Raw genomic sequence first — 55,893 nt, forward strand, 5'->3', positions numbered from 1 at the left:
GGGCGTGGGAGAAGTACCACGAGGTGGGGCCGACGCGGTTCTGAGGCGCGGGTGCGGGTGCGGTGCGGGTGCGGTGCGCGGGCGCGTCGCTGGCCGCTACGCCCAGCCGAGCTCGTGCAGCCGCTCGTCGTCGATGCCGTAGAAGTGCCCGATCTCGTGCACGAGGGTGGTGTGCACCTCGTCCTTGAGCTCCTCGACGGTGTCGCACTCGGCCAGGTGCTGCTTCCGGAACACCACGATGCGGTCGGGCAGCTCGCCGAAGCCGTACTGCCCGCGCTCGGTGGCTGCGATGCCGTCGTAGACACCGAAGAGCTCTTCGCCGTTCTCCGGTTCGTCCTCGACGACGAACACCACGTTGTCGAGCCCGTCGACCATCTCGTCGGGGAGCAGGTCGAGTTCGTCGGTCACGAGTTGCTCGAAGGCCTCGGCGGACATCTCCATCACGGGGTCGATGGTCGCACACCCGGCAGGATGTCCTCCTTCCGGAGCAGGTCGAGCAGCGCCGGCGCCGATGCCTGTGAAGCCTCCGGTGTGACGTGGACCGGATCGAAGCGGGTGAGGACGTTCCCGATGAGCAGCGGGCAGGTACCGAACGAGCACCAGAGGGGGGTCGTGTCGAGCACCGTGGTCTCGTCGACGTCGTCGAGCAGGGTGGTCAGGGAACGCATCTGGGCGCGGGCTGTCGCATCGCCTTCTCGGCAGTCCTGTGGCCCCCGGGTGCCGGCGACACAGCCGGTCGGCGCGTACCCCGGCGGGGTGGCGGGTACGACGACGACGCGGCCGACGTGCGGTCGGGCAGCCTCGATGATCCCCTTGACGCCGGATTCGTAGGACTCTCGCGTGATCCCTTCGAGGCTCGGGTCTTCCTTGTCCCAGAACCGGTTCGTCACGACCAGGACGTCCGGGGTCGTCCGTTCGAGCTCGGCGAGCACCTCCGCGTTGTGGGCGGCGCAGGTGTCGACGTCCGAGGTGAGCGCCGTCGTGGAGAAGGGGCAGCCGATCTGTGCGCCGTTCCGGACCTGCACATCGGCGTCGGGGTCTTCTGCGAGCGCTCTCCACCCCGGCGCCGAGAACGCACCGGTGGAGTCGCCAGTGAGCATCACGGACGTCCCCGGAGCGGCGCCCCACGTGCACGAGTCCGCGCGCCAATCGGCACCGATCACCGAGCACCCGAGGGTGGGCGCCCAACTCGAGGTCTTCGTCAGGGAGTCTGCGTAGCCAGGGGCGCTGATCGCCTCGGCACTCGGCGTCAGGTCGTCCGGCCACGATCGCGCGCCCAGCCCTGCTGCGATGGCGTCGGCGCGGGCTTGCAGCGCCGGGAACGAGTCGTCGGCGGCGAGGTCGGTGTCGTCCCCGGCGGCGGGCGCTGCAGCGGGAACCGGTGGGAGCGGCCGGAGCCGCTCGGCGGTTCCCGAGACGGTGACGAGGGTGAGCACGGTCAGCGCGGCCAGCGCGCCGACCTGCAGCCGCAGACGGTGTTCCTGCAGCGTGGCGCGGAGGCCGCGGTGCCGGAAGGCGGTCTCCACCGTTGCGTAGCTCGCGATCGACGTCAGCAGTGCGAGGACGACCGCGATGCCGACGGGGAGCGATGTGAAGAGGGGCAGCAGGACGATGAACGGCCAGTGCCAGAGGTAGAGCGAGTAGCTCACCGTCCCGAGTCCGACGAGGGGACGCCAGCGCAGCGGTGCCGCTGCCCAGGCCGTGCGGGTGGGTGCGGGACCAGAGCTGGAGCGGGAGCTGGCGCCGGCTCCGGTTCCGGCTCCGGCTCCGGTTCCGGTTCCGGTTCCGGCTCCGGCGACCAGGATGAGCGCGGTACCGAGCGTCGGGACGAGTGCGAGCGGTGCCGGCATGCCGAAGCTCTCCGGCCCGAGCAGGACGGACGCGGCGATCGCGCCGAGTCCGATGACGACCATGCACTCCGCGACCCACGGGCGGACCGACCGGGCACGGTGCACAGCGATCGCGGCGAGGACACCCACGCCGAGCTCCCATGCACGCGTCGCCGTCGAGAAGTACGCGGAGGCAGGGTCGACCGCAGCAGCGACGAAGGCCCACGCGAGAGAGCACACCGTGAGGCCGCCGATCACGACGGTTGCACGTGCCGAGCGCCCGACGGTTCGATCGTCTCGGCGTGCGCGACGCCCGAGCAGGAGCAGCAGGAGGACCGGGAGCACCAGGTAGAACTGTTCCTCGACCGCGAGGGACCAGAAGTGCTGGAACGGTGAGGCGGCTGCCGTCGCCGCGAAGTAGTCGGTGCCCGCTGCTGCCAACCGCCAGTTCTGCACGGCGAGCACGGAGGCGACGGCATCGGCGGCGACCGAAGCGAACCTGCTCGTCGGCAGGAGGACCCAGGCCGCAGCCGTGGTCACGAGGATCACGAGGAGGGATGCCGGCGCGAGCCTGCGCACGCGGCGGGCGGCGAAGGCCCGGAGGCGGATCCGTCCGGTCCGCCCGTGTTCACGCAGCAGCCCTGCGGTGATGACGAACCCGGAGATCACGAAGAAGACGTCGACGCCGAGGAACCCACCGCTCGGCCAACGGAACGCATGGTCGAGGACGACCACGGCGACGGCGATCCCACGGAGGCCCTGGATGTCTGGTCGAAAGGATCGGGTTTGCACTGATCTACAATATACAGAAGTACATATTTTACACAAGACCAGAACATGTTCGCGAAACGACGAAGGCCCCGGTCCAACGGACCGGGGCCTTCGTCTGTTCTTCAGTACTGGGGTGAATAACGGGTCTCGAACCCGCGACCTCCTAGACCACAACCAGGCGCTCTACCAACTGAGCTATATCCACCATGTTCGAACCGGCGGACCGGCGCGACCACTCAATAGTAGTACATGCGGGACGGGGTGCGGACCACCCGTGTCGCTACTCGGCCGTGGGCTGCGCCAGCCGCGACTCCCACTTCGCCACGACGTCGGCCTGCACGGCGCGCACGTCGTCGGTGCTCGGGCCGGGCTCGGCGACGAAGCCGGCGCGGCGGTAGTACTCGAGCTCGCGGATCGACTCGAGGATGTCCGCGAGGGCACGGTGCCCACCGTGCTTCTCCGGCGCGTTGAAGTACACGCGCGGGAACCAGCGGCGGCAGAGTTCCTTGATGCTGGACACGTCGACGCTGCGGTAGTGCAGGTGTCCGTCGACGCGCGGCATGTACTTCGACAGGAACGCCCGGTCGGTGCCGATCGTGTTGCCGGCCAGGGGCGCGGAGCCCTCGGCGGGGACGTGCTCGAGGATGTACTCGAGCACCTGGTACTCGGCGTCCGCCAGGCTCACGCCGTTCGGGATCTCCTCGATGAGGCCCGAGGTGACGTGCATGTTCGTCACGAACTCGTTCATGTTGTCGAGCGCCGACTGGTCCGGCTTGATGACGATGTCGAACCCGGGGTGCACGGGCTCGAGGTCGAAGTCGGTGATGACCACGGCCACCTCGACGAGTTCGTCGACCTCGAGGTCGAGGCCGGTCATCTCGCAGTCGATCCAGACGAGGCGGTCATTCGCGGTTGCCATGTCCTCGATCCTATTCCCGCACTGCGTGCCTCCCGTACGGGCCGCGGGCGGGGGGGGGGGGCGTGCGTGCCCGTGCCCGTGCCCGTCATCCCGTCGGCCCGTTCCGTGGGTCCGATCCGCGAACGGGCGAAATGCCCGGGTCGCCCTCCGAACGCACCCGGGTATTTCGCCCGCTCGTCCGGGACACGAAGCGCAGGCGGTACACGCGACCGGCTGGAGGGCCCTCACGACCCCGGCAGGCCGCCCCGCGCCTCCAGTCAGCTCGTTCCACCCCGCCTGCCGCGGCGCTCCCGCTCGGACTTGCGTCCCCACCACGAGCGGGCGAAATGCCGCGGCCGCTCCGCCGGCGGGCACGGCATTTCGCCCGCTCGCCGACGGCGGCGGCGCTCCGGTTGCTCCGTCACGCCTTCGCCCGCTCGCGTGCTCACGTCCAGCCGAGCGGGCGAAATGCCGGGCCCGCTGGGCGGACGCACCCGGATGTTCCGCCCGCTCGGCGGCGACGCGAGCCGACAGCACTGCCGGCGACCGCCTGGAGGCCCGTGGCGACCCCGGCGGGCTGCGTCGCGCCTCCAGGCGGTTCGTTCCACCCCGCCTGCCGCGGCGTTCCCGCCGGCCGCTCGAGTCCTCCGCGAGTGGGCGAAATGCCCGAGTCGCCCTGCGGGCGAACCCGGGCATTTCGCCCGCTCAGGGGGAGAGGGGAGTGAGTGCACGGGCGAGCGGGCGCGCAGATGCACGAACGGGCGAAATGCCGGAGTGCCCACGGGGGACACTCGGGCATTTCGCCCGTTCGCGGGAGAAGCGGGGCAGGCGGGAGAATCGGGGCGAGCGGGGAGCGTCCGCGTGGCGGTGGACCCGCCCCGCCCCTAGACCATCTCGCCGGCGGTGATTGCCTCGGCCTCGACGCGCTCGGGCTCGGCACCGTCGTCGACGCGGCGCAGGACCCCGCTGGTGCAGAGGATCACGACGAAGGCGACCGCGACGGACGCACCCGCGAAGACGTACGCCGCCGAGGGGGAGTACGCGTCGGCGAGCAGGGTCGCGACGGGCGGGGCGATGGCGCCGCCGATGAAGCGGACGGCGGAGTAGGCGCTCGAGGCGACCGAGCGGGGGAGGTCGGTGGCCTCCATGACGCACTCGGTCAGCACGGTGTTCAGGACACCGAGCACGAGGCCGCCGATGACGACGCAGACGATCAGGCCCACCTGCGACCGGACGACGAGCGCGGCGGCGAACAGGTCGAGTGCGAGCAGGGGCAGCGCGATCTTCAGCACGGTCGTCCTGCGGAGCCGGGCGGTGAGCATCGGGGCGACCCACACCGACGTGATGGCGAGACCGACACCCCAGCCGAAGAACGTGAACCCGATGCCGAGCGCGCCGAAGCCGAGCGGGAACGGCGTGTACGCCAGCAGGACGAAGAAGCCGATGTTGTAGAACAGCGCGGTCGCGGCGAGTGCGGCGAGCGCGGGACGACCGAGAGCGCGGAACGGTGCGGAGAGCTTGGTGGGTGTGGGCTTCTCGAGACTGCCGGTCTTGAGCAGGGCGACGATGGCGATGAACGCGACGGCCATCAAGGTGGTCACGCCGAAGAACGGGCCGCGCCAGCTCACCGAGCCGAGCAGACCGCCGACGAGAGGGCCGACGGCGATGCCGAGGCCGAGCGCTGCCTCGTACAGGATGATCGCCGAGGCGGTGCCGCCCGACGCTGCCCCGACGATGGTCGCGAGCGCGGTGGAGATGAAGAGCGCGTTGCCGAGGCCCCACCCGGCGCGGAAGTCGATGATGCTCCACACGCTGTTCGACGTCGCGGCGAGGACCGAGAAGACCACGATCAGGGCGAGTCCGATGAGCAGGGTGCGCTTCGCGCCGATGCGGCTCGAGACCCAGCTCGTGAAGAACATCGCGACACCGGTGACGGCGAGGTAGCTCGTGAAGAGCAGCTCGGTCTGCGCCGGGGTCGCCTTCAGGGACGCGGCGATCGCGGGGAGGATCGGGTCGACGAGGCCGATGCCCATGAACGCGACGACGCAGGCGAAGGCGATCGCCCAGACCGCGGACGACTGCTTGAGGATGGAGCCGGACCGGCCGGCGGGTGCGTGGGCGTTCACGCGGGGATCTCCGTTCCGTTGGGGGTTGTCCGGGTGCGCTGGGCGATCAGGTCCGCCGCGTGGTGCAGGACGTCCCAGTCGTCGTCGGTCAGGTCGGCGAACAACGGGCCGACCGTGCTGGTGAGGGTGGATCGCCAGGCCGCGAGCCGGTCGCGGCCGGCGTCGGTGAGTTCGACGAGCTGCCCGCGGGAGTCGTCGGGGTCGACGCTGCGGCTGACCAGACCGTCGGCGAGCATGCCGGCGACGAGCCGGGTCATCGTGGGCTGCGCCACGCGCGACGCGGTGGCCAGCTCGCCGAGTCGCAGGGGCTCGTCGGTCTCGAGGATGCCGAGTGTGCGCCAGACGGCGGTGGAGGACGTGTTGCCCGTCGACTGGACGGCGCGGCGGATCAGGCGGTTGACGGAGACGAGGAGGGTCTCGATCGTCTGCTCGCGCGGTGTTTCCATAGCGGAACTATATAGCGATGCTATGCATTCCGCAACGGCGGCGACCGGGGCGCAACCGGCGAAGACCGCCGTGCAACGTGCGAGGGCCGCCGCGCAACCGGCGAGGCCCGCCGCGCAAGCACGGGCTGAACAGACTGCCCCAGCCGCCGCCTGGTAGAAGGGACGCATGAGCGACATCACCATCCACGAAGGCGACGAGTACACCGCGATCTTCCACGGCGGCCCCTTCGACGGCACGACCGACACCCGCACCGCCACGAGCGACGCGCTGGACAACGAGGTCACGGTGTTCGCCGACGTCGAGGGCCTGCAGACGGCCTTCACCTACCGCGCCACCAAGTCCCGCCAGGTGCTCGACCAGATCTCGGTCGAGTTCACCTACGAGCCGAGCGAGTCCGACCCCGTGGACGACCTGCAGGACCGCGGCGACCGCAGCGGTGAGTTCGACCGGGAGTAGAACCCCCACCCGCCGCGTTGCAGGACCACATGCAGCTCGATCTCTGGACGTCCGCCTTCTGTGCGCCGTGCTCCGCCGCCCGCCGGGTGTCGGCCGAGGCCTCGGCGCTCGTCCCCGGGCTCACCGTGACCGAACACGACGTGGCGGCGCACCCCGACGACGCGGAAGACCTCGGTGTCCGGTCCACGCCCACGATCATCGTGCGGCAGGACGACGGCACCGAGGTCTTCCGTTCACCCGGCGTCCCGACCCGGGACCAGCTCCTGCTCGCGGTGGCCAAGGCGCTCTGACCGAGCCGCTGCCGCGGCCGTCCCAGCGGCGGCCCCCGACGCGGGCGCAGCGACGCGCCCTCCTGCGCGCTGCGACGTCGGCGCCGACACCACGACGGGCTCCGGCGGATCGATCAGTGCCCGCATGCGCCGCGCCAGGCGCTTCGCACTCCGGATCGGCGCCCCGATGCCCAGCGCGACCAGCCCGAGCGGGCTTCGATCGGCCCCACCGAGGGCGTTCTTCCGCTCCCACGCACGTCGCAGCGCCCCACCACGGCTCCGCCGAGCCGGTGCCCGGTCCACCAGCCTCCCGGCGTCCCGTCGGGCCATGAGGTCCACCAGTCGGCGCTGCCAGTCGTCCTCGGCGGCCGGGTGGAAGTAGTTGTCCCGCATCCACTCCGGCCGGACGGCCCCGAACCGGCCGTCGACCAGGTCGACGGCGTCCCCCTCGAGGCCACTCCCCACGAACACCTCGTTGATCAGGTGCCGCCCGATCCCGAAGTCGGTGAGCGTGAGCGCGGGGACACCCCGGGCCGCAGCCTCGAGGACGGCCGTCGAACTGATCGTCACGAGTGCCACCGCGCGGTCGAGGTGGTCGGCCATCGGGCCGCTCTCCACCACCAGGTTGGCCGGGGCGTCCGCCGGCACCAGGTCCGGGTACGGGTGCTCCTCGCGGTGCGTCTGGTGCTCGCCGGCCGCGGCGCGGGTCTTGATGACGACGCGCCACTCCGGGTGCGCGCGGGCCGTGTCGACGAGCCAGCGCACGACGAGGGCTCGGTCGGCCCGCTCGAGCGGCACACTCGGCTGCGCCGCGAAGACGACGGAGTCGCGGACGGGCGCGCCCGTCGCGCCCGTCGCGCCGGTACCGCCGGTCGCGCCGGCACCCCGGGCGAACGGCAGTGTGGCGAGTGCGAAGTGCGGCTCGACCCCGCCCTCGCGCGCCAGTTCCTCGTACGCGCGCACCTCGCGGTGGCTGTGCAGCACGAACAGGTCGGCCCGGGCGCGGAAGAAGATGCCCTTCCACTTCGCGGGGAACGAGATCCCCGGCAGCCCCGACACCAGCACCGGCCGGTCCGGGATCCGCCGGTGCACCTCGTCGATCACGAGTTCGGCCACGGGCCCGATCAAGGACACCAGGACGGCGTCCGGCGGGTCCTGTCGGAGCTCCTCGACGGCGGCGTCGACGTCCTTCGGTACGGGCGGTTCGCGGTGCAGGTGGGCGAGTCGTCGGTCCAACCCGCGGAACGCCGAACGCAGCTGCTTCGGACTGGCCGACCGCGGGGTCGCCACGGTGCGCAGCTCCAGGTCCCAGTCGGCGGGCGCGGTCGCCAGCAGGTGGGCGCCCCACTTCGCGAACGAGTCGGTGTCGACCAGGCCGACCACGCGTCGGACGCGTGGTGACGCGTCGGACGGGAGGCGCGCCTCCCGTCCGCCGGTCGACCCACCGCCGTCAGCCGGCACGTCCAGGGCGCGGGTCCCGTCGACCGGGCCGGTCACGTGCGCGGTGCTCACGTGCGCTCCGCTCACGCGCCGACGCGACGCAGCTTCGCGAGCGGTGCCTGCTCGCCGGCGCCTGGATGGGGACTGCATGCGCTCACGCGCCGACGCGACGCAGCTTCGCGAGCGGTGCCTGCTCGCCGGTGCCCGGATGGCGACTGCATGCGCTCACGCGCCGACACGACGCAGCTTCGCGAGCGGTGCCTGCTCGCCGGGGAAGATGCGCTTGACGCCGTCGCCGAGGGCGGTCTCGATGATGCGGATGTCACGGGCGAGCGTCTTCAGGCCGTGCGGCTCGAGGGACGCGGCGTGGTCGGAGCCCCACATCGTGCGGTCCAGCGTGATGTGCCGTTCGACGGCCGTGGCGCCGAGGGCGACCGCGGCGATCGAGATCTGCAGGCCGGGCTCGTGGCCGGAGTAGCCGACGGGGACGCCCGCGTACCGGTGGGCGAGCGTGTCGATCATGCGGAGGTTCGCCTCCTCGGCGGGCAGCGGGTAGGTCGACGTCGCGTGCATGAGGACGAGGCGGTCGGTGCCGAGGGTCTCGACGGCGGCGTCGATCTGCTCGAGCGTGGACATGCCGGTCGACAGGATGACGGGCTTGCCGGTCGCGGCGACCGCGGCGAGCATGCCGAGGTCCGTCACCGACGCCGACGCGATCTTGTAGGCGACGACGTTGAGGTCCTCGAGGAAGTCCACCGACGGCTCGTCCCACGGCGACGCGAACCAGTCGAGACCGCGGAGGGTCGCGTGGTCACCGATCTCGATGTACTGGTCGCGGTCGAACTCGACGCGGTAGCGGTACTCCAGGTAGGTCATGTCGCCCCACGGGGTGCTGCGCGGGGTGTTCTTCATGTGCTCCGGCGTGGAGATCGCGGGGGTGCGCTTCTGGAACTTGACGGCCTGCAGGCCGGCGTCGGCAGCGACGTCGATGAGCTGCTTCGCGATGTCGACGTCGCCGTTGTGGTTGAGGCCGATCTCGCCGATGAGGTACGCGGGGTGGCCCGCGCCGATCGTGGACGTACCGATGGTGACGGTCATGGTGCTCCGTTCGGTGCGGGGGTGGCCCGCGTCGGGGATGGGTCTCGGGTCGTGGTGGCTGTGGGCACTTCGGCGAGTGGTTCGGCGAGGGCTTCGGCGAGGGCTTCTGCGAGGGCCAGGTCGGCTTCGTCGTCGATGTCGATCGCGCGGGCACCGTCGACGACTGCCAGCTCGACGCGGCCGTGGAACCGGTGCCGGTGCTCGAGGAACCCCGACGTCCGCATCACGTAGAACGCGCCGGTCTCGCGGTACTCCGGCTCACGGTCCTGGCGGCGCGGTCTGGTCGCAGCGTCGTGGTTGACCGCGACCGTGGTGCCGTCCGGCGCGGTCCGCCACAGGAACGCGTGCGACGGTGCGGCCGCGAACACCGCGTCGGCGTGCCCGTCGACCACGCGCGCGACGGCGGCGTCGAGGTCGGCCGGGTCGATGAACGGCGAGGTCGCCTGCAGGAAGACGAGGACCTCGGGCAGTGGCGTGCTGATCGCGTCGAGGACGTGCAGCAGCGCGGACTCGGACGATGCCTCGTCACCGGCGAGCTCGGCCGGACGGCGGACCACGGCGGCACCGGAGGCGACCGCCTCAGCGGCGATCGCGTCGCCGTCGGTCGTGACGACCACCTCGTCGATGCTCGCGGCCAGCCGAGCCGAATCGACCGCACGACGGACCAGCGAACGACCCGCGACGGTGCGGAGGTTCTTGCCGGGGATCCCCTTCGACCCGGCACGCGCGGGCACGACGGCGAGGACGGAACCGGTGGTGCGCATGCTCCGGACGCTACGAAGCGCGGGTGTCCCGGAGGGGAACGGAGAGCAGACGGCGGCCGACCGTTGGGCAACCGCCGGATCTGGTCACGGCGCTACAATCGACGCTGCTTGCCTCCGTAGCTCAGTGGATAGAGCAGGTGGTTTCTACCCACCGTGCCGCGGGTTCGATTCCTGCCGGGGGCACCGAAGACGAACAGGGCCGCCATCCTGTGCGGATGGCGGCCCTGTTCTCGTCGCTGTGGCGTCGTGGCGGCTGTTACTCGTCGTCGTCAGCGGCGCGGCGCCGGAGTTCGGCGGCGCTGATCGGCTGCGTGTACGGCGCTTCCGATGTCTCGTTCGCGTCGGCCGGTTCGGCGGGGGCCTGGCCCAGACGCGTCGGGACGGACGTGGTGCTCGTCGTTCCGGGGGTCTCGACCCGGGGAGCCGACGCCGGCGGGACGTCGTTCGCCGGTGTGCGGTTGACGTGCGCCTCGGCTGCCGTGGGCGTCGCGACGGCGCGGTCGGCAGAGGACGGGCGGTCGTTCCGCGGTGCGCGGTCGGTGTCGCCGAACGCGCGGGTGGCGCTCGCGCCGCCGAAGGCACGGGTCGCGCTGGCGTCGTCCACGGCCTCGGTGTCGTCCGTGCTGCGAACCGGGGTGGAGCGTGCGGGTGAGGTCGGGGTGCCGAGCGCCGGGCGCACCGGCGGCGCAGCCTCGTCGTCGCCGTAGACACGGGTGGTGTTCTCGCCGAAGGAGCGTGTGGCGTTCGGGTCGGTGCTCCCGCGGTTCTGGTTCGTGCCGGCACCGCGGTTCACCGAGAACGAGGGGGTCGTCCCACCGGTGGATCCGGCGGCTGCGGTTCCGGGCGCAGCCGCACCGGCAGCGGGCGAACCAGCAGCGGGTGCGGTGGCTGCCGGGACCGAAGGCGCTGATGCGGGGCGCTGCGCCGGACGCAGCGAGGTCGTCGTCGGGGTGGCGCGCTCGACCGGAGCAACCGGGGCCGGGCCCTGCGCCTGGGTGCGCGGGGCCTCGCCCTGGTCGGCGTTCCAGTCCTGCTGGCGCTTGATCAGGTCGGCGTCGGGGTCCGGAGACTCGAACTTCCAGCGCTCGAGGTCGGCCTTGAAGAGCTTGCGCGCACGGCTCGGACGTGCCTGCCAGTCGAGCAGGCGGTCACGGAACTCGGCGAGGGACTGGTCCGCCTGGAAGCTGAACGTCGACGAGTTCTTCTTGATGTCGGCGATCTCGTGCTGGGCCCAGTTGGCGGCCAGCGGCGCACCCTGCACGGCGAGCAGGCGCAGCCGGATGTCGGCGTCCTCGGCCAGGTGGTCGGCGTAGGCGCGCTCGTCGTGTCCGAGCGATCCCCACGCGGCAGCCTTGCGCGCAGCCGTCAGGATCGCGGCCACGGCGGCGTTCTTCGATTCCCGCTCCTGCAGCGCCACGACCCGCTTGGTCGCGCTGCGCCCGATGAGCGCCGCGATGACACCAGCCATGACGATCGCGACGAAGGGGATCACAGCGCCCGAGAGCACCCGCCACCCCGTGTCGGACGAAGTCCAGTCGGTCAGGTCGTTCCACCAGTCCATGTGCGCACCATACCCACGGGACGATCAGGCGTCGGGGAGGTCGGACGGCGTTCCGCGCATCCCAGCGCAGATGATTCCAATGTGGAACATCATGACCAGCGCAGGGTGTCCACGGCGTCGTCGGCGGACCAGACGCTCGGCAGCTCGACGAACCGGCGCTCGGTCGCGACGTACCGGCGCGCACGGTAGGCGGTGTCGCCGGCGACGTCGATGCGGTCGACGTAGCCGACGATCTCACCGTTGGCCCGGGTCACGCGGCTCAGGTCGTCGCGGACGTCGAGGATGCGGTAGTCGCCCCGGGCGCGGGCCAGCGGGACGGTGCGGATCCGCAGTGCGGGTTCGGTGATGGTCTGCATCGCTGGCCTCCTGGTCGGTGTGGTGCCGACGCTACGGGGGACCACCGACACGCCGAGGGGTGCCGTCCGATCTGGGGAACAGGGTCTCCGCGCACACTGTTGTGGAGGAACGAGTGGGCCGCACGCGTGGCCCGGAGAGAGGGTGTCGTCATGACCACGTTCGTGCTCGCAGGTGGATGTTTCTGGTGTCTCGACGCCGTGTACCGCACGCTCCAGGGTGTGCAGGACGTGGTGTCGGGCTACATCGGCGGACAGGTCGACGACCCGTCCTACGAACTGGTGTGCACCGGGACGACGGGGCACGCCGAGGCGGTCGCGGTGACGTTCGACGAGTCGGTGATCCCAGCCGAGGTGATCCTCGACGTCTTCTTCACGCTGCACGACCCCCGTCAGCTGAACCGGCAGGGCGCCGACGTCGGCACGCAGTACCGCTCGGCGATGTTCCCGGCCGACGACGCGCAGCGCGAGCTGTTCGAGCGCGCGATCGAGCGGGCGTCGGACATCTGGGACGGCGGGGTCGTCACCACCATCGAGCCGCTCTCGACGTTCTTCACGGCAGAGGAGTACCACCAGGACTTCTTCGCGAAGAACCCCGGGCAGGGTTACTGCCTCGCGGTCGCGCTGCCCAAGGTGAACAAGGTCCGGAAGGCCTACAGTCAGTACATCCTGGCGTCCTGACCCCGGGGCGGCAGGGCCACGAGGAGGTGGTTCGAACATGACGGACAACACGGGAACCTGGGTCGCCATCGGTCCGGCCGGAGCAGTGGGAAGCATCCACCGCGCGGCGGACGGCTTCGAGGTCGAGCTCTACGGACGCCGACGGGCGGGCGGGCCCTACCCGTCCCTCGAGTCCGCGAAGGGCGCGGTCCACGCCGCGCTCGGACCGTTGGCCGCCCGGCCCGAGTTCCGAGCGCACTGAGCGGGTCCGGACAGGAGGCCCGGGGGACTCGTCCTCCACAGGTCGCCTGATCGGGTCCACACGCCACAGATCCAGCCCGGGGCTGCTGAGGCAGCCCCGGGCTCCGTGACGATCGACCCATGAACGACATCATCACCGTCTGCGGAATCGTCGCCACCGAGCCCCGGCACCTCGTCACCGAGACCGGCATCGCCATCACGAGTCTCCGGCTCGCGTCACCCTCGCGTCGTTGGGACCGGGCCACCTCGGCCTGGGTCAACGGTGCGACCAACTGGTACACCGTCACCGCGTTCCGGTCGCTCGCGTCGAACGTGTTCAAGTCCCTGAAGAAGGGCGACCGGATCGTCGTCGCCGGCCGGGTTCGCATCCGCACGTGGGAACGCGACGGTCGTGGCGGGACCTCGGTCGAGATCGACGCCGACGGCATCGGCCACGACCTGGCGTGGGGGATCAGCAACTGGCTGCGGGTTCCGCGGCAGGTCGGCGACGCCGCATCGGGTCACGGTGGGCTGCGTGGGGTGGACCCCCGCACCGGCGAGGTCCGTGACCCCGCTGTGGGTCACGGCGCCGCGGACGGACCCGACCGCGGGGAGCACACCGCAGAGCCCCACGAACACGCACCGTCGACCGACCCGGGGTCGGACGACGACGCCGATGCGCTGCACGGCGCACCGACCCTCGGGGACGGCACCGAGCCAGCGGGGCCGTCCGAACACGTCCTCGAGCAGGACGCCGCGCCCTGGGACCCTGCGCCACCCCTCGACGACCACGCCGACCACGCCGACCGCACCGACCACGACGAAGCGGCCTGACCCGGCAGCCGATCGGAGTCGGTGCGCCGGGTCAGGCCGCTTGTTCCGCGTGCGGTTCACCGCCTCGCGTCGGTCACCACTTCTGGGCGATCATCCCGATGCCGGAGACCTGGTCGGTGTCCCAGTTGCCACCGCGGGGCAGCCCGGTCACACGGCCGTCGATCTTGAAGCTCGCACCCTGCACCCGCGGGCTGTTGGTCTGCGTGGCCTTCAGGCCGTGGAACGAGAAGCCCGTGTTCCACTTGCCGTTCAGCCCGGTGTTCGACTTGCGGTCGCCGACCGTGATGCGGGTGTTCTGCACCGTCGAGTGCACGACGTCACCGTTCAGACGGGCGTTGGCCTCGGCGTTGAAGAACAGCCGTCCGTCCAGGTTGAGCTTCAGGTTGGCGACGGTCTTGTGGTTCACGATCATCGTCGCGACGTCGTTCTTGTACCAGCGCATGCCGATCGGGGTGAGCTTGTTCGTCGCCGGGCCGAGGTAGCCGTACGTGAACTTGCCGTTCTGTACGCGCTCCCAGATGTACCGCGGCTTGCCCTTGCTCACGGTGGAGCCCTTGTCCGACTGGATCCCGAAGGCGTAGGCGTTGTTGTGGGCGTCGTGCACGTTGATGTACGACGAGTAGCCGGTCCCCGAGCCGTTCGCGCTGATGCTCGCGGTGTACAGCAGGTACGGGGCGCCCTTCGGCAGGGCCACGGCGGATGCCGGCGACACCGGTGCGATGAGTCCGACGGTGAGTGCGATCGCTCCGACGAAGGGGAGCGCGAGGCGGCGGAGCCGCGACGGGGTCGTTGTCGTGTGCGTGGTCATGGTCCTCGTCCTGTCCGTGGTCCTGATCCTGGTCCTCGTCGTGGTGGGCGACGGGCCCCAGGTTGCTGGGTGAGGCAAAGCTACGTCGTCCGTGACGCGAACAACAGGCCGGTTCGTACAGGTGCGGGAAGCGGCGATCCGGCGTCGGGCGAGCACTGCTCCGACGGTGTCACTACACTTGGGGCCGATATGGCTGAGTACATCTACCAGATGGTCCGCGCCCGCAAGGCGGTCGGCGACAAGCTGATCCTCGACGACGTCACGATGTCGTTCCTCCCCGGTGCCAAGATCGGCGTCGTCGGACCGAACGGTGCTGGCAAGTCGACGATCCTGAAGATCATGGCGGGTCTCGACCAGCCGTCCAACGGTGAAGCGAAGCTCACGCCCGGCTTCACGGTCGGCATCCTCATGCAGGAGCCGGAGCTCGACGAGACGAAGACCGTGCTCGAGAACGTGCAGGAAGGCGTGGGCGAGATCCACGGCAAGCTCGCGCGCTTCAACGAGATCTCGGCGCTCATGGCCGAGCCGGACGCCGACTTCGACGCGCTCCTGGCCGAGATGGGCACGCTCCAGGAAGACATCGACGCCGCCGACGCGTGGGACCTCGACTCCCAGCTCGACCAGGCGATGGCCGCGCTGCAGTGCCCCCCGGGGGACGAGCTCGTCACGCACCTGTCCGGTGGTGAGAAGCGCCGCGTCGCGCTCTGCAAGCTCCTGCTCCAGAAGCCCGACCTGCTCCTGCTCGACGAGCCCACCAACCACCTCGACGCCGAGAGCGTGCTCTGGCTCGAGCAGCACCTGCAGCAGTACCACGGTGCCGTCCTCGCCGTGACCCACGACCGGTACTTCCTCGACCACGTCGCCGAGTGGATCGCCGAGGTCGACCGCGGTCGCCTGTACCCGTACGAGGGCAACTACTCGACCTACCTCGAGAAGAAGCGCGCCCGCCTCGAGGTCCAGGGCAAGAAGGACGCCAAGCTCGCGAAGCGCCTGTCCTCGGAACTCGACTGGGTCCGGAGCAACACCAAGGGCCGCCAGGCGAAGTCCAAGGCCCGTCTCGCTCGCTACGAAGAGATGGTCACCGAGGCCGAGCGCACCCGCAAGCTCGACTTCGAGGAGATCGTGATTCCGGTCGGCCCGCGTCTGGGCTCGCAGGTCATCGACGCCGAGCACCTGCGCAAGCAGTTCGGTGAACGCGTCATCATCGGCGACCTTTCGTTCACGCTGCCCCGCAACGGCATCGTCGGCGTCATCGGCCCGAACGGTGTCGGCAAGACCACGCTCTTCAAGACGATCGTCGGCCTCGAACCGCTCGACGGCGGCACGCTGAAGATCGGCGACACGGTCGACATCTCGTACGTCGACCAGAGCCGTGGCGGCATCGACCCGAACAAGAACCTGTGGGAGGTCGTGTCCGACGGACTCGACTACATCCAGGTCGGCAAGACCGAGATCCCGTCCCGCGCCTACGTGTCGCAGTTCGGCTTCAAGGGGCCGGACCAGCAGAAGCGCGCCGGCATCCTGTCCGGTGGTGAGCGCAACCGTCTGAACCTCGCGCTGACGCTCAAGCAGGGCGGCAACCTGCTTCTGCTCGACGAACCGACCAACGACCTGGACGTCGAGACGCTCGGCAGCCTCGAGAACGCCCTGCTCGAGTACCCCGGTTGCGCCGTGGTCATCACGCACGACCGGTGGTTCCTCGACCGCATCGCCACGCACATCCTGGCGTGGGAAGGCCTGAACGAGGACGGCACGCCGAACTGGTACTGGTTCGAAGGCAACTTCGAGGCGTACGAGGAGAACAAGATCGAGCGCCTCGGCGCCGATGCCGCGAAGCCTGGGCGCGCGACGTACCGCAAGCTCACCCGCGACTGACCCGCGTGGCGAGACTGCACGCTCCCATCCGCATGCGGTGGAGCGACATCGATGCCTACGGCCACGTCAACAACTCCGCGATGCTGCGCCTCCTCGAAGAGGCGCGCATCGTGGGGTTCTGGGGTGCCGACCCCGGTGAGGACCCCGACGGCGCCCTGCCCGAGCCGATCATCGACGGTCGGCCCGGTTCGGGCACCATGACGATCATCGCCGGGCAACGCCTCGAGTACCTGGCATCGATCCCGTACCTCCGTCAGCCGCTCGACATCCAGATGTGGATCGGGCGGGTGGGCGGTGCGAGCATCGACGTCTCGTACGAGGTCTGGTCGCCCGTGGGACGGGCCCCCGCGGTCCTGTACACCCGGGCCACGACCGCACTCGTGATGGTCGACGCGGCGACGAACCGTCCGCGTCGGCTGACCGACCCCGAGCGTGCCGCGTGCGAGCGCTACCTCGAAGACCCGGTGCAGTTCAGCCGCCCGTAGGCACCCGCATCATGCCCTCCTGGGCGACGGTGGCCAGCAGCTGACCGTCGCGGGAGAACATCCGCCCCAACGCGAGTCCCCGTCCGCCCTGCGCGCTCGGGGACTCCTGCGTGTACAGGATCCACTCGTCCGCGCGACCGTCGCGGTGCCACCACATCGCGTGGTCGAGGCTGGCGCTCTTCACACCGGGGGTGCCCCAGGCGACGCCGTGCCGCCGCATGATCGGCTCGAGGATGGACATGTCGCTGGCGTAGCCGAGCACCGCACGGTGCAGCGCCGGGTCCTCGGGCAGGTCGCCCTGCACCCGGAACCAGACCGCCTGGTGCGGCACGTGCTCGCCCTGCACGTCGACGAACACCGGACCCTCGACGTGCCGCAGGTCGATGGACCGTGCGGCCCACGCCCGTGCGACGGGGTGGTCGATGGCGGACAGGATCGACGCGGCCGACGGCAGGGACTCCGGGTCCGGGGTGTCCACCGGGTACGGGTCCTGGTGTTCGAGACCGGTGTCCGGCACCTGGAACGACGCGATCATCGAGAAGATCGGGACGCCGCGCTGGTACGCCTGCACGCGGCGGGTCGCGAACGAACGACCGTCGTGGATGCGCTCGACGGCGAAGGTGATCGGCACGTCGACGTCGCCCGGCCGCAGGAAGTACCCGTGCATCGAGTGGACGTCGCGACCGTCGATCGTGGTCTGCGCGGCGACGATGCACTGGGCCAGGACCTGCCCGCCGAACACCCGTCCGCCGGGGGACCAGTGGCTGGCACCGGTCAGGATCGTCTCGCCCGTGCTCGCGCCGGTGTCCTCGAGTCGCAGGGTCCGCAGGAAGTCGGGTTCGCCGTTCACGCTGTGCAGTCTACGAACGGCTGCCCGGCCTCGATGCAGGGTCACCACGCCCAGGCGGTGCGACGTCGACGGCCGGTAGGATCGTGGACGACATGGGCAACTCGTTCACGCTTCCCGACGCCGCCTCACTCGGTGACCTCCGCACGTACCTCGGACGTGCCGCTCGGATCGAGGACGGCTCGGTCCGGCTCATCGCCGACTCGGGCGTCCTGGCCGTCTACACGGCGATCCTCTACCCGCTCGGGTTGCTCGACGAACTGCCGACGGTGCTCGGTCTCCGCACGTTCTCGCTCACCGAGCCCGCCTCGATCGACACCGTGGTGCCGCTGCAGTCGCTGCTCGAGCGTCTCCGCCTGCTGGCAGAGACGCAGGACGCCGAGCACGCCGAGGGCGCGGACCCGACGCGGGCCACCCCGATCGAGGTCGAGCTGCCGCACGAGGTCCACACGGTCACGTGGGCGGCCATCTCGCCGCCCCGCGGTGGCTGGGTCCCGCTGCCGGACGTCTCGCCCGAACTCCTCCGCCGGGCCACCCGTGACGGCATCGCCGAGGTCGCGGACGCCGTGCCGTCCAACTCGGGCGAGGCCATCGTCCGGCGGATCCGTGCCGAGGTCTGGGGCAGACCGGTCCCCGGCGTCGAGCACCTGCCGGCTGGTGCGGGGTTCGCCGGCGAGAGCCTCGGCTTCCTCGGGCACGACCCGGTGCGCCTGTTCGAGACCGGTCCGTGGAGCCGTCTCACGACGTCGCGCGGCCACGTGCTCGTGAAGCGGCGCGCCTGGACCCTGAGCTCGTAACGACGACGACGAAGAAGACGGCGAGGACGATGACCGCCGCGGACCACGCCGCCCGGCCGCCGTGGTTGGCTGGCCGCATGCACGTCTTCCTCACCGGTGCGTCCGGCTACATCGGCTCCTCCGTCCTCCGCTCCCTGGTCGCCCACGGCGACGAGGTCACCGCACTCGTCCGGTCCGACGAGAAGGCCCAGCACGTCCGTGACGCCGGTGGCCGAGCCCTGGTCGGTGACGTCACCGACACCGAGGTCGTCGAACGGCTGCTGCACGAGAGCGACGGCGTGGTCCACACGGCATCGGCCCCGGACGTCGACCCGGACTTCATCCGCACCGCGATCGCTGCACTGGCCGGCACCCCCAAGCCGTTCGTGCACACCGGCGGGATCTTCACCTTCGGCGACTCGACGGACATCTCGGAGCAGTCGCCGATCGACCCGCCGGCGCTGACCGCGTGGCGCGGTCCGAACGAGGCCCTGCTGCGCGCGAGCGACGTCCGGAGCACCATCGTCGCGCCCGGCATCGTGTACGGACGCGGCGCGGGCATCCCGGCGATGTTCGTCGGCGACGGCGAGCAGCCGGTGCGGCTGGTCGGGGACGGCTCCCAGCGGTGGACGACGGTGCACGTGGACGACCTCGGCGAGCTCTACGTCTTCGCGCTGCACCGCGGCGAACTCGACGGGTACATCGTCGCGGCGACCGGGGACAACCCGACCGTGCGCGAGCTCGCCGAGGCCGGGGCCCACGGTGCACCGGTCATCGCCGAGAGCGTCGACGCGAGCCGCGAACGGCTCGGGCAGGACTTCGCCGACGCGCTGCTGCTGCACCAGGAGGCGTCCGGCGCGCACGCCCGGTCGGCCCACGGCTGGCGGCCGTCACGGCCGTCGCTGGTCGACGACCTCGCCTCCGGCTCGTACGTCCGCTGACCGCGCTGAGACGCACTGCCCGAAGACGCCGGCGTCCCGCGGGCACGCCGCCGATTCCGCGAGACGCCGTCGAATTCGGAGGCGCGGAACGCACGTGGCGGCGTCGGACGGAGACGCCGGCGTCTCGCCAGCACGAGAACGCAGGAACCGCCGGACGGGAGGCCCGTGGCGACGCCGCCACGGGCCTCCCGTCCGGCGCTCGTGACGATCACTGCACGCCGGCGTCCGCGGAAGACACCGCGGGAGCGTCGAGACGCCGCCGGATCCGGAGGCGTCTCGACGACACGACGGCGTCCGCGCCGGACGCGCGTCAGTCGAAGGTGTTCGTCATCGCGTGGGCAGCGCGGTCGAGGTAGCCCCAGAGCTCGGCTTCGTCCAGGGGAGCGAGCTCGAGCGACTCGACCGCCTCGTGCATGTGGTGGAGCCAGCGCTCCCGCGCCTCGGACGTGATGCGGAACGGGTTGTGGCGCATCCGCAGACGGGGGTGCCCGCGCTGCTCGCTGTACGTGCCCGGCCCGCCCCAGTACTGCTGCAGGAAGGCGGAGAGGCGCCAGATCGCACCCTCGAGGTCGTCGGCCGGGTACATCGGCCAGATGACCTCGTCCTGCTGCACGCCCTCGTAGAAGCGCCGGACGAGCCGGTCGAAGGTGGGGGCACCGCCGATCCGCTCGTACAGCGACCCGGTGGCCGAGGTGCCGTGCTCACCGACGCGCAGGGTGATCGGCTGCGCGGGGACGCCGGGCATGCCGAGCGAGCCACGTGCTCCTGGCCCACCCGGGCCGGTCGGGGGTGTGAGGTCGGTCATCGGGGGTCCTTCCCGCTGTCGGGCTCGTCGTCCGTGCGGATCGGCTGCCCGAGGATGTTGCGCTTGGTGCGCCGCGGCTTCGTGGGCGCAGCCATCGGCTGGGTGCGGACGGTGCGCAGCCCGTTGATCGAGGTGGCGTTCTCCCAGCCCTCGGGCATGATCATCGCCATCGCGGGCAGGGTGATGCCGAGTTCGTCGACGGCGTGCTTCAGTCGGGTGCGGAGCTCCCGGCCGACGACGTCGAGCTCAGAGGCGCGGGTCTTCACGACCAGGCGGAAGACCATCCCGGCGTCGGTGATCGACTGCAGGCCCCAGATCTCCGGCTTCTCGACGATCCGCTGGCGCCAGCGCGGCTCCTGCGACATCGTCACGGCGGCCTTGAGCAGGGCGTCCTGCACGGCGTCGATGTCGGTGTCGTACGGCACGGTGATGTCGACGAGCACCCGTGACCAGCCCTGGGACAGGTTGCCGACGCGCAGGATCTGCCCGTTCGGGACGAACCAGAGGATGCCGTTCACGTCGCGGATCTGCATGACGCGCAGCCCGACGTTCTCGACGACGCCGGTGGCCTGCCCGGTGTCGACGACGTCACCGACGCCGGCCTGGTCCTCGAGGATCATGAAGATGCCGGACAACAGGTCCTTCACGATCGACTGGGCGCCGACGGCGAGGCCGGCCGCGACGAGGGACGCACCGCCGACGATGCCGACCGCAGCACCCTTCCACAACGCCGTGGCGATGACCACGAGCGCGATCACGACGACGACCACGGTGGCCAGGTTCTCGAGGACACTGCCGAGCGTCCGGGTCCGTTGCACGACACGCGCGGTCTGCACGGGGGACGCGATGAGGGCCTGGGTGTCGGCCGCCCCCTGACGCTTCTTGACGCCGTTCACGATCCGGTCGACGACCTGCTTGATCATGCGACGGAGGATCAGCCGGAGGACGATCGCCGCGAGGATCGTGATGACGATCGTGATCGGTGCTTGCCAGGCGTCGACGAACTGGAGGAACGCGTTGGACGCCCACTTCGGGACGTCGGTGGTGTCTGCTGCAGCCAGGTTCATATCCGGTCGATGCTAAGCGGCGGGGCCTCGGCGTCCCTGGAGGAACACCAAGACCCCGCCGGATCAGCGCAGGGTTCAGGCGTCCGCGGCCTGGACCCGGAGCGCCCGCTCGGTGCCCGCGAGGCTCTCGGACACGATGCGGCGCAGCGCCGGCGTCTCCGGGTGCTCCGCGAGCCACGCGGCGGCGGCGTCACGGAGCTCGGCCGACGCGAGCGGCGCCGGGTAGAGGCCCGAGACGATGGTGTCCGCCATGTGGTAGCTGCGCTCGGCCCAGATGCGCGTGAGCACCTCGAAGTACTTCGGCACGAGGCCCTCGAGCAGGACCGGGCTGTTCACGTGCTGGAACCCGACCGTGGTCTGGCGCACGATCGCGTTCGGCAGCTCGGACGAGTCGACCAGCGACGAGAACGCGGCCAGCTTGCCCTCGGCCGTCGGGATCGTCGCCCGGGCGCGGGCCGCAGCCTGCTCGCCGGACGCGGTCTTGTCCGCGGCGAGCTCGGCGTCGATCTCGGTGCTGCCCGCGGCGCCCGCGAGCACGAGGCCCTCGAGCAGCTCCCAGCGCAGGTCGGTGTCGATCTCGAGGCCCTGCAGCGTGACCGAACCGTCGCGCAGTCCCTGCAGGGTCGCGACGTGCTCGGGCGTGGACGGGATCTGCGCGAAGAACTTCACGAACTGGAACTGCGCGTCCGAACCGGCTTCGGCCGAGGACGCGAGCTGCCAGAGCGTGTCGCCGACGGTGCGGACCGTGGCCTCGACCGAGCCCGGCGCCACGTAGTTGCGTGCGGTGAGCAGCAGCTGCGAGAGCGTCGTGCGGATGGTGGTCGACTCGGTCTCGGTCGCGATGTTGCCGAGCACCAGGCGGACGTAGTCGCTGGCGGGGGACTCGGCGTCGCGCGTGGCGTCCCACACGGAACCCCAGACGATCGAGCGGGCGAGCGGGTTCGCGATGGACGCGAGGTGCTCGATCGCGGTGCGCCGGGAGTGCTCGTCGAGACGGATCTTGGCGTAGGCCAGGTCGTCGTCGTTCAGGAGCACGAGGTCGCCGCGGTGCACGCCGACGAGCTCGGGCACGTCGGTGCGGGCGCCGTCGACGTCGATCTCGACGCGCTGGACCCGCTCGAGCTTGCCGCCGGCGGATGCAGTGTCCGCGCCGAACGGTGCGGACTCGTCGTTCCGGAACGCGTAGACGCCGATGGCCAGACGGTGCGGACGCAGCGTCGGGTAGTCGGCGGGGGCTTCCTGCAGGACCGTGAACGACGTGACGACGCCGGACTCGTCGGTCTCGATCTCGGGGCGCAGGGTGTTGACGCCCGCGGTCTCGAGCCAGAGCTTCGACCACTCGGTGAGTTCGCGGCCGCTCGTCGCCTCGAGCTCGACGAGCAGGTCGCGCAGCTCGGTGTTCGAGTGGTGGTGCTTCTTGAAGTAGGCGGAGACACCGGCGAAGAACGCGTCGATGCCGACCCACGCGACGAGCTGCTTGAGGACCGAGCCGCCCTTCGCGTAGGTGATGCCGTCGAAGTTGACCTGGACGTCTTCGAGGTCGTTGATCGTCGCGACGATCGGGTGCGTCGAGGGGAGCTGGTCCTGGCGGTAGGCCCAGGACTTCTCCATCGCCTGGAACGTGGTCCAGGCCTCGGTCCACTCGGTGGCCTCGGCCGTGGCGATCGTCGACGCCCACTCGGCGAATGACTCGTTGAGCCACAGGTCGTTCCACCACTTCATGGTGACCAGGTCGCCGAACCACATGTGGGCGAGCTCGTGCAGGATCGTGACGACCCGGCGCTCCTTGATGGCGTCGGTGACCTTCGACCGGAACACGTAGGTCTCGGTGAAGGTGACGGCCCCGGCGTTCTCCATCGCGCCGGCGTTGAACTCCGGCACGAACAGCTGGTCGTACTTGTCGAAGGGGTAGGCGACGTCGAACTTCTCCTCGAAGTACGCGAAGCCCTTCTTCGTGGTCTCGAACACGTACTCGGGGTCGAGGTACGAGGCGAGCGACTTGCGCGCGAACACGCCGAGCGGGATCGTCCGGCCGTCGCGGCTGGTCAGCTCGTCGCGCACGACCTCGTACGGGCCGGCGACGAGCGCGGTGATGTAACTCGAGATGCGCGCGGTGGGCGGGAACGCCCAGGTCGCAACGTCGCCGTCGACGTGCGGCTCCGGCGTGGGGGAGTTCGAGACGACCTGCCACCGCGACGGCGCCGTCACGGTGAAGGAGAACTCGGCCTTCAGGTCGGGCTGCTCGAACACCGCGAACATGCGGCGCGAGTCGGGGACCTCGAACTGGGAGTACAGGTACACCTCGTCGTCCACCGGGTCGACGAAGCGGTGCAGGCCTTCACCGGTGTTCGTGTACAGCGCGTCGCTGACGACCACGAGCTCGTTCTGCTCCTGCAGGTCGTCGAGCTGGATGCGCACGCCGTCGTTCACCGCGGCGACGTCGAGCGCCGTGCCGTTCAGCGTGATCGAGTGCACGGTCTTCGTGATGGCGTCGATGAAGGTCGATGCGCCGGCGGTGGCGGTGAAGCGCACCCGCGTGGTGCTGCCGAAGCTGTCGGCGCCGCGGGTCAGGTCGAGCTCGACGTCGTACGTCTGCACGGCGACGACGGCCGCGCGCTCCTGGGCTTCGATTCGGGTGAGGTTCTCTCCGGGCACGCAACGCTCCATCTTCGCTGGGGACGCGGACGATCGGTGTCCGCGTACGGGGCCCCGGACGGCGTCGTGCGCCGGCGGGACGATGAGTTCCAGCCTAGCGACGCCGCGTACGCTCGGATCGTGACCGAGACGACTGTGGACAACCCGACCGACCCCACCACCGAGCGCACCGCCGTGGAGTTCTGGTTCGACCCGAACTGCCCCTGGGCCTGGATGACGAGCCGCTGGGTGGGTGAGGTCGCCGAGCACCGCGACCTCGACGTGACGTGGAAGGTGATGAGCCTGTTCGTCCTCAACGAGGACCAGGACGTGCCGGACAGCTACAAGGAGCGCCTGCACGCCGGCCAGGTCTACCCGCGCATCGTCGCGGCGGCGAAGCTCCGGCTCGGCCAGGACGTCGTGAAGCCGCTGTACGACGCCCTCGGCGAGCACATCCACCACCGCCAGGAGTCCGACCCCGAGCAGGTCGTCCCCGCCGTGCTCGCGGAGCTCGGCCTGGACGCCGACCTGCTCGAGTACGCCTGGACCGACGAGGTCGACGCCGCCGTGCGCGCCAGCCACCAGGACGGCATCGACCGTGTCGGGCAGGACGTCGGCACGCCGGTCATCGCCGTCGAGGGCACCGCGTTCTTCGGACCGGTCATCTCCCCGGCCCCCAAGGGCCAGGAGGCGCTCGACCTGTGGGACGGCGTCGTCGCCGTCGCGAAGGTCCCCGCGTTCTTCGAGCTCAAGCGCTCGCGCACCGTCGGCCCGATCTTCGACACCACCGACTGATCCGGCGCCGACCGGCGGGGGACGGGTGGCCGGGAGGCCCGTGGTGCGCCCGCCCCGCCCGTCGCGTCAGACGAGCGGCAGCCGCATGAGCGTCAGGTCGAGCCAGCGGTCGAACTTGCGTCCGACCTCGGGCACGACCGCGACCGTGGCGAAGCCCAGGCGTTCGTGCAGGGCGATCGACCCCGTGTTCGTGCTGCAGATACCGGCCATCATGACGTGCCGCCCCTCGGCGGTGGCCCGCGCGACCAACTCGGCCATCAGGGTCGTCGCGATGCCCCGGCCGCGGAACGCCTCGACCACGTAGACGCTGTGCTCGACGGTGTGCCGGTACCCGTCCGGCTGCCGCCACTGCGAGTACGTGGCGTACCCGGCCACGACGCCGTCGACCTCGGCCACGACCACCGGGTACCCGCCGCCCTGCCGCTCGGCGAGCCACCCGTCGAAGTACGCACGCGGGTGCGGGGTGTCCTGCCAGATGGCCGTGGAGTGCAGGACGGCATCGACGTGCAGGGCGTGCACGACGTCGAGGTCGCTCGGGGTGCAGTCGCGGATCACGACCCCGTTCGTCGCATATGCTGTCGTCATGTCTCACATCGTAGACGACGCGCATGCCGATCCCGCAACCGGCGCCGACGACACCTCGGTCGCCGAGCAGCGGGCGCTCGGCGAACGGCTCCAGCGCCTCCGCACCGAGCACAGGTGGAGCCTCACCGAGCTCGCCGAGGAGTCGGGCGTCTCCCGCGCGATGATCAACCGCGTCGAGCGCGGGGTCTCCAGCCCCACCGCGACGATCCTCGGTCGCCTGTCCGGTGCCTTCGGCCTGACGATCTCGCAGCTCCTCGACGATGCCCTGGAGCACGAGGTGCCCAGGGCGACGGACCCCGACGAGGCGCGCGGGGTGCAACGCGGCGCGACCGCCGATTCCTGGACCGATCCCGACACCGGGTACCGCCGCCGCCCGGTCTCGAGCGCCGCGTTCCCCGCCGACGTCACCGAGGTGCGCCTCCCGGCCGGCCGCGAAGTGGCCTACCCGGCGTCCGCCTACGCGTTCCTGCGGCACTGCATCTGGGTCGTCGACGGCGTGCTCGAGGTCGTCGTCGGCGGCGAGCCGACGCGGCTGGCGTCGGGGGACCGGATCGAGCTCGGCGACCCCGCCGACGTCGTGTACCGCAACCCGGGCGAGGACCCCACCCGGTACCTCGTCGTGGTGGTCCGCGCACCGTAGTCCGTGGTGGTCCGGGCCCCGGAGCCGCAGGAATAGGATCGGTTCCATGCGCATCCACCTCGGAACGGACCACGCCGGCCTCGAGTTCAACAAGACCCTCGCAACCCACCTGACCGACGCCGGGCACGAGGTGGTGGACCACGGTCCGACCGAGTACGACGCGCTCGACGACTACCCCTCGTTCTGCATCAACGCCGCGCACGCCGTGGTGCAGGACCAGCGCGACGGTGTCCAGGCCCTCGGTGTCGTCTTCGGCGGTTCCGGCAACGGCGAGCAGATCGCCGCGAACAAGGTCGAGGGCATCCGGGCCGCGCTCGTCTGGAACGAGTCGACCGCGCTGCTCGCCCGTCAGCACAACGACGCCAACGTCATCTCCATCGGCGCGCGCCAGCACACCGAGGACGAGGCGATCCGGTTCGTCGACCTGTTCATCGCCGAGCCGTTCTCGGGCGAGGAGCGCCACGCCCGCCGCATCGCCCAGCTCGCCGAGTACGAGACCACCGGGCTGATCGCCGGTCGCCAGATCGACGCGTAGGGCTCGGACCCACGGTCCAGCAACACCGAGCAGCACCGAGTAGACAAGACCAATGCCCGAGGGTCACTCCGTCCACCGCATCGCCAACCAGTTCACCCGGCACTTCGTCGGCAAGCGCTGCGAGGTGTCGAGTCCCCAGGGCCGCTTCGCCGCCGGGGCCGCGCAGCTCGACGGCAAGCGCCTGATCGCCGCCCGGGCGGTCGCGAAGCAGATGTTCCTGGAGTTCGAGGACGACCTGTTCCTCCGCGTCCACCTCGGCCTGTACGGCGCGTGGGACTTCGCGGGCGTGATCTCCACCGCCGAGGCGCTGTCCGACGACGACGACCGCGAAGAGTCGCTCAGCTCGATCGGCGCACCGCGGCTCGCCCGCTACCGGATGGCCGAGCAGGAGAAGGCGGAGGACCCGATCGAGTCGTTCCCGCCGGACCCGGTCGGCCAGGTGCGCGTGCGGATCCTCACCGAGGACACCGTCGCCGACCTGCGCGGCCCGACCGCGTGCGTCGTGGAGACCCCGGCCGAGGTGCAGCGCGCGCTCGACAAGCTCGGCCCCGACCCGATGAACGACGACGGGCCCGAGGCCGAGAAGACCTTCGTCGACAACGTCCGGAAGCGCAACGTCGCGATCGGGCAGCTGCTCATGGACCAGTCCGTGGTGGCCGGCATCGGCAACATCTACCGCGCCGAACTGCTGTTCCGGCAGCGCATCGATCCGTACAAGCCGGGCAAGAAGATCACCGTCAAGCAGGCCAAGGCGCTCTGGGCGGACTGGTCGAAGCTGCTGCACGACGGCGTCCGCGACGGTCTGATGATGACGATGGACGACCTGTCCGAGGCTGACCACAAGAAGGCCCTGCGCTCCCGCAAGGACCGCCACTGGGTCTACCACCGTCAGGGCGAGCCCTGCCGGGTGTGCGGCACCGAGATCCGGATGGCCGACATGGCCGGCCGGAAGCTCTACTGGTGCCCGAAGGACCAGAAGTAGCCCACGGAACACGGACGCACCCGCCCGTCCTCCTGCTCACAGCTCCCGGTACGTGAACCGCCCGGCGACGGCCGTCCCGAGCACCCGCATGCCGCGCAGAGCGGCGGACGACGCCGCCAGCGGGTCGGACTCGACGAACACCAGGTCCGCCACGTCGCCGACGGACACCCCGACCCGCCCGTCGGTCGACCCCTGCCACGCGACGAGCGACGAGAGCCGTTCGGCCGGGTGCCACGGATCGCGGCCGTCGCGGTCCCGCCCGACGGCCGCCGCCATCGAGACCCACGGGTCGAGCGGCGCCACCGGGGCGTCCGACCCGAGCAGCAGGCGCGCTCCGGCCCGTGCGAGCGAGGCGAAGGCGAACGCCCGGTCGGTGTACCCGGCCCAGTGCCGGTCGGCGATGTCCCGGTCGTCCATGGCGTGTTCGGGCTGCACCGACGCGGCGACCCCGAGCCGGGCGAACCGGTCGACGTCGGTGTCGACGAGCAACTGCGCGTGCTCGATCGTGCCGCGGGTCCCGACGGTCTCGAAGACGGCGAGGGCCAGGGCGTTCGCACGGTCGCCGATCGCGTGGATCGCGGGGACGAGTCCGGCGTCGACGGCACGCCGGGTGATCGCGACGAGGTCCTCGAACGGCCAGGCGAGCACGCCGGAGCCGTCGGTCATCGCGGCGGTCCGCGTGCCGAGCGACCCGTCCGTGACCACCTTGAACGGTCCCATCGTGAGCAGCCCACGGGTGCCCTCGACCACGTCGCCGGTGCGCAGCCCCCGGGCGATGGCCTCGTCGAGCTCGGCCGGGTACACCCCGGACGCGACCCGGATCGCGTCGGTGCCGGCGTGGATCCGGCGGCGCCAGCGGTCGAGCCCGAAGCGCATCTCGAGGTCGACCACGCCCGTCACCCCGCGGGCCGCCGCTGCTTCGGCAGCGTCCGCCACGGACGCGTCGAGCGCATCGTCCGGCACCTGCGACAACGCACCGGTCACGTCGAACGCGTCCTGCTCGCGCAGGACCCCGTCCTCGCCCGCCTCGAGCGGGCGGCCGACAGCGGCGGAGAAGTGCGCGAGCGCGAGGGCGTTGCACCACACCGCGTGCAGGTCCGCGCTGATGACGACGGTCGGGAGGCTCGGTGCGGCACGGTCGAGCAGCTCGCGTCGCGCAGGGCGCGGCCACGTCCCGTCGCGGTAGCCGTGTCCGACCAGGACGCGGTCCGTCACGCCCGCCCGCGCGACGGCGGCGAGCAGGTCGGCGGTCGCCTCGGCGGAGTCGCAGCCGGTGACGTCGACACGGCGGCGGACGAGCGCCCACTGGTCGAAGTGCGTGTGGTGGTCGCGCAGGCCCGGACCGAGCCAGGCGCCGCCGGCCTCGACCACGTCGGTGTCGACGCTCGTGGGGTCGAGCGTGCCGGTCGGGGCGATCTCGGTGACCCGGCCGTCGACGACGCGGACGTCGGCAGGGGCCCCGGAGGTGCCCACCCTGCGGACCGTGCGCAGCAGGATCTCGCTCATCGAGCCTCCCGGTCGTCAGCGCGCGCAGCGTGCGCTCGTGCCATCTCGTCGGCGAGCGCCGGCGACGCGTAGGGGCCGTCGCCCCGCAGGCCGGCGACGATGCGGTCGATCACCTCGGGGGCCTTGTTCTGCGACAGCTTGGCGCGGGCGTCGAACCGGGTGACGCGGATCCGGATGCCGACGGTGCCCTTCGCGATCCGGCGGGCGGTCTCCTCGTCGACCTGCAACGACACGGGCGAGGGCATGACGTGCTCGAAGTGGTCGACGAGTTCGCCGAGCACCCGGAAGTTCTCGTCGTCGGACAGGATCTCGGGGGTGCCCCAGACGTGGGCGGTGACGTGGTTCCAGGTGGGCACGAACTGTTCCGGCGGGTACCAGGCGGGGGAGACGTAGCCGTGCGGGCCCTGGAACACGACGAGGACCTCGTGCTGTCCGAGTTCGTGCGCGACCTCGTCGGGTCGGCCGACGTGGGACACCAGGACGAGGGCGTCCGGGTCGTCGTCGGGGCCGGGGGTCTCGAGCAGCACCGGGTAGTGCGAGGCGACCAGTCCGTCCGCGGTGTGGGACACGATCGTCGCCCACGGGTTCCCGATGATGAGGCGTCGGACCTCGTCGACGTCGGTCAGCAGGAAGTGCGGTGTGTGGCGCATCCTCCGAGCGTGGCACAACGAGCCGGGTCGCGCGACGGGTGTCGTTTCGCCAGTGTTTCTGCGCGGTAAAACTCTCAGAGCGCATTGAAAGAAGTCTTGTGGTCGGGATTCGAACCGTCCTAGCTTTCCCACCACCACGACGACCGGGCAGGGATCCGGCCGCACCCGATCGAGGAGAGATCATGCGACGCAGGACGATCGCCGCGCTGGCCGCGGCGGCAACCTTGGCCCTGGTGGCGACCGGCTGCTCGGCGGGCGGCACGGCCGACGACGACGCTCCCTCGAGCCTGGTGTACGCGACCGGCGAGCCCGACCACCTGACCCCGGGCCGGCAGACCGTGGCCTTCGACCAGGTGATGAGCGTCTTCGCACCGCTGACCCAGACCGACGCCGACGGCGACCTGCACGACGTCGCGGCGAAGAGCGTCGAGAGCGACGACGCCACCACGTGGACGATCACGCTGCGGGACGGCTGGACGTTCCAGAACGGCGAGCCCGTCACGCCGGAGAGCTACGTGAAGGCCTGGAACCACGTCGCCTACGGCCCGAACGCGTGGGAGAACAGCGGCCAGCTCGCCGGGATCGTCGGGTACTCCGACCTCAACCCAGCGAAGGGCACCCCCAAGACCAAGGAGATGTCGGGGCTCAAGGTCACCGGCAAGGACACCTTCACGGTCACGCTCACCCACGCGGACAGCCAGTTCCCGCTGCAGCTCAGCCAGGCCCAGACCGCGTTCTACCCGATGCCCGAGGCCGCCTACGACGACCTGAAGGCGTACGACGAGAAGCCGATCGGCAACGGCCCGTACGAGATGACGAAGGCGTGGAAGGCGGACCAGGAGTTCACCGTCACGGCCTGGAAGGACTACGAGGGCACGAAGCCGGCCACCGACGAGGTGACCTTCCGCAGCTACTCCGACATGAACACCGCGTACACCGACGTCCTGGCCGGCAACGCCGACGTGCTGTTCCTGCCGACCGACAAGATGACGAGCGCGAAGGCCGACTTCGGCGACCGCCTGCACTCCTTCGACGCCCCCGGCATCGACTACCTCGGGTTCCCGCTGTGGGACGACCGGTACTCCGACCCCGACGTGCGCCGCGCGATCTCGATGTCGATCGACCGTGACCAGGTGAACGACGCCATCTACGGCGGTCTGTACGAACCGGCCACCGCACTGACCCCGCCGTCGATGTCCGGCACCGAGGAGGGCATCTGCGGCGACGCCTGCGAGTTCGACCCGGCGGCGGCGAAGAAACTCCTCGCCGGTGCCGGCGGGTTCGACGGCACCATGACGCTCGTCTACCCGGGCGGTTCCGGCCTCGACTCCCTGTACGAGGCGTACGCCAACCAGATCCGGCAGAACCTGGGCGTCGACGCCGAGGCGAAGGCCACCACCGACTGGGCGTCGTACTACTCGGAGCTCACGGACAAGAAGGTCGCCGGCCCGCACTTCGGGCACTGGGGCGCGCTCTACATCAGCCAGCAGAACACGCTCCGCGCGCTGTTCACCACGGCCGGCGGGTGCTCCCCGTGCACCGGGTACTACCAGTCCGACGACGTCGACTCGCTGCTCGCGAAGGCCGACTCCGCCGGGTCCCAGGACGAGGCGAACGGGTACTACACGAAGACGCAGCAGGCCGTCCTCGAGGACTTCCCGATCGTCCCGACCTTCTTCGACAAGTACTCGTACGTCACGAGCGACAAGATCGCGAAGCTGCCGGCGGTGGCGGGCAGCCCCGTGATCGCGCAGATCGCCGTGAAGTAGGGCGGAGCATGGAGCAGCACACCGTCCTCGACCTGGTCCGCGACGTCCCCGACCACGACGGCTTCCCGCTCGTCGACGACCTGCACGCCCGGTTCGCCGCGCTCGCCGCGGCGCACCCCGACCGGGTCACGGTCACCCGGATCGGCACGAGCCGCCTCGGCGAACCCCTGCACAGCTACCGCATCGGCACCGGGTCGCACGCGGCCGTCGTGGTCGGCGGGGTGCACCCGAACGAGCCGATCGGTTCGTGGACGGCGCTGCACCTCGCCGAGACGGCCCTCGGTGACGAGCGGGTGCAGGTGCTCGACGTCACCTGGCACATCGTCCCGACGATCGACCCGGACGGCATGCGGCTCAACGAGGCGTGGTTCCACGACCCGCACGACCGGGTGTTCTACTCGCGCCACTTCTACCGGCCAGCCCCGGACAGCCAGGTCGAGTGGACGTTCCCGAACAGCTACAGGTCGGTGTACTTCGACCAGGTGCTGCCCGAGACGCTCGCGTTCATGCGGCTCATCGACGACACCGAGCCGGAGCTGCTCGTGAGCCTGCACAACGGCGAGATGGGCGGCGTCTACTACTACCTGTCCGAGGACCTGCCCGACGTCGTCGACACCCTGCACGCGGTGCCGGCCGCCCTCGGGCTGCCGCTCGACACCGGGGAGCCGGAGTCCCCGTACCTGCGGGAGCTCGCACCGGCGGTGTTCGCGATGGACGGCATCGAGACGGCGTACGCCTACCTCGAGGAGCTCGGTGTCGACCCGGGTGAGCACATCCACGGCGGGTCGAGCGCGGCGTGGGCGATGCGGCACGGGGCCCTCTGCATGGTGGCCGAGCTGCCGTACTGGAGCCACCCCGACGCCGACGACCAGACCGCGACCGACGAGTCGTACGCCGACCTGCTGCGCCGGTGCGCGGACGAGCTCGGCGCCTCGGGTGCGGAACTGCAGGCGTTCCTCGACGAGGCGTCGCCGATGCTCTCGATCCCGTCGCCGTTCGTCGAGGCCTCCCGGGCGTTCGTGCCGATGCTCGCCGGGATGGCGGACACCGACCGCCGCCGCGCCGAACGGGAACCGGCGGACCGGACGGCCACCGTCGCCGAGCGCTTCGGCTGCGAGGACCTGGTCCGCTGCTTCCGCCTGCGCTACGGCGGCATGCTCCTGCGCGCCGTCGAGGCGGAGACGACCGCCGGCACGGCGTCCGCGCCGCTCCGGCGGCTCCGCGACCGCCTGGCCGAGCGGTACGCGCACTGGCAGGCGGACGCGTCGACGGGTGCCGAGCCGATCCCGGTGGGGAAGCTCGTGGGCGTGCAGTACGGGGCGATCCTCGCCTGCGCGAGCCACGTGGCGGACCCGACCCGTGCCTCCCGTCCGGTGTCGGCGGCCGTGTCGGGAGGCGCGTGATGCGTCCGACGCTCGCCGTCGGTCGCCGGCTCGGCGGCCTGGTCATCGTGTTCCTCGGGGTGACCTTCCTCATCTACGCGATGACGTTCGCGCTGCCCGGCGACCCGATCAAGGCCCTCGGCGGCGAGCGCCCCCTGACCGACTCGGTCGTGCGGGCGCTGCGGGCGGAGTACCACCTGGACCAGCCGCTGTGGCTGCAGTACGTGCAGTACCTGGGCGGCCTGTTCCGGGGTGACTTCGGCACCGACTTCAACGGGCAGTCCGTCGGCGAGCAGATGGCCTCGCGCTGGCCGGTGACGATCACGCTGGCGCTCAGCGCGTGGGCGCTCGAGATCGTCCTGGGCATCGGACTCGGCGTGGTCTCGGCGCTCAAGCGCGGCACGGTGCTCGACAAGACGGTGCTCGTCGGCACCATCGTCGTCGGGGCGGTCCCCGTGTTCGTGCTCGGCGTGGCCCTGCAGCTGGTGTTCTCGGTGCGGCTGCACTGGTTCCCGGTCGCGGGCGTCACCGCCGGGTGGCCGACCGCGTACGTCCTGCCGGCGTTCGTGATCGCCCTGTTCGGCCTGGCCGCGGTGTCCCGGCTCACCCGGACGTCGATGATCGAGACGCTCGACGCCGACTACGTGCGGACGGCCCGCGCGAAGGGGCTCGCGCCGGGCCGGATCGTCGGTGTGCACGTGCTGCGGAACTCGCTCATCCCCACCGCCACCTACCTGGCGACCGACCTCGGGTACCTGATGGGCGGCACCGTCATCATCGAGGGCATCTTCAACCTGCCGGGCGTCGGGAACCTGCTGTTCCAGGGCATCCGCTCGCACGAGGGTGCCGTCGTCGTCGGCATCTCGACCGCCCTCATCCTGGTGTTCCTCGTCACGAGCGTGCTCGTCGACCTGCTGCACGCCGCCCTCGACCCGCGCGTCCGGACAGGAGCCTCCCGATGACCACCGAAGCCCTCGGCGCCACCGTCGAACCCGTCGTCGGGGTCCGGCGCCGGCCACTGCTCGCCGCCGCACGGACGCCGGGGTTCTGGGTGCCCGCGTCGGTGCTCGTGGTGGTCCTGCTCATCGCGGCGTTCCCGCAGCTGTTCGCCGGACTGTTCGGCCACGGCGACCCCCGGGTGTGCGACCTCGGCCGGAGCGGGGCGTCAGCGACCGCCGGGCACCCGTTCGGCTTCGACCTGCAGGGCTGCGACGTGTACGCGAACGTCATCTGGGGCACCCGGTCGTCGATCGCCGTCGCGGTGCTCACGACCCTGCTCGCCGGCATGGTCGCGGTCGTCGTCGGGACCGTCGCGGGCATGGTCGGCGGGTGGGTCGACGCGGTCCTCGCCCGGCTCACCGACGTGTTCCTCGGGTTCCCGTTCCTGCTCGGCGCGGTCGTCGTGCTGAACAGCGTGGGGGAGCGGTCGGTGCTCACCGTGTCGCTGGTGCTCGCCCTGTTCGGCTGGCCGACGATGGCCCGGCTCGTGCGGTCGAGCGTCCGCAGCGTCCGGGGTGCCGAGTTCGTGCTCGCTGCCCGGACGATGGGGCTGTCGACGTGGCGGATCACCACCCGGTACGTGCTGCCGTCGTCGATCTCGCCGCTGCTCGTGCTCGCCACCATCACCGTCGGCGGGGTCATCGTGTCCGAGTCGTCGCTGACCTACCTCGGCATCGGGCTGGAGCGTCCGGCGATCTCGTGGGGGCTGCAGCTGTCCGCGGCGACGTCGCAGTTCCTCCGGGCCCCGCACATGCTCATCGCGCCGGCGGCGTTCCTCGCCGTGACCGTGCTCGCCGTCATCGCGCTCGGCGACACGCTCCGCGCCGCGCTCGACCCACGTCGGCGCTGACGTGCGTCGCGGCGGACGCCGCAGCGATCGACGCGCCAGACTCGAACCACCGCCCCTCGAAAGGACCACCGTGACCGACACCCTCTCCGCCTACCGGAAGACCCTGCCCTACATCCGTGAGTGGGTGTCGTACAAGGTGTGGCAGCTGCGGGTGCCCGGCGTGCAGGTCGCCGTCGGCTTCGGCGGCGAGGTCCTGTTCGACGAGGCCTGGGGCTACGCCGACGTCGAGGCCGGGCGCCGCCTGACCACCACCGATCTGTTCCGCATCGCCTCGCACTCGAAGACGTTCACCGCGACGGCCGTGCTGCAGCTCGCCGAGCGCGGGTCGCTCCGGCTCGACGACACCGTCGGCACGTACGTCCCGGCGCTGGTCGACGGTGGCTCCCCGCTCGCCGACGCCACCCTGCGCGAGCTGATGGAGATGGGGGCCGGCGTCATCCGCGACGGACACGACGGCGACTACTGGTCCCTGCTCCGCCCGTTCCCCGACGAGCAGGAACTCCTGGCGCTCGTGCTCGACCGGGGCCAGAAGGTACCGACCGGCTCGTCGTTCAACTACTCGAACCTCGGCTACTCCCTGCTCGGCCTCGTCATCGCCGCGGTGTCCGGGCAGTCGTACAACGACTTCGTGCGCGAGTCGATCACCGAACCCCTGGGCTTGCGGAACACCGGCCCCGACTGGGACCCCGCACGCGCCGACGACTTCGTGGTCGGGTACACCGGGTTCCACACCGCGCGGCACCGGCAGCGCATCGACCACGTCGACACCCGCGCGATGGCCGCCGCCACCGGGTTCCACGGCACCGCGTCCGACCTGGTCCGCTACTTCTCGCAGCACGTGATCGGGCAGGGCACCCTGCTCGACGACCACTCCAAGCGCCTCGCACAGCGGAAGGCCTGGAGCGCCACCGACGACCCCGCGGCCCGCGGCTACGGCGCCGGGTTCATCGTCGACCGGATCGGCGGACGCGAGGTCCGCGGCCACTCCGGCGGGTTCCCCGGCCACATCACCCAGTCGATGTTCGACCCGGCGTCCGGGCTCGTCGTGTCCGTGCTGACCAGCGCCGCCGCCGGACCCGCGACGGTCATCGCCACCGCGGTCATCGCCATGCTCGACGCCGCGGCCGACACCGACGCCCCGGGGACCCCGGTGCCCGACGACGTCGACACCACCGCCTTCACCGGACGCTTCGCGAACCCGTGGGGCGTCACCGACGTCGCCCGGATCGGTGACCGGCTCGTCGAGGTCGACCCGTCCGGCCCGGAGCCGATGGACACACCCACCCGGCTCGAGGTCGTCGACGCCGACACCCTGCGGATGACCCACGGCAACCGCTTCGGCTCCGTCGACGAGGACATCACCTACACCCGCGACGACGACGGCACCGTGCGGGCGATCCGTGGCGGTGGCGGCATGTCCCAGGAGCCGTGGTCGATCCCGGACGAACGACCCGAGGTGGCCGCCGGACTGGCCTCGTGACCGACGACCGGGGCACCGACGGCACCGACGGTGTCGGCACCGACGCCGACGACGACCGGCTGCTCGGACCGGAGCGCCAGGCGTTCGTCGAGGAGTTCGCCCTGATGCTCAACGACGGTGCGGGCATGCCCCTCACCGACGCCCGGGTGCTCGGCTACCTGATGATGACCCGCGCACCGCACTCGTCGTCGTCCGACCTGCAGGCAGCGCTCGGCGCCAGCTCGGGGTCGGTGTCGATGGCCACCCGACGGCTCGTCGACACCGGCTTCGTGAAGCGCCACATCGTCCCCGGCGAGCGCAGCCACTACTTCCGTGCCGAGGCCGACGTCTGGGGCTCCTGGCTCGCCAGCGAACGGAAGTACCTCGACCGGCAGCGCGACATCATCGGCCGCGGGCTCGCCGTCGTCGAGGGAGCCGGCCGCACCGGCACGGGCGACGTGGACGCCGAGGTCCGCGAACGTCTGCTCAACGGCCGCGACTACATGCAGTGGCTGCAGGGCTACCACCGCAAGATGCTCGAGGAGTGGGAGGCCTTCAAGGCCGCCCGCGACGACACCGACCCCCCGGAGACCCCATGAGCGGCACCACTGACGTCCTGACCGTCGAGCACCTCACCGTCACCTTCGACGTCGACGGCGAGGTCGTCCGTGCCGTCGACGACGCCTCGTTCACCGTCGCCCGGGGCGAGGTCGTCGCCGTCGTGGGGGAGTCCGGCTCCGGCAAGAGCATGACGGCGATGACCGCGATGGGCATCGCCCCCGACGGCGCCCGTGCCTCGGGGAGCATCCGGCTCGGCGACCTCGAGGTCATCGGCGCCGACGAGCGCACCCTCCGGTCGGTCCGGGGCCGCAGCGTGTCGATGGTCTTCCAGGACCCGTCCGCGGCCCTGAACCCGGTGTTCACCATCGGGTTCCAGCTCGCCGAGGCGGTCCGACGCACCGACGGCCCGCACGACCGCGCCGCCGTCCGGGAACGCTCGCTCGAGCTGCTCCGCGCCGTGGAGGTCCCCGAACCCGAACGCCGCCTGGGCCAGTACCCGCACGAACTCTCCGGCGGGCAGGCCCAGCGCGTGATGATCGCGATGGCGCTCGCCGCGGGCCCGGACCTGCTCATCGCGGACGAGCCGACGACCGCCCTCGACGTCACCGTGCAGGCCGAGGTGCTCGACGTCCTCCGCGCGCTGCGTGAACGCACGGGCACCGCGATCCTGCTCATCACCCACGACATGGGGGTCGTCGCGGACCTCGCCGACCGCGTGGTCGTGATGCGCCGCGGCCGCGTCGTCGAGACCGGCACCGCCGAGGCGGTCTTCGCCGCACCGTCCGCCGAGTACACGCGGGAACTCCTCGCTGCGGTCCCGCGCATGGGCACCGGGTCCGGTCTGGAGGCCCGGCTCGGCTCCGCCACGGAGCCCCCGGCCGCCGTCCTGGACGTCCGGCACCTCGTGGTCGAGTACGGCGGCGCCCTGCGGGGCCGGTTCCGTGCCGTCGACGACGTGTCGTTCACCGTCGGCCGTGGCGAGATCGTCGGCCTGGTGGGGGAGTCCGGCAGCGGCAAGACCACCATCGGCCGGGCCGCGGTCGGCCTCGCGCCGATCACCTCGGGCTCGGTGGTCGTCGAGGGCACCGACGTCGCCGGCGCACGACGAGCCGCCCGACGGCAGATGCGCCAGCACGTCGGCGTGGTGTTCCAGAACCCGCTCCGGTCGCTCAACCCCCGGTACACCGTCGGGCAGACCGTCGCCGAGCCGCTCCGCCAGATCCTCCGGCTGCCGGCGGTGCAGGTCGAGGAACGGGTCGAGCGGCTCCTCGCCGACGTCGGTCTCGACGGCGTGTACGCCGAGCGCTACCCGCACGAACTCTCCGGCGGCCAACGGCAACGCGTCGCGATCGCCCGCGCGGTGGCGCTCGACCCCGCGCTCCTGATCGCCGACGAGCCGACGAGCGCACTCGACGTGTCGGTGCAGGCCCGCGTGCTCGACGTGTTCCGCGAGCTGCAGGAGCGCCTCGGGTTCGCGTGCCTGTTCGTCACCCACGACCTGGCCGTGGTCGACACGCTGTGCGACCGGGTCGTCGTGCTGCACGGGGGCCGGGTCGCCGAACAGGGAACGCGCGACGCCGTCCTGCGCTCGCCGCAGGACCCGTACACACGACGGCTCATCCAGGCTGCCCCGGTGCCGGACCCCGGGGAGCAGGCACGACGGCGTTCCGAGCGTCTGGCTGCCCGCGTGGGCTGAGGCGAGCGGGAGTCCGGGTCAGCGCACCTCGGCCGAGGCCCACAGCACGCCGACGCCGCGGCCCACCGGGCGCAGCAGCGGCACGGCGACGAGCACCGCGGCGGCCAGGTACGCGACGGTCTGCAGCAGGCCCGGGACCGCGAAGGCCACGCCGAGGGACTCCTGCGGGAGTGCCGTGAGGAGCACGGTGTTCGACAGCAGCGCGGTGACGAACCACGCCGCGGCCGCCACCGTGACGATCCAGCCGAAGGCCCGCTGCGCACCCGGTTCGCTCCGGACCGTGACGACGCCGAAGGCCACGAGCGCCGCCTGCGCGACGACGAGGAACACGTCGATCAACAGTCCGGGAACCAGCGACATGAGCGCGAACGCGAGCACGGACACCGCGAACGTGAGCGCCCGGCGGTCCCGAGCACGCACCGCGGCGACGAGCACGACGACGCCGGCGATGCCCCCGACGACCGTGGCGCCGAGGAGCAGCCCGCGGGGCAGGTCCCAGGGCGCCAACCAGACCGTCCCGACCAGTCCGGCCGCTCCGAACACCAGCGCCGCCACCACCGCGGCCGCCGACACCACCCGTACCCCCGTGCTGCTCTGCATGCCCGCACCCTATGCCCCGGGGCGGCGCCAGCGGAACACGTTCCCCGCGGTTCGGCGCCCCTTGCGACACGCCCGTCGGGCACCGGGTCGTCGTCCAGACGGCGCGGTCGACTTGACGGCTGTTCGAACACACGTTCGAATACCGTCGTGGGACGGCGTCGCGAGAACCGGTGGCAGCCCCCGGAACACCCGGAGGTCGAGCGTCCGCGCGCCTACTCCCTGTCCGAGGACGCCCGCGGCGACGACGTCTGCCACGCCGTCACCCCGAAGCCGGTCTGGGCGTGGATCCAGTTCCCGACCTTCCACGTTCGGGTGAAGGCCTTCGCGAAGAGCTGGACCCGCGACGCCGTGCTCGTGGAGTGGGCGCAGTTCGGGCAGCAGGCCGAGGCGTGGGTGTGGCGTTCCGCGGTGAAGCACCGCACGCTCCGTGCCGACCGGGACAGCGCGAACCGGAGTCCGCAGAACGCACTGCGTTGACTTCCGCCCACACCCCGAGGATGGTTTAGCGAACACGGGTTCAGCAAGTAACTCACTGATCGAGGCATTCGGTCCGGACCCGTGCTCACGAAGGAGGCACCATGAAGAACGCAGCGGTGCCGTCCTGGGTCGCCCACGTGCTCACCCCGCCCGAGGTCATCAGCGCCTACGTCGAGCGTCGGATCAACGATCCGGCCCTGCTGTCGGGTGAGCAGTCGGAACCCACGTACGCAGACTTCCTGCGCGACGAGTAGACGGACTTCTCAGGAGGCCCGGATCACGCACCGCCGTCGGCGGACGTGATCCGGGCCTCCTCTTCGTTCACCCCACCGGTCCGCCACGTCGGCGACGCGCCGACAGCGTCACGCCGACGCTCGCGGCGGTGACGCACGCCAGGGCGACCGTCTCGAGCACCGACAGCCCCTCGGCCAGCACCACCAGGCCGGCCAGGGCGGCGATCGCCGGGCCGAGGCTCTGCAGCACCCCGAACACCCGTGTCGGCATCCGGCGGAGCGCGAGCATCTCGAGGGCGTACGGCAGCACGCTGGACAGCACGGCGACGGCACCGAAGACGAGCAGGAGCGCCGGTTCGCGCACGACACCGTCGACCGCGGACCGGAGCCCGAACGGCAGCGACACGAGCATCGCGACCACCATCGACACGACGAGCCCGTCGACACCGGGGATCGCGGCGCCGACGTGCCGGTTCATCACGATGTAGCCCGCCCAGCAGCCGGCCGCGAGGACCGCCCAGACGACCCCGCCCACCTCGGTCACCGCGGTCGGGCCGACGCCGAGCAGCACGACCCCCGCGAGCGCCAGCACGGCCCACAGGGCATCACGCCAGCGCCGGGTGTGCACGAGCGACAGGGCGAGCGGCCCGAGGAACTCGATCGTCACGGCGACACCGATCGGGATGCTCGCGAACGACAGGTAGATGAAGACGTTCATGCCGCCGAGCGCCAGGCCGAGGCCGACCGCACCGAGCCACTGCGCCCGCGTCCAGTGCCGGACGCGTGGACGGACCACCAGGGCGAGGACGACGGCACCGATGACGAGCCGGAGCGTGGCGGCCCCGACCGCACCGACCTCGTCGAAGTGGGTCTTCGCGATCGCGGCGCCGAGTTGGACGGACACCATCGCGGTGAGGGCCAGCAGGGGCGCGGGGACCCGGTTCATCACAGGGCTCGGCTCATCCGAGGTAGGCGAGGACGGCGAGGACACGGCGGTGGTCCTCTCCGGTGTCCTCGAGCGCGAGCTTGCCGAAGATGCTCGACACGTGCTTCTCGACGGCGCCGGTGCCGATCACCAGGGCGCGGGCGATCGCGGCGTTCGTGCGGCCCTCGGCCATCAGCCCGAGCACGTCACGCTCGCGCGGGGTGAGCGCGGCGAGCGGGTCGCGGCGGCGGCTCATCAGCTGCGTGACGACCTCGGGGTCGAGCACGGTGCCCCCGGCGGCGATGCGGCGGACGGCGTCGTCGATCTCCTCGAGCCGGGTGACACGGTCCTTGAGCAGGTAGCCGATGCCGGTCGCACCGGCGGCCAGGACGTCCTCGGCGTAGGTGGCCTCGACGTACTGGGAGAGCAGGAGCACACCCGTCCGTGGCGCGATCCGGCGGGTCTCGACGGCGGCGCGGACCCCTTCGTCGGTGAAGGTCGGCGGCATCCGCACGTCCATCACCACGACGTCCGGCGCACCCTCGGGCAGGGTCGCCAGGAAGGCCCGGGCGTCGGAGTACTGCCCGATGACGTCGATGCCGGCCTCGTCGAGCACGCGGGCCAGGCCCTCGCGCAGCAGGACGGCGTCGTCGACGACGACGGCCCGGATGCGTGCTGCATCCAGGCCGTCTGTCATGCCGACCAGCCTAGTGGGAGCGCGGGCGCCCCCGTGGGGTCACGACCGCTGGTTCGCCGCCGTCGGCACGCCGTTCAGGGCTCCGAGGGGGATCCGGGCGGTGGCCTCGGTCGGGCCGCCCTCGGGGCTCGAGACGACCAGGTCGCCGTCGAGGGCCCGCATGCGGCCGATCAGGCCCTCGATCCCGTGGCCCTGCTGCGGTCGTGCGCCACCCCGGCCGTCGTCGGTGACGCTGACCGTCAGGTACCAGAGACCCGAGGCGTCGACGACCAGGCCGAGGTACACCCCGGCGGTGGTGGCGCCGGCGTGCTTCATCGTGTTCGTCAGGAGTTCGCTCACCGTGAAGTACACGTTGCGCTGGATCTCCGTGGCGAGCTCCAGGCCCTCGGGCAGCCGGACGTCCAGGCCCACCGGGATCGGGGTGCGGGCGACCAGTGCCTCGAGCGCCGCGACGAGTCCGCGGTCGAGCAGGATCGGCGGGGCGAAGCCGCGGGACAGTGCGCGCAGTTCGTCGAGGGCGTCCTGGGCGTGCTCGGATGCCTCACCGATGAGCTGCTTGGCCTTCTCGGGGTCCTTCTCGAAGGCGCGCTCGGCGGCGGACAGGTCCATGCGGAGTCGCACCAGCCGCTGCTGTGGGCCGTCGTGCAGGTCGCGCTCGATCTGGCGGAGCGCCTGCCCCTCGGCGGTGACGGCACCGGCACGGGAGGCCTGCAGGCCGGCGACCCGCTGCTCGAGTTGCTCGGCCCGGAAGCCGCCCAGCAGGCCGAAGTCGACCCAGTAGTGCGCGAGGACGGACCCGCGGGCCCAGAGCGGGAAGAGCACGACCGAGGCGGTCATCGACAGCAGGCCGAGGGCACCGACGCCGGTCACGAACCCGACGCTGTCCGTGAAGTAGCCGACCCGGACGTTGTTCGCGAAGTACAGTCCGCCCACGACGATCGGCCAGGCGAAGCCGACGAGCAGCAGTGCACCGGTCCCGACGGTCGCGACCGCGACGAGCGGGTAGACGACCGCGGCGTGCAGCAGGTAGAGCCAGTAGTGCGGGTTGGCGACTGCCGAGCCGGTGCGGGTCCACCAGTTCTGCTGCCAGCGGGGCGTCCAGTCCACCGGGCGGATCGGGCGTCGGTCGGCCCAGCTCATGCGGAGCTTCTCGAACTGGCCGAGCCACCGCGCCACGAACAGCGCGATGAAGAACATGAGCAGGACGAACGGGTTGAACAGGTCGCGGAAGCCGCCGCCGAAGACCGCCGCCGGGAACGCGAAGTACAGCGTGCAGAGCAGTACGGCGGTGAGCGCCATGTAGCCGAAGTCCCGCGGCAGGCGCCTCCACGCGTCACGGTAGAACTGTCCAGCGGTCATGCCGGACCCACGACCCGAACCGGGGCCGCCGACCGGGCCGGACCCGACGCGCGGGGTGGCGCTCCACGACGCCGGCGGGGACTGCCGGGCACCCTGAGTGTCCCCGGTGTCCTGCTGGTGCTGGCGCGGGTACTGGGGCATCGGCTTGGTGGCTCCAGGGGGCACGGACTCGCCCAGTGGGACGGTCTGGGCCTGGTCGGGCGAAGGCGTGACGTCGTCCAGCGGGACGGTTCGCGCCTGGTCGAGGCGGTCGGTGTCGGTCATGCATCCAGCCTCGCGATCGCGGAGCCGTTCCCCCATCCTGCCCTCTCCCCACCCCGGGTGGGGTTATCCCCCCTCTTCCACAGGTTGCCCGCTCCACGTCCGCGCGTCCTGCCCGTGGATCACGCTCGTCGGATGGGTGATGCGCTCCGAGCACTGATCGACGCCGTCGGGCTCCAGGTCGGGCCGGGCGCCGAGGTCCGCTCCGACGACGAGGCATGGACGCTCGACGTCGAACCGACGGGCACGCACGTCTGGGTGGCGACGCGGTCCCGCTCCGTCTGGATCCGGCGCGGAGACGACATCGCGATCGTCGACGCCGGCACCGCAACGCTCGGCCCGCTCGCCGACGAGGTCCTCGCGCTCCCACCCGTCGCGACGACCGGCCCGCCCGGCGCTCCCTCGCCCGACGTCGGCCTCGCGCTGCGCCACGTCGGGCACCTCGACGGCGGCAGGTGGCACGGCGCGCAGCAGCAGGCCCTCGCCCGGCTCGTCGTCACGACGGTGCTCCGCGACAACCCGCCCCCGATGCTCGGCGACAACGGTCTCGCGCGGATCCTCGACCGCCTGTTCGATCCGGCCGGTCAACCATCCGTGCGGGCGCTCCTCGCCGACATCGACATGTCGGAGCGCACCCTCGAGCGCCGGTGCGTCGCAGCGACGGGATGCTCGCCCGCGCAGCTCGGCCGCTGGTACCGCAGTCTCGCCGTCCGGAGCGCACTCGCGCGGGGCGACCGCCCGTCCGACGTCGCGACCCGCTTCGGCTTCAGTACGACGTCGTCCATGCGGCGGGCACTCGAGCGGGTCCGACCCCCGACGAACCGCCGGTGACCGTTGCCCGCCGGAGAAGGAGGTTCCGCTCCGCGTCGATGACGGTTCTGGTTCGCGATCCTCGGGTTTCGTGAACCAGAACCGTCACGGCGCGGAGAAGACCACGTCGTCCCGCGTCGGCGCAGTGCAGTGCGGTGCGTGCGCCAGATGCAGGCAGCCGCGCCGCGCTTCGGGAGCGGCGGCGGGAGCGGGAGCGGCGGGAGCGGGAGCGGCGGGCGTGGCGGCAGCACGAGTGGGTCGAATCGGCGGCCGGAGGGGGAGCGGGTCGTCGGCGCCCAGGTCTGGAGCGGGTCAGGCGGGGGCGCGGCCGGTGGACTCGCGGACGCTCAGGGTGAGCGAGGGACCCGGGCGTGAGGGGAGCGGGGTGCTCGCGTCGATCTGCGCGCGCAGCAGGGTCGCCGCACGTTGTCCGAGCTCGACGGTGTCGCGGGTGAGCGAGGTGATCGCGGGGCGGACGAGCCGGATCATCGCCGAGTCGTCGAAGGACACGATCGAGACGTCCCCGGGCACCGCGACGCCCATCTCGCTCGCCACGCCCAGCCCGGCGACGGCGAGCACGTCGTTGTCGTAGACGATCGCGGTCGGTCGGACGCTCCGGGACAGCAGGGTGCGGGTGGCGCTCGCGCCGGCCTCGGCGGAGTAGTCGGTCGGTACGGACACCGTGTCGTCGAGCCCTTCGTCGGCGGCGAAGGCGCGCAGCCGGTCCATGCGCATCGCGGTGTGCTCGAACTCCGGCCGCCCGGCGACGTGGGCGATGCGCCGGTGCCCGAGCGCGTGCAGGTACCGCAGGACGGTGTCGGTGGCGTCCGAGTCGTCGATCCAGACCGTGGGGGCGGCGCCGTCGGGGGAAGGGTGTGAGCCGACGACGACGGTGGGCATGCCGAGGTCGGCGAGCAGGGCGAGCCGGGCATCGTCGCGACGGGGGTCGATCACGATCACGCCGTCGACACGGTGGCCTCGCCACCAGTCCCGGTAGGTCTCGAGTTCCTCCTCGGCGTCGCGCGCGACGAGCAGGTTCATGCCGACGTGCGTGCCGGCGAGTCCGAGTTGGATGCCGGAGATCAGGTCGCCGAAGAACGACTCCGTGCCCAGGGTCCGGGCCGGGCGGTTCAGCACGAACCCGATGGAACCGGCCTTCGCGCCGCCGAGCGCCCGGGCCGCGGTGTGCGGTTGCCAGTCGAGCTCGCGGGCGATCTCGCGCACGCGGCGACGGGTCTCGTCGGAGACGCCGGGGCGGTCGTTCAACGCGAACGACACCGCGCTGATGGACACGCCGGCCCGCGCGGCGATGTCGGCGATCGTCGTTCGACGCTTGGTGGCCACGGGGTTGACTATAGCGCTTTAGTCATCCACAGTGGCTGCCACACACGGGTTCGGTGACTGCTGCTGAACCGGTTCAGTTATGACGAGGGAGTCAGACGCCATGAGGACCACCACACGCATGACGAGGGGCCGCGCCACCGCGCTGCTCGCGACGGCCGCCGCCACGGCGCTCGTCCTGACCGGCTGCTCGAGCGGCGGGAACGCGGCCGACAACGGCGGCGGCGAGATCAGCGGCACCATCACCCTGCAGACCTGGGCACTCACGCCCACCTACACGGGGTACCTCAACGGGGTCATCAAGGACTTCGAGCAGGCTCACCCGGACGCGAAGGTCAAGCTGCAGGACCAGCCGGGCGACGGGTACGCCGACAAGGTGCTCAGCCAGGCCTCGTCGAACAGCCTGCCCGACGTGATCAACCTGCCGCCGGACATCGCCCTGCCGCTCGCGAAGCGCGGGTTCCTGCAGGACGTCGCGAAGGACGACTCGAAGCTCGCCAGCACGTACGTCGCCGGTGCGGTGGACTCCTACGAGTACAAGGGCGTCAACGGCACGTTCGGGTACCCCTGGTACCTCAACACCGACGTGAACTACTGGAACTCGACGATGTTCGCCAAGTGCGGCCTCGACGCGAAGAACCCGCCGAAGACCACCGACGAGCTGTTCACGCAGGCGAAGACCATGCACGACAACTGCCCGACCGAGTACCTGATGAGCCGGAAGCCCGGCCTCGGCGACTTCACGCTCGCCGGCGTCAAGGTGCTCAACGCCGACGGCACGAAGTTCACCTTCGCCGATTCGTCGAAGGCCGCCGACCTGATCGACCGCTACAAGGACGCGTACCAGGACGGCTACATGCCCTCCAACGTGCTGAACAGCGACTACCTCGGCAACTCCACCCTGTTCACGCAGGCCAAGGTCGCCTGGACGACCGGTGGCGCCACCTCGCTCGCCGACTTCGAGAAGAACAACCCGTCGCTCAAGGGCAAGGTCACCGTCAGCCCCGCACTCGACACCCCGCCGCTCTACGTGCAGGGCCTGTCGGTGTCGAGCAAGTCGAAGCACCTCGCCACCGCCGAGGCCTTCGCGAAGTTCATGACGAACGCGGAGAACCAGGAGGCGTTCGCCCACAAGGTGAACATCTTCCCGTCCACCACGTCGTCGCAGTCCGACCCGTACTTCTCGAAGGACGACGGCACCGTGAACGGCGAGGCCCGGGTCCTGGCGAACGAGGCCCTGAAGTCGGCGAAGGTCATCAACCCGGTCGAGGCGAACTCCGCGATGACGGACTTCCTCGACCAGCAGATCGCGCTCGCGATGAAGGGGCAGGTGGCGCCGAAGCAGGCGCTCGAGACCGCCCAGACCAAGATGAACAGCCTGCTGGCCAACGGCTGATCCGGCCCCGACGAAGGAAGAGGGAGGATCGCCATGCGCGCCAACCGCTGGTACACACCCTGGTTACTCGTCCTGCCGGCACTGATCTGGCTCGTCGCGTTCAGCCTGTGGCCATCGATCAACACGGTCCGGTTGTCGTTCACGAACGCCAGCCCGCTCGGCGGCGTCAGCCAGTGGGTGGGGGTCAAGAACTTCGAGACCCTGCTCGCCGACCCGCAGGTGTGGGAGGCGCTGCTCAACAGCGTCATCTACATGGCGGTGTGCCTGCCGCTGCTGACGGTCCTCCCGCTCCTCATCGCGGTGCTCGTGCAGCAGAAGCTGCCCGGGATCGCGTTCTTCCGCACCGCGTTCTACACGCCGGTCATCGCGTCCGCGGTGGTCGTCGGGCTCATCTGGACGTGGATCCTCGACGACCGCGGTGTCATCAACGAGATGGCGCAGGCCCTCGGCGTCGTGCAGGGCAGCGTCCCGTTCCTGACCGACCGGTGGCTGCTGCTCCTCAGCGCCATCAGCCTGACGGTGTGGAAGGGGCTCGGCTACTACATGATCATCTTCCTGGCTGCCCTCGGGAACGTCGGCAAGGACCTGCACGAAGCCGCCGCCCTCGACGGCGCCGGCGCGGTCCGACGTTTCTGGTCGGTCACGATGCCCGGGGTCCGCGGCACCATGACGCTCGTCGGGATCCTGGTGTGCGTCTCCGCGCTCCGGGTGTTCAGCGAGCTCTACATCCTCACCAACGGCACCGGCGGGCCCGGCGGGCAGGACAACTCGCTCGTCATGCTCATCCAGCAGTACGCCCGCGGCTTCACCGGCAACCTCGGCTACGCGTCCGCACTGAGCCTCCTGCTCTTCGTCGTGACGCTCGTGCCGATGCTCGCCCTCGCCCGGATGAACAGCAAGGCGGACAAGTGACGAACACCACCAGCACGACCGAACCCGTCATCGGCGGCGCGCAGGGCGCAGCCAGCCCGACGCCGGACGTGACCGGCGCGACGGGCGCTGGACGGGCCTCCAGGCGGAACGGACGGGGCGGACGCGACGGACGCAAGCGGCGCCGCGCGGTCTGGGGCGTCATGTCCACCCGCGAGAAGGTCGTCCGCTACGTCCTGCTCATCGTGGTGCTCTTCATCACGATCGGCCCGTTCCTGTGGCAGCTGTCCACGTCGCTCAAGGGCGCCGGTGAGGACATCTACACGGCGAACCCGTCGTTCATCCCGTCCGAACCGACCATCGAGAACTACCTGAAGGTCGCCGCCGCGATCCCGGTGTGGCGGTACATCGGCAACTCGCTGCTCGTCGCCGCGATCGACGTGCTCGGCAACATCGTGTTCGCGACCCTGGCCGGCTTCGCCCTCGCCCGTCTGCAATGGCGGCACCGGAAGCTCGTGCTCGGCCTGTTCCTCGGCACCCTGGTGCTGCCCGGCGAAGCGACGATCATCTCGCAGTTCGTCACCGTGAAGGACCTCGGCCTCGCCGACAACCTGGTCGGCGTCGCCCTGCCCGGCATGATCGCGGCGCTCAACGTCCTGCTGATGTTCAACGCGTTCCGGCAGATCCCCGAGGAGATCGACCAGGCCGCGGTGATGGACGGTGCGAACGCCCTGCAGCGGCTGCGCTACATCTCGCTGCCCGCCGTGCAGGGGACGATCGCCGTCATCGCGATCTTCTCGTTCATCGGGGCGTGGGACGACTTCCTGTGGCCGCTCATCGTGCTGCAGTCGCCCGAGAACCTCACCCTGACCGTCGGGTTGCAGTACCTGCAGGGCACGTTCGCCACCGACCAGCGGATGATCGCGGCCGGCACCATGATCGCGTTCATCCCGATCGCCGTGATCTTCGCCGTCCTGCAGCGCTTCTTCTTCAAGGGCGTCGAAGAGGGCGGTGTGAAGGGCTGATGCGGTTCGGGGTCAACTACACGCCCGCGGTCGGCTGGTTCCACTCGTGGCTGGACTTCTCGCGGTCGGACACCGCCAGGGACCTCGAGGCCATCGCGTCGCTCGGCGCCGACCACGTGCGGATCTTCCCGCTCTGGCCGGTCGTCCAGCCGAACCGGACCCTCATCCGGCAGCAGGCGTTGGACGACGTCGCGACGGTCGTCGACCTCGCCGGCTCGTTCGGGCTCGACGTCAACGTGGACGCCCTGCAGGGACACCTGTCGAGCTTCGACTTCGTGCCGTCGTGGCTGGACAGCTGGCACCGCCGCAACATGTTCACCGACCCGGACGTGGTCGCCTCGACCGCCGCGTACGTCCGGGCGCTCGCCGGAGCGGTCGCCGACAAGCCGAACCTGCTCGGCATCACCATCGGCAACGAGGTCAACCAGTTCGCGCACGCGCCGCACCCCGCCCCGCACGCCGTCACGGCGGAGCAGGGGCACGCGTGGGCGGCGGCGATGGTCGCGGCGGCGCGAGCGGGGCTGGGATCTGGTCTGGAGGCGCGGCTCGGCGCCGCCTCGTCGGTCCCGTCCGCCACCGGGTCGCGCCCTGGGCCCCTGGTCACCGTCGCGCAGTACGACGCGGCCTGGTACGACGACGCCCAGCCCTTCGGCCCCGAGCACGCGGCGGACCACGGCGACGCAACGGTCACGCACTCGTGGGTGTTCAACGGCTCGGCGGCCCTGCACGGCGCCCTCGGGCCCGGGTCGGTGCGGCACGGGGAGTACCTGCTCCAGCTCGCCGCGGCCTGGAACCGCGACGCCGCCCGGCCGAACTGGCTGCAGGAGGTCGGCGCCCCCACCAACGTCGTCGACCCCGCCGACGCCGCCGCGTTCACCGAGCAGACCATCCGGCACGTCCTCGACGCGCAGCACGTGCTCGGGGTGACGTGGTGGTGCTCCCACGACGTCGCGCGGTCCCTCGCCGACTTCCCCGAGCTCGAGTACGACCTCGGGCTGTTCACGAACGACGGACGCCTGAAGCCCGTCGGCGAGGCGTTCGCCGCCCTCGCCCGTGCCGAGCACACCCGCGACGCCCCCGCAGCACCGCCGGCCACCGCACTCGTCCTCGACGACGTGCTGACCGACGGCACCGACCACCACGGCACCCGCGCCGACTGCGCCCCCGGCGGGCGGTTCGCCGCCGCCTGGCTCGCGCTGGCCGAGGCCGCGCCGGACGGCCGCGGCCCCCAGGTCGTCCTGCGCTCCCGACTGTCCGACACGGCACTGCTGGCCGACCGTGGCATCGACCGCTGCGTCGACGTGCCGTCCGACCTCGACACCACCACCGTCCGCGTCGCCCACCCCGCGACCACGCCCTGACCCCGGAAGGCCCCATGCACGACGACATCCCCCTCACCACCGGACGCGCCCGACGGGTGCTCGACGAGCGGATCACCCCCGCGGTGCACGCCACGGCGACGCCGCTCGACGTCGCCTGGCACGAGCTCCCCGGTGAGCCGATCGCCCCCGCCGAGGGACTCGCGCTCACGTTCGAGCCCTACGAGGTCGGCACCCCGTGGGGCGCGGCCTGGGGCACGACGTGGTTCCGGCTGACCGGGACCGTGCCGACCGAGTGGGCCGGGCGCCGGGTGGAGGCCGTGATCGACCTCGGCTTCGACAAGAACATGCCCGGGTTCCAGTGCGAGGGGCTCGTGTACCTGGCCGACGGCACCCCCGTGAAGTCGATCAACCCGCGCAACCAGTGGGTCCTGGTCACCGAACGGGCCGAGGGTGGCGAGACCGTCGAACTGTTCGTCGAGGCCGCGTCGAACCCCGTCCTGCTCGACTACCACCCCTTCCTGCCGACGCAGGAGGGCGACGTGCAGACCTCGTCCTCGAAGCGCCTCTACGCCACCCGCCGGATCGAGCTCGCCGTCTTCGAGTCCGAGGTGCACGAACTCGCCCTCGACATCGACGTCCTGCTCGAACTGCAGGCCGAGCTGCCCGCCGGACCCCGACGCATGCGGATCCTGCAGGCCCTCGACGACGCCCTCGACGCGCTCGACCTGCAGCACATCCCGGAGACCGCGTCCGACGCCCGCGCGGCGCTCGCCGACGTGCTCGCCGCTCCCGCCGAGGCCTCGGCGCACACCATCTCCGCCGTCGGGCACGCCCACATCGACTCCGCCTGGCTCTGGCCTGTGCGCGAGACGATCCGCAAGGTCGCCCGCACCACCTCGACCATGACCGAGCTCATCGACCAGACCGACGACTTCCTGTACGGCATGTCGAGCGCGCAGCAGTACGCGTGGATCAAGGAGCACCGCCCCGAGGTCTACGCCCGCGTCAAGGCTGCGGTCGAGGCCGGCCGGTTCCTGCCGATCGGCGGCATGTGGGTCGAGTCCGACACCGTGATGCCGACCGGCGAGAGCATCGTCCGGCAGTTCTCGCAGGGCCAGCGGTTCTTCGAGCGCGAGTTCGGCATCCGGCCCAAGGGCGTCTGGCTGCCGGACAGCTTCGGGTACTCGCCGGCGCTGCCGCAGCTCATGCGCCGCGCGGGCTTCGAGTGGTTCTTCACGCAGAAGATCTCGTGGAACCAGGTGAACAAGTTCCCGCACCACACGTTCCTGTGGGAGGGCATCGACGGGTCGCGGGTGTTCTCGCACTTCCCGTCGATGGACACCTACAACTCGCGGTTGTCCGGCAGCGAGGTCGCCAAGGCCTCCCGCCAGTTCCGTGAGAACCGGCTCGCCACCGGCTCGATCGCCCCGGTGGGCTGGGGCGACGGCGGCGGTGGCACCACCCGCGAGATGACCGGCACCGCAGCACGGTTGGCCGACCTCGAGGGCAGCGCGAAGGTCCGCTGGGAGCACCCCGACACGTTCTTCGACCGGGCGAAGTCCGAGCTGCCCGACCCGCCCGTGTGGGTGGGGGAGCTGTACCTCGAGCTGCACCGCGCCACACTGACCAGCCAGCACGGCACGAAGCAGGGCAACCGCCGGTGCGAGCAGCTGCTCATCGAGGCCGAGCTCTGGGCCGCGACCGCAGCCGCCCGCACCGACTTCACCTACCCGTACGACGAACTCGACGCCCTGTGGCAGCAGGTCCTGCTCCAGCAGTTCCACGACATCCTGCCGGGCACCTCGATCGCATGGGTGCACCGCGAAGCGGTCGAGCGCTACGCCGAGACGGCCGCGGCGCTGACCGCGATCATCGACCGGGCGCTCTCGGCGCTCGCCGGCGCCGGGGACGCGGCCGTCGTCGTGAACCCGGCCCCGTTCCTCCAGGCCGGTGCACCCGCGCAGGGTGCCGTCGTGGCGACCGACGTGGCGGCGGCGACCGCCGTGTCCCTGACCGAGCAGGACGGCGGGTACGTGCTGGCGAACGAGCTGGTGCGGGTCGTCGTCGACGCGCAGGGGCTCGTGACGAGCGCCGTCGACCTGGCGAGCGGACGCGAGGCGATCGCGGCCGGCCAGGCGGCGAACCTGCTGCAGCTGCACCAGGACTTCCCGAACATGTGGGACGCATGGGACGTCGACCGGTACTACCGCAACCGCGTCGAGGACCTCGTGTCGACCACCGGGCTGACCGCGTCGGTCGACGAGTCCGGGGTCGCACGGGTCGTCGTGTCCCGGGCGTTCGGCGACTCGACGGTGACGCAGGAGATCGTCCTGGCGCCCGGGTCCCGCACCCTGGAGTTCGACCAGGTGACCGACTGGCACGAGACCGAGAAGTTCCTCAAGGTGGCGTTCCCGCTCGACGTCCGCGCCGAGCACACCGTCGCCGAGACGCAGTTCGGTGCGCAGAAGCGGGTGACACACACGAACACCTCGTGGGAGGCCGCCAAGTTCGAGACCTCGATGCACCGCTACGTGCTCGTGTCCGAACCGGGCTTCGGGGTCGCGCTCGTGAACGACTCGATCCACGGCTTCGACACCACGCGCGACGCCGTCGACGGGCACGTCACCACCACCGTGCGGCTGTCGCTGCTGCGGGCACCCCGGTTCCCGGACCCCGAGACCGACCAGGGCGTGCAGACGCACCGCTACGGCATCGTCATCGGCACCGACCAGCTCGGCGCCACGTCGGCCGGCGTGCGGATGAACGCGGGCGCGCGGACGATCACCGGCGCGCACGGCTTCGACCCGCTGGTGCAGGTCTCCGGCGACGTCGTGCTGTCGAGCGTCAAGCTCGCCGACGACCGGTCCGGTGACCTGGTCGTGCGCGTCTACGAGCCGTCCGGGCAGCGGGGGACCGGGGGCATCGCGGTGTCCGAGGCCGACGGGGCTGCGTTCGGGCCGGCTGCCGAGGTGACGCTGCTCGAAGAGCCGCTGGCCTCGGGCGCGGCGGTCGACGCTTCCTCGTTCGCCGTCGACGCCTACGAGGTCCGCACCTTCCGGTTCCCGCGCACGCGCGTCTGAGACTCCGCCGCCGGGACTTCGGGTGTCCCGGCGGCGGCCCCCGGTCGGCGACCGCCGACCGGTTCGTCACTCGCTGAGGAGTGTCATGAAGCAGTCCACCAAGTTCAGCATCGCGACCGCACTGGTCGCCATGCTCGCGGCGCCACTGGTGCCCGCCGCAGCGTCCGCGGCGCCCTCCTCGTCCGGATCGAGCCACGGGCACGGCCACGGTGCGTCCCACGGCGGCGGCCACGGTCACGGTCACGGGCACCACGCTGCGCCCACCAAGTCGGGGCCGACGAGCATCGCCTACGTCGAGGTGAACAACGACGAGCTCGCCAACGTCGGCCGGTACACGCTGGAGAACGGCGCGAACGCGTTCGACGTGGCGATCATCTTCGCCGCGAACATCAACTACGAGGACGGCAAGGCGGTGCTGTACAACAACGAGAACGTGCAGCGGACCCTCGACCAGGCCGCCACGCAGATCCGACCGCTGCAGGCCAAGGGCATCAAGGTCACGCTCTCGGTGCTCGGCAACCACCAGGGCGCCGGCCTGGCGAACTTCCCGACGAAGGCCGCGGCACGGGACTTCGCGGCGCAGGTCTCGGCGACGGTGAAGAAGTACGGACTCGACGGCGTCGACCTGGACGACGAGTACTCGGACTACGGCGTGAACGGCACCCCGCAGCCGAACCAGCAGTCCATCGGCTGGCTCATCAGTGCCCTGCGTGCGGACATGCCGGGCAAGATCATCTCGTTCTACGACATCGGCCCGTCGTCCGACGCCCTGACGACCGCGAGCCCGTCGATCGGCAAGCAGCTCGACTACGCCTGGAACCCGTACTACGGCACCTACACGGCGCCGACGATCCCGGGCCTGCCGAAGTCGAAGCTGTCCGCCGCCGCGGTCGACATCCAGAACACCCCGCAGGCGACGGCGGTGTCGCTCGCACAGCGCACGAAGGCCGACGGGTACGGCGTCTTCATGACGTACAACCTGCCGGGAGGCGACGAGTCTGCGTACGTCTCCTCCTTCACCAAGGTGCTGTACGGACAGGCCGCGTCGTACCGCTGACGCGTCCGTCCTGACGGCGGCTCGCGCCCCGTGCTCCCCGGCTCCGGCCTGGAGGCGCGGGGCGCGTCCGCCGTCCGGGTCCCGCTGGTCCGGGGGAGGCACCAGTTCCTCCTCGCCCGTGACGGTTCCGGTTCGCTGACCTCGGGGATCGTGAACCGGAACCGTCATCCACCGAGAACGAATCCCATCCCGGCGCACTCGACGCCGCGGCCGTACGATGCTGTTCCCACGATGCCCACCCACGTGATGATCGGTACCCGACGACGGGTACGTTGCGCGCGCTGGCTTGTGGTCTGGCGGGTTCTGGATGGTGGCGAGATGCACGGTGCGCACGTGTCCACACCGTGCGGAGTTGATCGCTCGGTGTGCCGGAACGACATCGCACAGAGCGACCCACCGCGCACGGGCCGAACAACACCGCACCGTGCGGCGACGGCAGAAAGGGGACGAAGAGAGGGGATGACGGGAATCGAACCCGCGTAGCCAGTTTGGAAGACTGGGGCTCTACCATTGAGCTACATCCCCGCGCCTGCGCACCAGGCGCAGCCCGACCATCGTAGCGGACGAACGAGCACCGACATGCCGACGCGCGTCATCCCGAAGCCGGACGCCGGCGCCGAACGCACGATCCGCCGGTCGCGGGTGGTCTCGTACGTGCTGGTGCTCCTCGCCGCCGCGGTCCTGTCCCTGCGCCCCGACCTGTTCGGCGACCCGCAGTCGCAGCCCGCGCACGCACTGCTGCACGTCTGGCGGATCGTCGTCGGGCTGCTGCTCGCGGTGGCCGCCCTGGGGGTCCAGGTGGTCGTCGGGATCCGGTGGCGGCGGGGTCTCCGACGCGCCGCGGAGGACGACTGAGCAACCCCCGGGAACAGTGCGCCGTCGGACCGCTAGACTCACCGGGGTCGCATGCGCCCCTCGGTGTGTGCGGCTGATCCCTGGCACGAACCAACGGGGCGTAGCTCAGCTTGGTAGAGCGCCCGCTTTGGGAGCGGGAGGTCGCAGGTTCAAATCCTGTCGCCCCGACCAGGTCCTCCGAGCACCACCGACCACACGAACGTCAACCAACAGGAGAACATCCCTTGGCCACCAGCACCGTCGACAAGGTGAGCGACACCCGCGTCAAGCTCACCGTGAACGTGACGCCGGACGATCTCAAGCCGAGCATCGACCACGCCTACAAGCACATCGCCGAGCAGATCAACATCCCCGGCTTCCGCAAGGGCAAGGTCCCGCCCGCGATCGTCGACCAGCGTGTCGGCCGCGGCGAGGTCCTGAACCACGCCGTCGGTGACGCCATCGACAACTTCTACCGCCAGGCGGTCGAAGAGCAGGAGCTGCGCATCCTCGGCCGTGCCGAGGCCGACGTCGCCGAGCTGCCGAACGTCGCGGACTTCACCGGCGACCTCGTCCTCACCTTCGAGGTCGACGTCCGCCCCGAGTTCGACCTGCCGGACTACTCCTCGTACGAGCTCACCGTCGACGCCGTCGAGGTGTCGGACGACGAGATCGAAGAGGAGCTGCAGAACCTGCGCACCCGCTTCGGCACGCTCGTGACGGTGGACCGTCCGGCGAAGACCGGCGACTTCGCGCAGATCGACCTCACCGCCAGCATCGGCGACGACGAGGTCGACTCGGCCACCGGCGTCTCCTACGAGATCGGCTCCGGCGACCTGCTCGAGGGCATCGACGAGGCGCTCGAGTCCCTGACCGCCGGCGAGTCGACGAACTTCGAGTCGAAGCTCGTCGGTGGCGACCGCGAGGGCGAGACCGCCCAGATCGCCGTCACCGTCACCGCCGTCAAGGAGCGCGAGCTCCCCGAGGCCGACGACGAGTTCGCCCAGATCGCCAGCCAGTTCGACACCATCGACGAGCTCAAGGCGGACCTGAAGGAGCAGATCGCGAAGTCCAAGACCTTCGGTCAGGGCGCCGCGGCTCGCGACAAGCTCGTCGAGAAGCTCACCGAGGACGTCAACATCCCGATCTCGGAGCAGCTCATCGCCGACGAGGTACACCGTCACCTCGAGCAGGAGAACCGCCTCGAGGACGA

54 protein-coding genes and 4 tRNA genes (1 of these 58 cut by a window edge) are annotated in these 55,893 nt (G+C 71.0%); 33 read left to right on the forward strand and 25 right to left on the reverse strand.

Annotated features, from left to right (window positions below; all coding sequences use genetic code 11):
* Positions 1-96 precede the first annotated feature (96 nt).
* The 6 genes from BOSE127_RS13775 to BOSE127_RS13800 form a co-directional block, all read right to left on the reverse strand.
* On the reverse strand, positions 97-441 hold the full coding sequence (locus tag BOSE127_RS13775) for a metallopeptidase family protein (protein ID WP_017886056.1): 345 nt from the start codon (positions 439-441) through the stop codon (positions 97-99).
* Positions 441-2,621, reverse strand: coding sequence for an acyltransferase family protein (locus tag BOSE127_RS13780; RefSeq protein ID WP_159557653.1), 2,181 nt, complete (start codon positions 2,619-2,621; stop codon positions 441-443). Before BOSE127_RS13780 ends, BOSE127_RS13775 begins: the two co-directional genes overlap by 1 nt.
* Before the next feature lie 108 nt (positions 2,622-2,729).
* Positions 2,730-2,805: transfer RNA gene (locus BOSE127_RS13785), tRNA-His, on the reverse strand.
* 75 nt (positions 2,806-2,880) lie between these two features.
* Positions 2,881-3,519 (reverse strand): oligoribonuclease, encoded by a 639-nt coding sequence (gene orn, locus BOSE127_RS13790; RefSeq protein ID WP_017886054.1) that lies wholly within the window; start codon positions 3,517-3,519, stop codon positions 2,881-2,883.
* A gap of 863 nt (positions 3,520-4,382) precedes the next feature.
* Complete coding sequence (locus tag BOSE127_RS13795) at positions 4,383-5,624, reverse strand: MFS transporter (RefSeq protein WP_159557657.1); 1,242 nt, start codon at positions 5,622-5,624, stop codon at positions 4,383-4,385.
* A complete protein-coding gene (locus BOSE127_RS13800) occupies positions 5,621-6,070 on the reverse strand; it encodes a MarR family winged helix-turn-helix transcriptional regulator (RefSeq protein ID WP_159557659.1) in 450 nt (149 codons plus the stop codon). The genes BOSE127_RS13795 and BOSE127_RS13800 overlap by 4 nt, the downstream gene beginning before the upstream one ends.
* A 166-nt stretch (positions 6,071-6,236) precedes the next feature.
* Between BOSE127_RS13800 and BOSE127_RS13805 the strand changes: the two genes are divergently transcribed.
* The gene (locus BOSE127_RS13805) at positions 6,237-6,527 is read left to right on the forward strand and encodes a hypothetical protein (protein WP_042538564.1); all 291 of its coding nucleotides are present in this window, start codon (positions 6,237-6,239) and stop codon (positions 6,525-6,527) included.
* A gap of 29 nt (positions 6,528-6,556) precedes the next feature.
* On the forward strand, positions 6,557-6,817 hold the full coding sequence (locus BOSE127_RS13810; RefSeq protein WP_159557661.1) for a thioredoxin family protein: 261 nt from the start codon (positions 6,557-6,559) through the stop codon (positions 6,815-6,817).
* Here BOSE127_RS13810 and BOSE127_RS13815 read toward each other — a convergent pair.
* From BOSE127_RS13815 to BOSE127_RS13825, 3 genes are all read right to left on the reverse strand, one after another.
* Positions 6,761-8,323: a DUF6716 putative glycosyltransferase gene (locus BOSE127_RS13815; protein WP_159557663.1), complete on the reverse strand. Its 1,563-nt coding sequence runs from the start codon at positions 8,321-8,323 to the stop codon at positions 6,761-6,763. The genes BOSE127_RS13810 and BOSE127_RS13815 overlap by 57 nt on opposite strands.
* A 138-nt stretch (positions 8,324-8,461) precedes the next feature.
* Positions 8,462-9,334 (reverse strand): N-acetylneuraminate synthase family protein, encoded by an 873-nt coding sequence (locus BOSE127_RS13820; RefSeq protein ID WP_017886049.1) that lies wholly within the window; start codon positions 9,332-9,334, stop codon positions 8,462-8,464.
* A complete protein-coding gene (locus BOSE127_RS13825) occupies positions 9,331-10,098 on the reverse strand; it encodes an acylneuraminate cytidylyltransferase family protein (protein ID WP_159557665.1) in 768 nt (255 codons plus the stop codon). Before BOSE127_RS13825 ends, BOSE127_RS13820 begins: the two co-directional genes overlap by 4 nt.
* 110 nt (positions 10,099-10,208) lie before the next feature.
* On the opposite strand from BOSE127_RS13825, the gene BOSE127_RS13830 reads away from it, so the two are divergent.
* Positions 10,209-10,281: transfer RNA gene (locus BOSE127_RS13830), tRNA-Arg, on the forward strand.
* Between the two features lie 73 nt (positions 10,282-10,354).
* Here BOSE127_RS13830 and BOSE127_RS13835 read toward each other — a convergent pair.
* Together BOSE127_RS13835 and BOSE127_RS13840 are read right to left on the reverse strand one after the other, a co-directional pair.
* The gene (locus BOSE127_RS13835) at positions 10,355-11,659 is read right to left on the reverse strand and encodes a hypothetical protein (protein ID WP_159557667.1); all 1,305 of its coding nucleotides are present in this window, start codon (positions 11,657-11,659) and stop codon (positions 10,355-10,357) included.
* An 89-nt stretch (positions 11,660-11,748) separates the two neighbouring features.
* Positions 11,749-12,015, reverse strand: a complete 267-nt coding sequence (locus BOSE127_RS13840) for a hypothetical protein (RefSeq protein WP_017886047.1) — start codon at positions 12,013-12,015, stop codon at positions 11,749-11,751.
* 150 nt (positions 12,016-12,165) lie between these two features.
* Between BOSE127_RS13840 and msrA the strand changes: the two genes are divergently transcribed.
* The 3 genes from msrA (at position 12,166) to BOSE127_RS13855 (ending at position 13,746) form a co-directional block, all read left to right on the forward strand.
* Positions 12,166-12,693, forward strand: coding sequence for a peptide-methionine (S)-S-oxide reductase MsrA (gene msrA / locus BOSE127_RS13845; protein ID WP_042538560.1), 528 nt, complete (start codon positions 12,166-12,168; stop codon positions 12,691-12,693).
* Positions 12,694-12,730: 37 nt separating this feature from the next.
* Positions 12,731-12,934 (forward strand): hypothetical protein, encoded by a 204-nt coding sequence (locus BOSE127_RS13850; protein WP_017886045.1) that lies wholly within the window; start codon positions 12,731-12,733, stop codon positions 12,932-12,934.
* A gap of 119 nt (positions 12,935-13,053) precedes the next feature.
* Positions 13,054-13,746, forward strand: coding sequence for a single-stranded DNA-binding protein (locus tag BOSE127_RS13855; RefSeq protein WP_052481732.1), 693 nt, complete (start codon positions 13,054-13,056; stop codon positions 13,744-13,746).
* A gap of 73 nt (positions 13,747-13,819) precedes the next feature.
* Here BOSE127_RS13855 and BOSE127_RS13860 read toward each other — a convergent pair whose 3' ends face one another.
* Positions 13,820-14,554 carry a hypothetical protein gene (locus BOSE127_RS13860; protein WP_017886043.1) on the reverse strand — a complete coding sequence of 245 codons (735 nt, stop codon included), beginning with the start codon at positions 14,552-14,554 and terminating at the stop codon, positions 13,820-13,822.
* 189 nt (positions 14,555-14,743) lie between these two features.
* Between BOSE127_RS13860 and ettA the strand changes: the two genes are divergently transcribed.
* Together ettA and BOSE127_RS13870 are read left to right on the forward strand one after the other, a co-directional pair.
* Entirely contained in the window at positions 14,744-16,429 is a 1,686-nt protein-coding gene (gene ettA, locus BOSE127_RS13865) for an energy-dependent translational throttle protein EttA (RefSeq protein WP_017886042.1), read from the forward strand.
* A gap of 32 nt (positions 16,430-16,461) precedes the next feature.
* Positions 16,462-16,914, forward strand: coding sequence for an acyl-CoA thioesterase (locus BOSE127_RS13870; RefSeq protein WP_071252247.1), 453 nt, complete (start codon positions 16,462-16,464; stop codon positions 16,912-16,914).
* Here BOSE127_RS13870 and BOSE127_RS13875 read toward each other — a convergent pair.
* A complete protein-coding gene (locus BOSE127_RS13875; RefSeq protein ID WP_042538556.1) occupies positions 16,901-17,764 on the reverse strand; it encodes an acyl-CoA thioesterase in 864 nt (287 codons plus the stop codon). The two genes, BOSE127_RS13870 and BOSE127_RS13875, sit on opposite strands and share 14 nt — an antisense overlap.
* Before the next feature lie 92 nt (positions 17,765-17,856).
* Here BOSE127_RS13875 and BOSE127_RS13880 point away from each other — a divergent pair, with 92 nt between their 5' ends.
* Both BOSE127_RS13880 and BOSE127_RS13885 read left to right on the forward strand, forming a co-directional pair.
* Positions 17,857-18,558: a hypothetical protein gene (locus BOSE127_RS13880; protein ID WP_031259242.1), complete on the forward strand. Its 702-nt coding sequence runs from the start codon at positions 17,857-17,859 to the stop codon at positions 18,556-18,558.
* Between the two features lie 77 nt (positions 18,559-18,635).
* Entirely contained in the window at positions 18,636-19,478 is an 843-nt protein-coding gene (locus BOSE127_RS13885) for an NAD(P)H-binding protein (protein WP_140449353.1), read from the forward strand.
* A 310-nt stretch (positions 19,479-19,788) separates the two neighbouring features.
* Here the strand turns inward: BOSE127_RS13885 and BOSE127_RS13890 are convergent, their stop codons facing one another.
* The 3 genes from BOSE127_RS13890 to pepN form a co-directional block, all read right to left on the reverse strand.
* Positions 19,789-20,283 (reverse strand): globin, encoded by a 495-nt coding sequence (locus BOSE127_RS13890; RefSeq protein ID WP_017886037.1) that lies wholly within the window; start codon positions 20,281-20,283, stop codon positions 19,789-19,791.
* On the reverse strand, positions 20,280-21,350 hold the full coding sequence (locus BOSE127_RS13895; RefSeq protein WP_017886036.1) for a mechanosensitive ion channel family protein: 1,071 nt from the start codon (positions 21,348-21,350) through the stop codon (positions 20,280-20,282). Before BOSE127_RS13895 ends, BOSE127_RS13890 begins: the two co-directional genes overlap by 4 nt.
* 75 nt (positions 21,351-21,425) lie before the next feature.
* The gene (gene pepN / locus BOSE127_RS13900) at positions 21,426-24,005 is read right to left on the reverse strand and encodes an aminopeptidase N (RefSeq protein WP_042538553.1); all 2,580 of its coding nucleotides are present in this window, start codon (positions 24,003-24,005) and stop codon (positions 21,426-21,428) included.
* Between the two features lie 120 nt (positions 24,006-24,125).
* On the opposite strand from pepN, the gene BOSE127_RS13905 reads away from it, so the two are divergent.
* Positions 24,126-24,779: a mycothiol-dependent nitroreductase Rv2466c family protein gene (locus BOSE127_RS13905; protein ID WP_259496435.1), complete on the forward strand. Its 654-nt coding sequence runs from the start codon at positions 24,126-24,128 to the stop codon at positions 24,777-24,779.
* Positions 24,780-24,845: 66 nt separating this feature from the next.
* Here BOSE127_RS13905 and BOSE127_RS13910 read toward each other — a convergent pair whose 3' ends face one another.
* A complete protein-coding gene (locus tag BOSE127_RS13910) occupies positions 24,846-25,364 on the reverse strand; it encodes a GNAT family N-acetyltransferase (RefSeq protein WP_042538551.1) in 519 nt (172 codons plus the stop codon).
* On the opposite strand from BOSE127_RS13910, the gene BOSE127_RS13915 reads away from it, so the two are divergent.
* Genes BOSE127_RS13915 through BOSE127_RS13925 form a run of 3 tightly spaced genes read left to right on the forward strand, consistent with a single transcriptional unit; the run spans position 25,363 to position 27,521 of the window.
* Positions 25,363-26,004, forward strand: coding sequence for a helix-turn-helix domain-containing protein (locus tag BOSE127_RS13915; RefSeq protein ID WP_159557669.1), 642 nt, complete (start codon positions 25,363-25,365; stop codon positions 26,002-26,004). The two genes, BOSE127_RS13910 and BOSE127_RS13915, sit on opposite strands and share 2 nt — an antisense overlap.
* 46 nt (positions 26,005-26,050) lie before the next feature.
* A complete protein-coding gene (locus BOSE127_RS13920) occupies positions 26,051-26,539 on the forward strand; it encodes a ribose-5-phosphate isomerase (RefSeq protein WP_017886031.1) in 489 nt (162 codons plus the stop codon).
* A gap of 52 nt (positions 26,540-26,591) precedes the next feature.
* The gene (locus tag BOSE127_RS13925; protein ID WP_017886030.1) at positions 26,592-27,521 is read left to right on the forward strand and encodes an Fpg/Nei family DNA glycosylase; all 930 of its coding nucleotides are present in this window, start codon (positions 26,592-26,594) and stop codon (positions 27,519-27,521) included.
* A gap of 36 nt (positions 27,522-27,557) precedes the next feature.
* Here the strand turns inward: BOSE127_RS13925 and BOSE127_RS13930 are convergent, their stop codons facing one another.
* The gene (locus BOSE127_RS13930) at positions 27,558-29,027 is read right to left on the reverse strand and encodes an amidohydrolase (RefSeq protein ID WP_159557671.1); all 1,470 of its coding nucleotides are present in this window, start codon (positions 29,025-29,027) and stop codon (positions 27,558-27,560) included.
* Positions 29,024-29,677, reverse strand: a complete 654-nt coding sequence (locus BOSE127_RS13935) for an FMN-binding negative transcriptional regulator (protein WP_159557673.1) — start codon at positions 29,675-29,677, stop codon at positions 29,024-29,026. Before BOSE127_RS13935 ends, BOSE127_RS13930 begins: the two co-directional genes overlap by 4 nt.
* Before the next feature lie 182 nt (positions 29,678-29,859).
* Between BOSE127_RS13935 and BOSE127_RS13940 the strand changes: the two genes are divergently transcribed.
* The 7 genes from BOSE127_RS13940 to BOSE127_RS13970 all read left to right on the forward strand — a co-directional run bounded on the left by BOSE127_RS13940 (position 29,860) and on the right by BOSE127_RS13970 (position 38,393).
* Entirely contained in the window at positions 29,860-31,446 is a 1,587-nt protein-coding gene (locus tag BOSE127_RS13940) for a peptide ABC transporter substrate-binding protein (protein WP_040418899.1), read from the forward strand.
* A gap of 8 nt (positions 31,447-31,454) precedes the next feature.
* The gene (locus BOSE127_RS13945; RefSeq protein WP_159557675.1) at positions 31,455-32,849 is read left to right on the forward strand and encodes a M14 family zinc carboxypeptidase; all 1,395 of its coding nucleotides are present in this window, start codon (positions 31,455-31,457) and stop codon (positions 32,847-32,849) included.
* On the forward strand, positions 32,849-33,790 hold the full coding sequence (locus BOSE127_RS13950) for an ABC transporter permease (protein ID WP_110859193.1): 942 nt from the start codon (positions 32,849-32,851) through the stop codon (positions 33,788-33,790). The genes BOSE127_RS13945 and BOSE127_RS13950 overlap by 1 nt, the downstream gene beginning before the upstream one ends.
* Positions 33,787-34,677 carry an ABC transporter permease gene (locus tag BOSE127_RS13955; RefSeq protein ID WP_042538539.1) on the forward strand — a complete coding sequence of 297 codons (891 nt, stop codon included), beginning with the start codon at positions 33,787-33,789 and terminating at the stop codon, positions 34,675-34,677. Before BOSE127_RS13950 ends, BOSE127_RS13955 begins: the two co-directional genes overlap by 4 nt.
* Positions 34,678-34,747: 70 nt before the next feature.
* Positions 34,748-36,157, forward strand: a complete 1,410-nt coding sequence (locus BOSE127_RS13960; RefSeq protein WP_236559557.1) for a serine hydrolase — start codon at positions 34,748-34,750, stop codon at positions 36,155-36,157.
* Positions 36,154-36,735, forward strand: a complete 582-nt coding sequence (locus BOSE127_RS13965; RefSeq protein ID WP_159557677.1) for a GbsR/MarR family transcriptional regulator — start codon at positions 36,154-36,156, stop codon at positions 36,733-36,735. Before BOSE127_RS13960 ends, BOSE127_RS13965 begins: the two co-directional genes overlap by 4 nt.
* Positions 36,732-38,393, forward strand: a complete 1,662-nt coding sequence (locus BOSE127_RS13970) for a dipeptide ABC transporter ATP-binding protein (protein WP_159557679.1) — start codon at positions 36,732-36,734, stop codon at positions 38,391-38,393. The genes BOSE127_RS13965 and BOSE127_RS13970 overlap by 4 nt, the downstream gene beginning before the upstream one ends.
* An 18-nt stretch (positions 38,394-38,411) precedes the next feature.
* Here the strand turns inward: BOSE127_RS13970 and BOSE127_RS13975 are convergent, their stop codons facing one another.
* Entirely contained in the window at positions 38,412-38,993 is a 582-nt protein-coding gene (locus tag BOSE127_RS13975; protein ID WP_159557681.1) for a hypothetical protein, read from the reverse strand.
* Positions 38,994-39,140: 147 nt separating this feature from the next.
* On the opposite strand from BOSE127_RS13975, the gene BOSE127_RS13980 reads away from it, so the two are divergent.
* Together BOSE127_RS13980 and BOSE127_RS13985 are read left to right on the forward strand one after the other, a co-directional pair.
* Positions 39,141-39,470, forward strand: coding sequence for a hypothetical protein (locus tag BOSE127_RS13980; protein ID WP_017886019.1), 330 nt, complete (start codon positions 39,141-39,143; stop codon positions 39,468-39,470).
* A gap of 101 nt (positions 39,471-39,571) precedes the next feature.
* Complete coding sequence (locus tag BOSE127_RS13985; RefSeq protein WP_017886018.1) at positions 39,572-39,724, forward strand: hypothetical protein; 153 nt, start codon at positions 39,572-39,574, stop codon at positions 39,722-39,724.
* A 67-nt stretch (positions 39,725-39,791) separates the two neighbouring features.
* Here the strand turns inward: BOSE127_RS13985 and BOSE127_RS13990 are convergent, their stop codons facing one another.
* From BOSE127_RS13990 to BOSE127_RS14000, 3 genes are read right to left on the reverse strand one after another with little or no spacing between them, the layout of a single operon-like run.
* Complete coding sequence (locus BOSE127_RS13990; RefSeq protein WP_042538531.1) at positions 39,792-40,649, reverse strand: EamA family transporter; 858 nt, start codon at positions 40,647-40,649, stop codon at positions 39,792-39,794.
* A 13-nt stretch (positions 40,650-40,662) separates the two neighbouring features.
* Positions 40,663-41,325, reverse strand: a complete 663-nt coding sequence (locus BOSE127_RS13995) for a response regulator transcription factor (RefSeq protein WP_017886016.1) — start codon at positions 41,323-41,325, stop codon at positions 40,663-40,665.
* Positions 41,326-41,364: 39 nt separating this feature from the next.
* Positions 41,365-42,948, reverse strand: a complete 1,584-nt coding sequence (locus tag BOSE127_RS14000) for a sensor histidine kinase (protein WP_042538527.1) — start codon at positions 42,946-42,948, stop codon at positions 41,365-41,367.
* Positions 42,949-43,080: 132 nt separating this feature from the next.
* On the opposite strand from BOSE127_RS14000, the gene BOSE127_RS14005 reads away from it, so the two are divergent.
* On the forward strand, positions 43,081-43,776 hold the full coding sequence (locus BOSE127_RS14005) for a helix-turn-helix domain-containing protein (RefSeq protein WP_159557683.1): 696 nt from the start codon (positions 43,081-43,083) through the stop codon (positions 43,774-43,776).
* Between the two features lie 291 nt (positions 43,777-44,067).
* On the opposite strand, the gene BOSE127_RS14010 is transcribed toward BOSE127_RS14005, so the two are convergent.
* A complete protein-coding gene (locus BOSE127_RS14010; RefSeq protein ID WP_082509677.1) occupies positions 44,068-45,099 on the reverse strand; it encodes a LacI family DNA-binding transcriptional regulator in 1,032 nt (343 codons plus the stop codon).
* A gap of 118 nt (positions 45,100-45,217) precedes the next feature.
* Here BOSE127_RS14010 and BOSE127_RS14015 point away from each other — a divergent pair, with 118 nt between their 5' ends.
* The 6 genes from BOSE127_RS14015 to BOSE127_RS14040 all read left to right on the forward strand — a co-directional run bounded on the left by BOSE127_RS14015 (position 45,218) and on the right by BOSE127_RS14040 (position 53,846).
* Positions 45,218-46,492, forward strand: a complete 1,275-nt coding sequence (locus tag BOSE127_RS14015) for an ABC transporter substrate-binding protein (protein ID WP_159557685.1) — start codon at positions 45,218-45,220, stop codon at positions 46,490-46,492.
* Between the two features lie 33 nt (positions 46,493-46,525).
* Positions 46,526-47,404 carry a carbohydrate ABC transporter permease gene (locus BOSE127_RS14020; protein ID WP_017886011.1) on the forward strand — a complete coding sequence of 293 codons (879 nt, stop codon included), beginning with the start codon at positions 46,526-46,528 and terminating at the stop codon, positions 47,402-47,404.
* Entirely contained in the window at positions 47,401-48,387 is a 987-nt protein-coding gene (locus BOSE127_RS14025; RefSeq protein ID WP_201300456.1) for a carbohydrate ABC transporter permease, read from the forward strand. The genes BOSE127_RS14020 and BOSE127_RS14025 overlap by 4 nt, the downstream gene beginning before the upstream one ends.
* Positions 48,387-49,748 (forward strand): glycoside hydrolase 5 family protein, encoded by a 1,362-nt coding sequence (locus BOSE127_RS14030; protein ID WP_159557687.1) that lies wholly within the window; start codon positions 48,387-48,389, stop codon positions 49,746-49,748. Before BOSE127_RS14025 ends, BOSE127_RS14030 begins: the two co-directional genes overlap by 1 nt.
* A gap of 14 nt (positions 49,749-49,762) precedes the next feature.
* Positions 49,763-52,789, forward strand: a complete 3,027-nt coding sequence (locus tag BOSE127_RS14035) for an alpha-mannosidase (RefSeq protein WP_159557689.1) — start codon at positions 49,763-49,765, stop codon at positions 52,787-52,789.
* An 85-nt stretch (positions 52,790-52,874) separates the two neighbouring features.
* Positions 52,875-53,846 (forward strand): endo-beta-N-acetylglucosaminidase H, encoded by a 972-nt coding sequence (locus BOSE127_RS14040; RefSeq protein ID WP_159557691.1) that lies wholly within the window; start codon positions 52,875-52,877, stop codon positions 53,844-53,846.
* 454 nt (positions 53,847-54,300) lie between these two features.
* Here BOSE127_RS14040 and BOSE127_RS14045 read toward each other — a convergent pair.
* Positions 54,301-54,371 (reverse strand) — tRNA-Gly (locus tag BOSE127_RS14045).
* Between the two features lie 54 nt (positions 54,372-54,425).
* Between BOSE127_RS14045 and BOSE127_RS14050 the strand changes: the two genes are divergently transcribed.
* The 3 genes from BOSE127_RS14050 to tig all read left to right on the forward strand — a co-directional run.
* Positions 54,426-54,701: a hypothetical protein gene (locus BOSE127_RS14050; protein ID WP_071252277.1), complete on the forward strand. Its 276-nt coding sequence runs from the start codon at positions 54,426-54,428 to the stop codon at positions 54,699-54,701.
* 94 nt (positions 54,702-54,795) lie between these two features.
* Positions 54,796-54,872: transfer RNA gene (locus BOSE127_RS14055), tRNA-Pro, on the forward strand.
* Between the two features lie 53 nt (positions 54,873-54,925).
* Positions 54,926-55,893: the 5' portion of a trigger factor gene (gene tig, locus BOSE127_RS14060; RefSeq protein WP_017886005.1), read on the forward strand. It continues 340 nt past the right edge of the window; the window shows 968 of its 1,308 coding nt (coding positions 1-968); the start codon lies at positions 54,926-54,928; the stop codon falls past the right edge of the window.

The organism is Curtobacterium sp. 8I-2 (assembly GCF_902506155.1).
Taxonomy (GTDB): domain Bacteria; phylum Actinomycetota; class Actinomycetes; order Actinomycetales; family Microbacteriaceae; genus Curtobacterium; species Curtobacterium poinsettiae.

Coding starts and splice junctions, on each gene's coding strand:
- msrA (WP_042538560.1), top strand. CDS start 12,166: ATGACCACGTTCGTGCTCGCAGGTGGATGTTTCTGGTGTCTCGACGCC.
- BOSE127_RS13855 (WP_052481732.1), top strand. CDS start 13,054: ATGAACGACATCATCACCGTCTGCGGAATCGTCGCCACCGAGCCCCGG.
- BOSE127_RS13800 (WP_159557659.1), bottom strand. CDS start 6,070: ATGGAAACACCGCGCGAGCAGACGATCGAGACCCTCCTCGTCTCCGTC.
- orn (WP_017886054.1), bottom strand. CDS start 3,519: ATGGCAACCGCGAATGACCGCCTCGTCTGGATCGACTGCGAGATGACC.
- BOSE127_RS14015 (WP_159557685.1), top strand. CDS start 45,218: ATGACGAGGGGCCGCGCCACCGCGCTGCTCGCGACGGCCGCCGCCACG.
- BOSE127_RS13930 (WP_159557671.1), bottom strand. CDS start 29,027: ATGAGCGAGATCCTGCTGCGCACGGTCCGCAGGGTGGGCACCTCCGGG.
- BOSE127_RS14020 (WP_017886011.1), top strand. CDS start 46,526: ATGCGCGCCAACCGCTGGTACACACCCTGGTTACTCGTCCTGCCGGCA.
- BOSE127_RS13775 (WP_017886056.1), bottom strand. CDS start 441: ATGGAGATGTCCGCCGAGGCCTTCGAGCAACTCGTGACCGACGAACTC.
- BOSE127_RS14040 (WP_159557691.1), top strand. CDS start 52,875: ATGAAGCAGTCCACCAAGTTCAGCATCGCGACCGCACTGGTCGCCATG.
- BOSE127_RS13955 (WP_042538539.1), top strand. CDS start 33,787: ATGACCACCGAAGCCCTCGGCGCCACCGTCGAACCCGTCGTCGGGGTC.
- BOSE127_RS13950 (WP_110859193.1), top strand. CDS start 32,849: ATGCGTCCGACGCTCGCCGTCGGTCGCCGGCTCGGCGGCCTGGTCATC.
- BOSE127_RS13885 (WP_140449353.1), top strand. CDS start 18,636: ATGCACGTCTTCCTCACCGGTGCGTCCGGCTACATCGGCTCCTCCGTC.
- BOSE127_RS13860 (WP_017886043.1), bottom strand. CDS start 14,554: ATGACCACGCACACGACAACGACCCCGTCGCGGCTCCGCCGCCTCGCG.
- BOSE127_RS13975 (WP_159557681.1), bottom strand. CDS start 38,993: ATGCAGAGCAGCACGGGGGTACGGGTGGTGTCGGCGGCCGCGGTGGTG.
- BOSE127_RS14035 (WP_159557689.1), top strand. CDS start 49,763: ATGCACGACGACATCCCCCTCACCACCGGACGCGCCCGACGGGTGCTC.
- BOSE127_RS13840 (WP_017886047.1), bottom strand. CDS start 12,015: ATGCAGACCATCACCGAACCCGCACTGCGGATCCGCACCGTCCCGCTG.
- BOSE127_RS13990 (WP_042538531.1), bottom strand. CDS start 40,649: ATGAACCGGGTCCCCGCGCCCCTGCTGGCCCTCACCGCGATGGTGTCC.
- BOSE127_RS13940 (WP_040418899.1), top strand. CDS start 29,860: ATGCGACGCAGGACGATCGCCGCGCTGGCCGCGGCGGCAACCTTGGCC.
- BOSE127_RS13810 (WP_159557661.1), top strand. CDS start 6,557: ATGCAGCTCGATCTCTGGACGTCCGCCTTCTGTGCGCCGTGCTCCGCC.
- BOSE127_RS13870 (WP_071252247.1), top strand. CDS start 16,462: ATGCGGTGGAGCGACATCGATGCCTACGGCCACGTCAACAACTCCGCG.
- BOSE127_RS13805 (WP_042538564.1), top strand. CDS start 6,237: ATGAGCGACATCACCATCCACGAAGGCGACGAGTACACCGCGATCTTC.
- BOSE127_RS13835 (WP_159557667.1), bottom strand. CDS start 11,659: ATGGACTGGTGGAACGACCTGACCGACTGGACTTCGTCCGACACGGGG.
- BOSE127_RS13920 (WP_017886031.1), top strand. CDS start 26,051: ATGCGCATCCACCTCGGAACGGACCACGCCGGCCTCGAGTTCAACAAG.
- BOSE127_RS13825 (WP_159557665.1), bottom strand. CDS start 10,098: ATGCGCACCACCGGTTCCGTCCTCGCCGTCGTGCCCGCGCGTGCCGGG.
- ettA (WP_017886042.1), top strand. CDS start 14,744: ATGGCTGAGTACATCTACCAGATGGTCCGCGCCCGCAAGGCGGTCGGC.
- BOSE127_RS13850 (WP_017886045.1), top strand. CDS start 12,731: ATGACGGACAACACGGGAACCTGGGTCGCCATCGGTCCGGCCGGAGCA.
- BOSE127_RS13915 (WP_159557669.1), top strand. CDS start 25,363: ATGTCTCACATCGTAGACGACGCGCATGCCGATCCCGCAACCGGCGCC.
- BOSE127_RS14005 (WP_159557683.1), top strand. CDS start 43,081: ATGGGTGATGCGCTCCGAGCACTGATCGACGCCGTCGGGCTCCAGGTC.
- BOSE127_RS13895 (WP_017886036.1), bottom strand. CDS start 21,350: ATGAACCTGGCTGCAGCAGACACCACCGACGTCCCGAAGTGGGCGTCC.
- BOSE127_RS13935 (WP_159557673.1), bottom strand. CDS start 29,677: ATGCGCCACACACCGCACTTCCTGCTGACCGACGTCGACGAGGTCCGA.
- BOSE127_RS13880 (WP_031259242.1), top strand. CDS start 17,857: ATGGGCAACTCGTTCACGCTTCCCGACGCCGCCTCACTCGGTGACCTC.
- BOSE127_RS13985 (WP_017886018.1), top strand. CDS start 39,572: ATGAAGAACGCAGCGGTGCCGTCCTGGGTCGCCCACGTGCTCACCCCG.
- BOSE127_RS14050 (WP_071252277.1), top strand. CDS start 54,426: ATGCCGACGCGCGTCATCCCGAAGCCGGACGCCGGCGCCGAACGCACG.
- BOSE127_RS13910 (WP_042538551.1), bottom strand. CDS start 25,364: ATGACGACAGCATATGCGACGAACGGGGTCGTGATCCGCGACTGCACC.
- BOSE127_RS14000 (WP_042538527.1), bottom strand. CDS start 42,948: ATGACCGACACCGACCGCCTCGACCAGGCGCGAACCGTCCCGCTGGAC.
- BOSE127_RS13995 (WP_017886016.1), bottom strand. CDS start 41,325: ATGACAGACGGCCTGGATGCAGCACGCATCCGGGCCGTCGTCGTCGAC.
- BOSE127_RS13925 (WP_017886030.1), top strand. CDS start 26,592: ATGCCCGAGGGTCACTCCGTCCACCGCATCGCCAACCAGTTCACCCGG.
- BOSE127_RS14030 (WP_159557687.1), top strand. CDS start 48,387: ATGCGGTTCGGGGTCAACTACACGCCCGCGGTCGGCTGGTTCCACTCG.
- BOSE127_RS13945 (WP_159557675.1), top strand. CDS start 31,455: ATGGAGCAGCACACCGTCCTCGACCTGGTCCGCGACGTCCCCGACCAC.
- BOSE127_RS13890 (WP_017886037.1), bottom strand. CDS start 20,283: ATGACCGACCTCACACCCCCGACCGGCCCGGGTGGGCCAGGAGCACGT.
- BOSE127_RS13970 (WP_159557679.1), top strand. CDS start 36,732: ATGAGCGGCACCACTGACGTCCTGACCGTCGAGCACCTCACCGTCACC.
- BOSE127_RS13820 (WP_017886049.1), bottom strand. CDS start 9,334: ATGACCGTCACCATCGGTACGTCCACGATCGGCGCGGGCCACCCCGCG.